Source organism: Tardiphaga sp. P4_G1 (assembly GCF_056401215.1).
On sequence record NZ_JBFUJU010000003.1, the window covers coordinates 447197 to 503735 of the forward strand.

Below are 56539 nucleotides of genomic sequence, written 5' to 3' on the forward strand. Positions count from 1 at the left end.
TGCAGATTGCCGAAGATATTGCGGCTGGCTTCGCCCCAGGTGCCGGTCACCCGATTACCCTGGCTCTTCACATCGCTGCTGAGTTCGAACTTGTAGCTGTCGCTGGCGCAGCGGAGGGACTGTTTCAGCGCGGTACCGCCGACAACGTTGTAGGTGGCGCGGCAGCGAATTTGTTCGGAGGAGCCATCCGACAGCGACACGGTGCCGCTGCCGCTCCACGATCCGTCAAAGCCGGCAAAAGGGCTCGCCGACTGGGCCTGGCTCGCCGTCGCCGACAGCATCAGGATTGCGCCGACAGTGGCGGCCTTGAGGGTGTGTCCGATCAGATGTGCGCTGAATGAGGTCATGGTGATGGCTTTCTGTGTCTGGGGATATCGGAGGGGAGGGGTGCGATCAGGCGCGACGCGTGAGCGTCAGATAGGCGAGTTTCGCGGTCGCCGTATCAGGGGCGATCTGCGCGCCGTTGTAGGAAAAGGTGCCGATACCCGGCAGGTCGTTCATCGCGGTGCCAGAGAATGACGGACCGGCAAAGGTGAACGAGAAGGCAAGGATGAAACCGATGATGCGCATGTGACTGTCCCTGTTGGGCGGCGCTGTGTGCCGCTTCGTTGGACAGATGGATAACCATGCCCGGTTTCGGGCGGTCTGCGTCGGTGCGGAAAATGGTTTCGTCCGGGGATCGTTTTGTTTCGCCGCGGGCCTCGCCACGAAACACAAAAAGGCCGGGGCAGCGGTGCCGCCTCGGCCTCGATTGGGTTCAACCCGAGTGGATCAGGTGCTAGTCGACCGTCTGGATCACGTTGGAAATCGGGCGCGCATTGCTGGTTTTCACCGGCTGCAGTTCGGCGGCGATGGCGGCGTCGTAGCTTGCGATGGTCGGCAGCGTATCCTTGGCGCGGATATGCACCACCTTGTAACCGCCGGCCTTGAGCTGGGCGAGCAGATCCGGCACCGCGGCGGCGGACCACTTGTGCAGGTCATGCATCAGGATGATGCCCTTGCCCTTCTTCTTCAGCTTTTCCATCACCGAGGCGACCAGCTTGCCGGCATTGTGGATGCGGAAATCCTCGGAATCGATGTCGATGGAGAAGGCGGCGATGTTGCGTTCGGCGAGATAGGCCTTCAGCTCCGCATTCTGGCGCAGCTGCGGGAAACGGAAGAAGGGTGACAGCGGCTGGCCGGCCATCAGCGTGATGGCGCTGATGCCGCGCTCGATCTCGTCCTTGGCTTCCTGCGGGGTCTTGGTCGCCAGATTCTGGTGTGACCAGGTATGGGTACCGACCGAATGGCCAGCCGCGATCACCTGCTTCAACACCGCAGGATGCCAGGTGGCATGCTTACCAATCGGGAAGAACACGGCCTGAACGCATTGCGCGCTGAGCGCCGCCAGCACGGCGGGCGTGGTCACCGGCCACGGGCCGTCATCGAAGGTCAGCACGACTTCGCCGGGCTGCAGGAAGTCATAGTCGCGATATTGCGACATACCGAGGCCGGGGCCACCGGTGGTGTCGATCTGTACAGTGCGTGACACGCCAAGCGCGTTCGGATTGTTGCAGACGGGCTTGGCGATGGTCGGGCGTTTTTCCATGGCCGGAGCGGCGGGCATCGGCGTGGCGGCCGGTGCGGCTGCGACAGCCTGCACACGCGGCGGCGGTTCGGTCGGTGCGGCCGAATTCGACTTCGGCGCGCGCGTGTCGATCGAGGCGGTGGTGAGCTCGCCTTTATCCGCTTTCGCGCTGGTCTGAGCGCCGGCGGGCCCGAAGAAATGCCAGGCGCCAGCGCCCGCGGCGACAACCGCCGTGAAAGAACCTGCAACGATCAAAAAAGGAAGCTTACGCATAATCACTCCGGCGCCCGAGGCCCACCTCGTTTCACCATTGAGCGAAATAGTTAATCACGCGTATGCGCGGCGCACTCTCAACGAGAAAATTTGAATTTGTTCAACGCAATGCGCGTTAGGCCGGTACGATGACCTTACCGATCGGCCATAGCGCGATGCCGGCGAGCTTCAGATGTGCCCAGGCAAAGGGAATGCCGACGATGGTGATCGCCAGGGCCAGCGCCGCCAGGAGATGGCCGATCGCCAGCCACCAGCCGGCCAGCACTAGCCAGATCACATTGCCGATCAGGCCGAACACACCCGTGCCGATGTCGCCGCGGCCGGTGACGGCCTCGCGGTCAACGGCGCGCTGGCCGAACGGCAGCAGCGTATAGGCGGCGATATTGAAGGCGGCGCGGGCCCAGGGCAGGCCGATGATGGTGATGGCCATCACAACGGCCGCGATTAGCCAGCCGACTGCCATTCCCAATCCGCCGAACACGATCCAGAGGATATTCAGAAACAGCGGGACGACGGGCATGGGGGCTCTCTGGTGATGCGTAGCGCGTGGTTTTCAGTCCCTTAACAGATGGGATGTGGTTACGGGATGACAATGACGGGGAGAGGGCGGTGCCTCAATAACCCCGGCCGCCGGAGCGGGAATAGGCGGGGCGGGCATCTGCTGCCGGACGAGCCGATGATGCACCGCGCAGGTCGCTACTGGTGCGTGCCTGTGGCTGCAGTTCTTCCAGAAAAATCGGCTTGGAGAAATAATAGCCCTGCGCATAGCGGATCTTGGTCGCGGCCTGAAGATAGGCCAGTTCTTCGAAGGTCTCGACGCCTTCCGCGATCACGGTCATGCCCAGCGCTTCGCTCAGCGACTCGATGGCGCGGAGGATGCCCTGGCTGCGCGGGCGCTTGTGAATGTCCGTAATGAAGGAACGGTCGATCTTGATCTCGTCGGCGGTGATATCGGCCAGCGCCGACAGCGACGAATAGCCGACGCCGAAATCGTCGATGGAGATGCCGACGCCGAGCGCGCGGAACATCGGCAGGATGTCGTCCTGGAAATGCGTCTTGGCGACGAATGCGTCTTCGGTCACTTCGACCATGAAGCGCGTCGGGCAGCCGGTCTCCTCGATCGCCCTGGCAAAGGCGCGCATGAATTCCGGGTTGCCAGCCTGTTTGGCGGCGACGTTGATACTGATACTGGCGGTGGCGCCGAAGGTCTCGTCGATCAGGTCGATCGACTTCATGATCTCGGCGAGCACCAGATGGGTGAGCTCGTCAATCAGGCCGAGTTCGACTGCCAGATTGATGAAGGTGCTGGGCGCCTGGATCACGCCATCGTCGTTACGCAGGCGCACCAGGGCCTCGATACCCTTGATCTCCAGGCTGCGGATATCGACCTTCGGCTGGAACGCGCAGCAGAACCGCTTGTCGAGAATCGCCAGCCGCAATGACTGTTCGGTGGCCATGCGAGTCAGCGCCTCGCTCTCCATGCTGGAGTCGAAGAATACCGCAGCGCCCTTGGTCTCATTCTTCACGCGATACATCGCGATATCGGCGTTCTGATGCAGCGCGTCGTAGTTGCGGCCGTGTTCGGGATAGAGGCTGACACCGATCGAGGCGGAGGCGAATACTTCGGAGCCGTCGATGAAGAACGGCGCACGCAGCCGCTGCACCAGCAGCTCGAGATATTCGGCGACCTCCTGCTGGCTCTGGATCGGGTTCAGTAGCAGCAGGAATTCATCACCGGAGATGCGCGACAGCATGTCGGTGCCGCGCAGGTCGAGCGCCAGCCGCTTGGCGAACTGTACCAGCAGCGCATCACCGACGCTGTGACCGTAATAGTCGTTGATGTGCTTGAAATTGTCGATGTCGAGGAAGGCCAGCGCGAAATGCGATGTCTCGCCGGAATGGCCAATGATGTCGCCGACATGTTTTTCGATCACGCGCCGCGTCGGCAGATCGGTCAGCTCGTCGTAATAGGCGCGGCGAAACAGCTCTTCTTCCATCTCTTTCTGCCGGCTCACGTCGGTGGCGCTGGACAGCAGCACGCTTCGATCACCGATACGCGCCGGACGATGCGTGGTCAGGAACACGCGCCTGTCGCGTTCGGAATTGACGCGTTCCTCGAACACCGCGGAGCGGCCGGACTGCAGCAGGTCGAGTGCAGTCTTGCGTCGATGCGTCAGTGCCTGCACCAGAAAATCCGATTGCGGATCGGGTCTGTTGAACTGGTCTGCCGATGCATTGAACTGGATTGCCGCGGCGTCATTCACCAGCAGAAAGTCGCCCTGATCGTCTTGCACGGTGACGGAGGCCGGCAGCATGCGTACGATCTCGCGCAGCATCTCCAATTCGCGTGCGGCATCGCTATCCACGAATCCGGTAGCAGCCTCGGTCGAAGAGGTTGCGGTCGGGCGGTCGCTGTCCATTGGAGAGGCCGGCGAGCCTGGGGCGGATGCGTTCTGCATGGTGGCCGAGCCTCGCAAAACGCCTTGTCGATTTGGTTAAATCGGTTCGCAAAACGCGGGTAGTTGTGTAAATGCCGCACGATTTGGAGCGGTGGCGGTGCTGACGTCATTAACAAAGCGTCAATGACGGCGGCGAAAGCGCCAGATTACTCAATGACGGCTTGTACGATCATTCTCATGATGAGCCTTTGAGCAAAACAATCTGAGTGTAATACGCCGCGATCTCAGCATGAAATTCTCCGCTCAGTCGCGCTGATCGACGGTCGAGCTCTTGCATTCCAACCCACGCGGTTGTGATCGCCGCGTGATGCAAGATTGGCGGAGAAAAATGCGCTGCATATGCCCAGAAGTTTGAAAGGAACGCCTCGTCATCGACGTAAGTCACAGTGCGCACGTCGCTATTTTCCCGGGCCACTCGACAGACTTATGTCATGACACCATCCTCTCGCGATGCCGCAATGGTCGCCCGATGCGAGAGAGACGTCGCCGATGAGCAATCCATCCAAAGCCAATGTTCTCTGGTTCCTGCCGACCCACGGCGATGGACGCTACTTGGCATCGACCCATGGTGCGCGCGACATCGACTTCAAATATCTCCGCCAGATCGCGCAGGCCGCCGATCAGCTGGGCTATTTCGGCGTGCTGCTGCCTACGGGACGCAGCTGCGAGGATTCATGGGTGGTCGCATCCGCCGTGGCGCCGTGGACCGAACAGCTTCGCTATCTCGTGGCCGTCCGACCGGGCCTGCAATCGCCGAGCGTCGCCGCGCGCATGACCGCAACGCTGGACCGTGTCACCAACGGTCGCCTCCTGATCAATGTCGTGACTGGCGGCGATCCCGTCGAGAACAAGGGCGACGGCATTTTCCTGCCGCATGACGAGCGCTATGCCGTCACCCGCGAATTCCTCAACGTCTATAACGACCTGCTGGCTGGCAAGACTGTCAATGTCCAGGGCAAGCATATCCAGATCGAGGATGGTCGTCTGATCTTCCCGCCGGTGCAGTCGCCGCGCCCGCCGCTGTATTTCGGCGGCTCGTCGGATGCCGGCATCGATGTCGCGGTGGACACCGTCGACAAATATCTCACCTGGGGCGAGCCGCCGGCGCTGGTCGCCGAGAAGGTTGCGCGCGTCAAGGCTGCTGCAGAGAAGCGCGGCCGCAAGCTGTCCTTCGGCATCCGTCTTCATGTGGTCGTGCGCGAGACCAACGAGGCGGCGTGGAAGGCCGCCGACGAGCTCATTCAATATGTCACCGACGACGTCATCGCCAACGCGCAGAAGACATTGGCGCGGCAGGATTCGGTCGGCCAGCAGCGCATGATGCAGCTGCATGGCGGACGTCGCGACAAGCTCGAGATCAGCCCGAATCTCTGGGCTGGTGTTGGCCTCGTGCGTGGTGGCGCCGGTACAGCTCTGGTCGGCGATGCGCAGACGGTGGCGGCGCGCATCAAGGAATATCAGGACGTCGGCGTCGATACCTTCATCATGTCCGGCTACCCGCATCTCGAGGAAGCCTATCGCTTCGCCGAGCTCGTCTTCCCGCTGCTGTCGCTTCAACAGCACGACAACGTCACATCGCTACGGACGCGCACCGGCCCGGTCGGTGAAATCGTTGCCAATGAGCATCGCGCGCAGAGCGCCTCGTAATTCCGACAGGCACCCATCATGAGCATTGTTGAAATCCTTCCCCGCGTTCGCAGCTTTCGCCTGCCGCGCATCGATGGTCTGACTCAGTGGATCGTGCCACTGCTCATCCTGCTCGTCTGGCAGGCCGCTTGCGTGACCGGTTACGTGCCGGCACGGGTGATGCCGGCGCCGACCGATGTCGCGTTGGCCGGGTGGAAGCTGCTGATCTCGGGTGAACTCGCCCAGAATATCTGGGTGTCGTTCTGGCGTGCTTCCGTCGGCTTCCTGATCGGCGGCAGCATCGGCTTTGCCTTCGGTCTGGCCAACGGCCTGTCCCAGCTCAGCAGCAAGCTCACCGACACGACGCTGCAGATGGTGCGCAACGTGCCGCATCTGGCGCTGATCCCGCTGGTGATCCTGTGGTTCGGCATCGATGAATCGGCCAAGCTGTTCCTGGTCGCGCTTGGCGTATTCTTCCCGATCTACCTCAACACGCTGCACGGCATTCGTACGGTCGATCCGCAGCTGATCGAGATGGGCCGCATCTATGGCATGCGCAATAGCGAGCTGTTCCGCCGCGTGATCTTCCCGGGCGCGTTGCCGTCGATCTTCGTCGGCGTGCGCTTTGCGCTTGGCATCATGTGGCTGACGCTGATCGTGGCCGAAACCATCGCGGCCTCGTCGGGCCTTGGTTACATGGCGATGCAGGCGCGCGAATTCATGCAGATCGACGTCGTCGTCCTCAGCATCCTGATCTATGCGCTGCTGGGCAAGGTGGCCGACAGCGCCTCGCGCGCGCTGGAACGGCTGACATTGTCCTGGCACCCGGCTTTTCAGAAACATTGAGCGAAATTCGGAAGCGAGAATTTGAAATGACCGTGCAACAGTCTCTTCGCCTCAGCCATGCCGATGCTCAGGTCATCGATGCGCCCGTCGATTTCGAACAGGCCCGCGCCACGCAGGCGCGGCGTCCGTCCGAGCAGAAGTCCCGTGGACTGTCGCTGACCATTCGTGGTCTCCGCAAATCCTTCGGCAGCAATGAAGTGCTGCGCGGCGTCGATCTGCATATTCCTGCCGGCCAGTTCGTGGCCATTGTCGGCCAGAGCGGCTGCGGCAAGAGCACGCTGCTCCGCCTGATCGCAGGCCTCGACGCACCGACTGCCGGCACGATCAGCTTTGGTGAGGAAACCCGCGCGGAAGACATCCGCGTGATGTTCCAGGAACCGCGCCTGTTGCCATGGGCCAGCGTGCTCTCGAATGTGGAAGTTGGCCTGGGGACCGACAGGACATCGGCCAATGCCAAGGCGCGCGCTGAAAGTGCATTGACGGAGGTCGGCCTCGCCGAGAAACGGGATCAATGGCCGTCTGTCTTGTCAGGTGGCCAGAAACAGCGTGTCGCGTTGGCGCGGGCACTGGTCAGCCATCCGCGTGTGCTGGCGCTCGACGAGCCGCTCGGCGCACTCGATGCGCTGACCCGTATTTCGATGCAGCAGTTGCTCGGTCGCGTGTGGCATGACCAGACCTTCACCTCGATTCTGGTGACGCATGACGTGTCCGAGGCTGTGGCGTTGGCTGATCGCGTGCTGGTGATTGAAGACGGCCGCATCGCACACGATATCAATGTCGATATCGCTCGGCCGCGGCAGCGCGGCTCGGCAGATCTTGCGGCGCTGGAAGGTTCGATCCTGCGCAATCTGCTCGGCCCGGGAGCCGATGCCACTGGCTTGTGAGACAATTGTGACCTGCGAGGCTGCCATGAATTCCGTCGTTCGTAACATCACCGTCGATCGCGAGATTTCCTCTGATCGCGGGGTCTCTTCGCAAGAATTCCGTGGCGCCATGCGAGTGCTGGCCGGCGGCGTCAGCGTGATCACCGTCGGGCGTGGCAAAGACATCACGGGCATGACGGTGACATCGGTCTCGTCGCTGTCGGTCGATCCACCGACGCTGATCGTCAGCGTCAACAGGGAGTCGTCATCCTGGCCGCTGCTGCAGCGCTACGGCGCCTTCGGTGTCAACATTTTGTCGGCTGATCAGCTCGACGTGGCCGAGCGATTTTCGGGCAAGGGCGGATTGAAGGGCGCAGAACGTTTCGTTGGCGCGCAATGGGTTACCCGGGCAACCGGCGTGCCGCTGCTGGCCGGCAGCCTTGCGGCAATCGACTGCGACGTCGAGGAAGTCATCGAGCGCCACTCCCACGCCATCGTCATCGGCCGCGTCCGCGATGTCATCACCTCGGTCCCGCACACCGCGCTGACCTATTGGGACGGGCAATATGTGGCGATCGACCAGAACGAAGACAATCTGAAGCTCGCCGAAGTCAGCGTGCCCAGCATGCGGGCACTGCGCGAAATCTGATCCGTGGATTGTAAGGTGGGTTAGCGCAGCGTAACCCACCGCCCGGTGGCGCAATACGCTTTGCTATTGTGCCCTACGTGGGATTACTTCGTCAGCAATGCAAACGAGCCGTTCCAGTCCGCTGGTGGCGGGGTCTCCTGATAGGCGCGGATGCGCTTCTCATAGAGATCGTAGAGCTTCTCGAGCGCATTCGCGACATCGGAATTGCGGCCGCGCTCGACGGCGTACAATGCGCCGTCCCAGTCGCGACTACGATAGCAAGCCAGCATTTCGATGGTCAGGTTGCGCAGCGTCTGGAAGCGCTCCGAATGCGTCAGGTCCTCACGTCCGGCGATGGCGTAGATCACTTCCGGTTCTTTCTTGCCCTTCACCATGATGAAGTCGAGTTCGAGAATGGCGAACTTGTCCTTGACGGCGAGCGCGGTCTTCGAGCCGACGATGATCGGAAAGCCGTATTCCTTTGACTGGCCTTCGAGACGCGAGGCCAGATTGACGCTATCGCCGAGCACCGAATAGTCGAAGCGCAGATCCGATCCCATATTGCCGACGACGCAGATGCCGGTATTGAGGCCGATGCCGATATTGATCGGGATATAGACGTGGCCGCCGTTCTCGGCCTCGGTCTGGCGCAGTCCGTTCAGCGCGTCGATGCGATCCAGCATGTCGAGCGCGGCGTGGCAGGCATTGATCTGGTGCTGATCGTCGTCGAGCGGTGCATTCCAGAACGCCATGATGGCGTCGCCCATATATTTGTCGATCGTGCCCTTGCGATCGAGGATTGCATTGGTCAGCGGCGTCAGAAAGCGGTTCATCAGCGTGGTCAGGCCATGCGGATCGTGCTTGTAGGATTCCGAGATCGTGGTGAAGCCGCGCACATCGGAGAACATGATGGTCATCTCGCGCTCTTCGCCGCCGAGCACCAGTTTCTCCGGCGACTGCGCTAGCTGCGCGACCAGGGCTGGCGACAGATACTGGCTGAAGGCCGAACGGATGCGGCGGCGCTGCGCCTGCTCGCGCACGAAATTGCTGAAGATCAGCGTGAGATAGATCAGTGTGGTCGAGAGCAAGGGATAGGTGAAGTCGATCAGCAGGCGGTGCTGCGTGTAGAAATACCAGGATGTGCCGGCGAGCAGCGCCGCAAATACGGCGCCCATGATGACGAGGGTGACGGGCCCGAACATCGGGGCGAGCCAGATCACGATAATGCCGAGAATGATCGCAATGCACAGCTCGGCGCCACGCGTATAGGCGGGTTGCGACAGCACGGTCTTCGTGAGCGCACTCTCCAGCACCTGCGCATGAACCTCGACGCCGGGAATCACTGCGTCGAGCGGTGTCGTTTTGGTGTCGAGCAAGCCGACCGCCGAGGTGCCGATCAACACCAGATGCCGTGCGATCATGCCGGGCTGCACCGTGCCATCGAGCACGTCGGATGCCGAGACATAGATGCTCGGATCGCGCTTGGCGAAATGCACCCAGATCCGTCCTTCGCTGTCGGTGGGAATCTCCAGACCCTTGACCGCAATGCTCTTGATGCCTGCGCGGTCGGATTTGATCAGGATCGTGTCGGTGCCGGTGATGGCGCGCAGCATCTCGAAGCTCAGCGACGGCATGACTATGCCTTGCGCCTGCATCATCACGGGCACGCGGCGCACGAGACCGTCGCGCTCCTGACTGATCGTGAACAGGCCGCGTCCCATGGCGGCCTTTTCCAGCAGGTCGATATTCCGGATCAGTCCGGGAAACGCCAGCATGAACGGCTGCGGATCGCCGCCGAGCATGGCCAATCCCGTCAGGGGCAGAGACTTGTCGAGTTCCGAAACGATATAGGGCAGGCCGGACTCGCCAAGCACCACGCGCCCGCGCCGGATGGCGTCGGCCAGCACCTGATCGTTGCTGGGTAATGCTTTCAGCCGGATGCGCGTCTCGTCATCGAGCCCTGTAAAACTCTCCGCCGCCAGCGCAGGATTCAGCCGGTCCGGTTCGGGGAATACGATGTCGAAGCCGGTCACGACGGCGCCGAGTTGGTTCAACCTGGTGACAAGCTCGGCGATTCGCGTGCGCGGCCACGGCCACTGGCCATATCTTGCGAGGCTCTTCTCGTCGATATCCACGATGGTAACGGGCTTCGCCGTCTTCAGCCGCGGCTGGATCACCTGATAGGTATCGAAGACCCGCAGCCGCAATTCCTCGATGGCGGGTGGGTCAGCGATGCGCAGCAATGCGAGGCCAAGCAGTAATACGACACAGAACGCACGTGCCCAACCGAACCGCTGCGCCAGCCGTTTCACTCGCCGCATGCGCTTCATGGGTGTCGCGTCATTTCTCGCGGAAGGCGCGCATCAATTGATCGCTTAGCGGCTTGGCGAGATAGGACAGCATGGTGCGGTCGCCGGTCTGTACGAAGGCTTCGACGGGCATGCCGGGGATCAGGCGCACATCGCCGAGCTTGGCGACTTCCGACGCCGGCATCGAAATCCGGATCGTGTAATAGCTCTGCCCGGTGCGCTGGTCCGTCGTCGTATCCGGCGAGACGCGGCTGACGGCGCCGTTGAGCTCGGGCGTGGTGCGCTGGTTGAAGGCGGAAAGTCGCAGCAGCGTCTTCTGGCCGATCTGCAGCTTGTCGATATCCTGCGGATTGACCCGGGCTTCCACCGACAGATTGTCGGTCTGCGGCACGATCAGCATGACGGCGTCGCCCGCGGTAATGACCCCGCCGATCGTGTGTACGGTGGACTGCAGCACCATGCCGTCCTGTGGCGCGCGGATGTCGATGCGGCGCAGCTGGTCCTCGGCGGTGACCTTGCGTTCGACGAATTCGCCGATCTTGTCATTGGTCTCGCGCAGATCCTTGGAGACCTCGCTGACCAGATCCTTGTCGATCTGGAAAATCTGCAGCTCGATCTCGGTGATCTTGCCCTTGGCCTGGGCGCGAGCGGCGATGAATTGCGCGCGTTCGCCGGCGAGGCGCGCGGCGTCGCGTTCCAGCACGGTCAGGCGCGAGATCTGCACCAGCTGCTGGTCGAACAATCCGCGGACGCCGACCAGTTCCTTTTCCACCAGCGCGATTTCGCGGGTCTTTGCAGTTTCCTGCGCGGTGAGGCCGGCGATCTCCTCGTTGAGCTGCGCAATGCGTTCGCGAAGCTGCTGCTTCTGGCCGACGCGGCCGGTCGAGCGCACATTGAACAGTTTCGTTTCGCTTGCGATGACATTCTTCACGTCGTCATCTGCGATCTGCTCGATAAGCTGCGGTGGAAACGTAATACGATCGACGCCGCGCTGTTCGGCTTCCAGCCGCGCCGCGCGTGCCCACAATCCGTTGAGGTTCTTGGTGACGATAGCAAGGCCGGCTTTGGTGACGGTATCGTCCAGGCGCACGACGACATCGCCGGCCTTTACCAGGTCGCCGTCGCGGGCGCGCACTTCGCCGACGACGCCGCCGGTCGGGTGCTGGACTTTCTTGACGTTGGAATCGACGACCACCGAGCCGGGCGCGATCAGGGCGCCGGAGATCTGCGCCGTCGATGCCCAGCCGCCCAAGCCGCCTGCGAGCACGAGCACAACGACGAGGCCGATAATGAGGTGGATTCGGATCGAGCGGCGCGATCCTGTGAGCGGTGCACTCATGGCTTGGCTACTCCGCCGTCGGCGACGATCTTGATCGGCTGTGCTGCCGGGCGCTGCAGCACCTGACCCAGCACGGTCTCCTTCGGTCCGAAGGCCTGCATGCGACCATCCTTCAGCACCAGTAGCATGTCGACGCCTTCGATGCCGATCGGCCGATGTGCAACGACGATGACGATGGCACCGCGCGTACGGGCCGCGCGCACGGCCTTGGTCAGCGCTTCATCGCCTTCGGTATCGAGATTGGAATTCGGTTCGTCCAGAACGATCAGGAACGGATCGCCATACAGTGCGCGCGCCAGCGCGATGCGTTGCGCCTGGCCGGCGGACAGAACGCCGCCGTGATCGCCGACCTGCGTATCATAGCCTTCGCGCATGCCGACGATGAGGTCGTGGACGCCGGCCTGCCTTGCCGCGGTGATGATGTCGTCATCCTTCGCATCGGGATCGAAACGGCAGATATTGTCGGCAATGGAGCCTGCAAATAGTTCGACATCCTGAGGCAAATAGCCGATATGGCGGCCGAGATCGTCCGGCGCCCATTGGTCGAGCGCCGCGGCGTCGAGCCGGACATGACCGCGCACCGGCTTCCAGACGCCGACCAGCGCGCGCAGCAGCGATGACTTGCCGGAGCCCGACGGTCCGATGATGCCGAGGCCGTTGCCGGCCGCGAGTGCAAACGTGATGTCGCTGACCGTGATCTTCTGCTCACCCGGCGGTGCGATGCTGACGCCTTCGATCGTCAGTTTCTGCGACGGGTTCTGCAGCTGAGTAACAGCTGCCTGATCCGGCAGAGCGTATAGCAGCCCGTTGAGCCGATGCCAGCTCTGCCGGGCGGTGACAAAACCCTTCCAGTGCGCGATCGCCAGATCGACCGGCGCCAGCGCGCGGGCACTGAGGATCGAGCCGGCGATGATGATGCCGGCGGTGGCTTCCTGATTGATCACGAGATAGGCGCCGACACCGAGCACCGCTGATTGCAGGATCATGCGCATCACCTTGGCGATGGCGCCGAGACCGCCGGCCACATCGCTGGTGCGCTGGTTGCCGGCCAGATAGGTCTCGTTGGCTTCGCGCCAGCGCTGCGTCAGACGCCCGGCCATGCCCATCGCGACGACGACTTCGGCATTGCGCCGGCTGGCCGAGGCAATCCCGCTGCGGCGTGCCGCAAGACCATTGGCCTCGCGCGCAGGTTCGCGGGTCATGATTTCCGTGAGGATCGTCAGGCCTACCAGCAGAACTGCGCCGACCAATGCGGTGACGCCGATCATCGGATGGAAGGCAAAGCAGATCGCCAGATAGAGCGGCAGCCATGGCAGGTCGAACAGTGCGCTCGGCCCCATGCCAGAGAGGAACGAGCGGACGTTATCGAGGTCGCGCAGCGGTTGCAGGCCTTCGTTGTGTCCGCCGGCGAGGAGCGGCAGTCGCACCACGGTCTGGAACACGCGAGGGCTCAGCGCCTCGTCAAGCGAACTACCGATCCGCACCAGAATGCGGCCGCGCAGCAGGTCGAGAATACCCTGAGCCACGTAAAGGCCGCCGGCCAGGACGATGAGACCGACGAGAGTCGGCACGCTGCGGCTTGGCAGCACACGGTCATAGACCTCGAGCATGAAGAACGAGCCGGTCAGATACAGGATATTGATCATGCAGCTCATCAGCCCGACGCCCAGAAAGGCGCCGCGGCAGGCCCGCAAGGCATCGCCGAGCTCAGTCCGTGCTGGCAGGCTGGAGGTTCGTGACAGGCCACGCTGCATCGTCAAACCTTTGCGGATCGCACGGATCGATGGTCGTCAGGTGCTGCATACCACCCGAGCCCTGATCTAACGGCCATTATGCCATCATCGGAACGATTTGTGCAGGTGGTCCATTAGGGACAGTTAATGGACCAGTCGGCCAGTGCCGAAATCCCTCCGCACGGGATCAGGCATGCAGAATGAAGTCGTTTGCAGTGAGATGGCTTTTGACCACGTCCTGAAGCAGAATCGTGTTGGTCTGCACCACCGCGTCGGGCGCATCGAGATGGATCAGCGTATCGTTACCGACCTGGGTGGCGTGCGCATCGAGCCAGGCCGTCAAAGTGCTGCCAGTCGTCGGCGCATTCGGCATGTGGAGATCAATCCGGTCTTCGCCCGGCTTGAAATCCGTGATCGTATGCTGGCCCTGATTATTCGCGAAGACAAACTGATCCTTGCCAGCGCCTCCGGTCAACGTGTCCTTCAGGTAAGTCGCAAGAATGACGTCCTTGCCGCTGGTTCCCTCGAGAACAATCGAAGCCGAGTCTGACAACGCAACGATGAAATTCACCGAGTCTGATGCGCCATCGCTATCGGTGACCGTAACCGACACCTTCTCCGTGGTCGGGGGGACAGAGTTGCCGGGCGCATAGGTGATACCTTGTGCGAGACTCGCATTGATGGCAGCAAAGCTCTCGGAGTTGCCTCCGACGGGTGTCGCATGGCCCCAGCCTGTTGCGGTGGTGACGGTGAAATTCCCGTTTGAAGAGTCCGCATCTGCGACCGAAATCCCCATCAGTGTGATCTGGCCGGACTGGCTTTGCGAAAAAGACAGGTTTTCCGTCGAGATCATCGGCGCGTCATTGACCGGTGCAACGTCGAAGCTGACGGTACCCGTTGATGTCGCCGTGCCGTCGAACAGCGTGTATGTGAAGCTGTCGGCGCCATTGTAGTTCGCAGATGGATGATAGGTGATAATATTGTCGGCGAGCGTCGCCGATCCGCCGTGGACGCTCGTTGTACTCACTGCGGTTATAGAGAGCGAGCTCTGGTTCTGGCCAGTGTCGTTTTGCAGCAACTGCTGTGTCGTCAGCGTCGTGCCGGTGTCTTCCCGGAAAGCGATCTGTCCCGGCAATCCACCTAATTCCTCGATGAAGACACGTCCGTTATCAAAACCCGGTTCGTCGTTCCATCCAAGATTTTGGGAGTCGGTGACGCCTTCGATGTGAATGTATTGTGTATTCGCGCCACCACCGCCATTCGGCTCGAGCGGAGCCCAGTGTGCATAGTTCAAGGGCGTGCCTGCCTCGGGGCCGGTCGCCCAGAAAAAATGTCCCGAGCCATTCGCATCGTCATGGCTCACGCCTCCGAGCCAGGCGCGATAGCCGGTGGCAATCGGCCCGACAAAGTCCTGTTCGGATTGGCTTGTAATCGTTGCGAGATAAGCACCGTCCGCTTGAGCCGTCGCTTTTGCGACGCTCCAGCTCGATGCGGTTGTAACCAATCGATAATAGTGGCCGTTATCGATGTTCAGTAGCCAGCCGCCACCAAGCGAGGGCACTGCTGCGTTGAGGATGTGATCTTCATTTGCGGTCGGCGCCGGATGCGTTAGTGTGCTGCCGCCACTGAACGCATCGCTCGTGCTGTTGAACAACGAGCCGTCATTAGCTTTGATCGAAAAAGTCGGCGTTTTGTTGCTGCCGTCCTGCACAAAACGGACGTGGTCAGCATTCAGCTCCGCTGTGGTGAAGCTCGTATCGGTCGTCCACGACCACTGCCCGTGGCTATAGTTGTAAGTTTCAAAATGACCGCCCTTCACATTGGAGACGGTGAATTTGAAACTGCTGCTGTCTGGATCGCAGACGCCGAAATTCGATGCGTGAAGCAGGACGCTGCCGCCCTGGTCCACGCTGAAGTGAGCGTTCACGATCTTCGGCGCGTCGTTGACCGGGATGAAGACCACGGTGCTGTCGACCGGATTGCTCAGGTGATTGGGTGTATCGGTGTGGTTGTCGTCGGCTGTGACGGTATATGACGGCGGAATCTCGCCGCCATCATGCGTGAAGATAGCCCGGCCGGCCTTCAGGTCTGCGGTGGTGAAGTGATCGGTCTCGACCCAGCTGTTTCCCTGCTTGATCTTGAACACGCCGTGTTCGACGTCGGAGACCGTGAAGGTGAAGCTGTTGTCGTCGGGATCGTTTACAAGGAAGTTCAGGACGGTCAGGACGACCGTGGCGCCTTCGGCGATCAGCAGCGGTGCCGCGAGCATCTTGGGAGCGTCGTTGACGTGCTCGATCTCGATAGTGGCGCGGAAGGTGTCGCTGAGGTTATGCTCGCTTTGGCCGTCATTAGCCCGGATCGAGAAGCTCGCGTCGGACTCGCTGCCGTCATGCACGAATCGGACATGACCGGCGTCGAGGTCGTCCGAGGTGAATGTGGTGGTGTCGCACCAGTTGCCGCTCTCGGTCTGAATCTGGAACTTGCCGTGCCGGACCTGGGAGACGGTGAAGGAGAAGTCGTGACTGTCAGGGTCGACGATGCCGATGCTGGTGGCGGAGAGAACAGTGGTGCCACCCTCGCTCAAGGCAAACGAAGCGGATTTGATCGCCGGCCGGTCATTGGTGCCGGTGACGGTGATGGTTTCCGTCTGCGTGGTCTTGCCGCCCTGGCCATCGAAGATGTCGTAACTGACGGTGATAATCATCTTCTCGCCGGCAGCGAGATGATCGAATGCTTTATTTGCAGGATCGTAGGTCAACGACGTGCCGTTAAGCGACAGCCCTGCCGGAAGATCTGTTGATGAATCGTCGTTGYCGATCGTATAGCGCACGTTGTCGATCGACAGCGTTCCGCCATCCGGATCGTTAACGCCTGTCAGGAGATCGACCGTGACGGCACAGTCGCCCTCGTTTGCCGCTGACGTGAGCGGCTTGTCGACGACAGGGGCAAGGTCCGAGAATTTGACAGTCTGAGTCGCTGTCGGGCTTTGGCTGTTCGGAGCTCCACTGCGGTCATCGACCTGGAGGTCGAATGATGGCGGGCCTCTGCCGTCGCTGATGAAGTGAACCCGTCCGTGCTGAAGGTCGGCCATGGTGAAGGTGATCGCCTGGCTCTCGGAGAGCGCTCGGAATCCGGCGAAGCGAAGAAGCTGGCCAGGCGGCGGATCGACGACGAAATAGCCGCCGCTCACATTGGTGACGGTAAATGTGAAGTCTGAGCCGACATCCGGGTCACTGATGGTGAAGCTCGTGGCGCCGAGCGTGACTTCTCCGCCCTGAGGCACTGTGAAGTTCGTCGATACGATCGTCGGCTGATCGTTCACGCCCGTAACCGTAATCGTCTCGGTCTGCGCGACGCTCGCCCCATGGGCGTCGATAACGTTGTAGGTGACGGTGATGGTCGCGGTCTGGCCTTCGCCGAGATAGGCAAAGGCGCTCGGATCGACATGCAGCGTCGTGCCGGTCAGTGTCACGCCGGTCGGTGCGGCCTGTTGTGCGGTGCCGCCATTCAGCGCGAACTTGACGTTGCCGACAGTCAATGTCGCCGTTTCGCCGAGATCGGCGTCGGATGCGCCGGCTAGCAGGTTGAAACTCTGCGCGCCGTCATCCTGGCTCGCTGCAGCGGTCAGTGCCGACAGCACGACAGGCGCATCATTGGAGCCATCGACCGTGAAGGTCAGAGTCTCATGGGTCGTGTCCGGCCCGGACTGGCTGTCGAAGCCGATGGTGTAGACGGCCTTCTGTCCGGCGGCGAGGAACTTGAACGCTGCCGGATTGTAACTGACATGACCGGTTTGTGGATCGACGGTGACCAGCGATTTGAGGTCAAGCGACGTGGGTGTGCCGCTCGGGCCGCTCGCCGAAATGATATGCGCTGTGCCCGGCACATAGGGTGTCGCAACGTCGCCGCTATCCGGATCGGTGATCTGGACCTGATCCTTGATTTCAAAGCTGGTCTTGTCGACCGGCAGCATCACGACAACCGGAGCGACGGTGACGATCGGCGCGGTGTTGAAGCGCGTGAAGGTGACGTCGATCGGCGACGTGTTGGAGCCGTCGCCCTGCAGCTTGATCGGGACGGTGTAGGGCTGGTTCGGCAGAAGATCCGGAATTATGAATTTCAAGGGATCCGGACTGGTGCCGGAATTGGGATCGCCCGGAGATGAACCGCCGCCGGGTCCGCTGCGCGGATTGGCGTTCGGAACGTAGTTCGGGAAATAGGTCTGCAGCGTTTGCTCAATGATCGCCCGTGCGATCGGCGTCAGCGGATCGGCGATGCCTGTGGATGTATCGCCATTGCCGAGCACACTGGTGACCTGACCGGCCGCATTGACGGTGCCGATCGCCTGGCCGCTGGTCTTGCTATACAAAACGTAGGAGCCGGTCGCGCCGTTGGGCTCGACCAGAACCTGGAATTTCACCGGCGGTGCGCCGCCCTGTCCGGGCACTTCGAAACCGATTTCGACCAGCACGGCGGTGCCGCGGATGCCCATCGTGGCAACCGGCGTATCGACGCGCATATTGCCATGCTTGGCAGTTTCGCCGGCAACGAAAGTGATCGTGCCCTGCACGAGGCTGAGCAAGGATGAGTTCGCCGATCCCTGGGGATCGTAGACCATCTCGTTCAGCACCATGCGTGCATTGGCCGAGAGGCCAAACACGGTGCCATCGATGAAAGTCATGGTCAGCGATGAGTCTGCGCCAGCCTGGACCACGTCGCCCTTCTGCACCTGGTCTCCGACATTGAGCATCACAGAGACGCCATTGCGGATGGCAGTCGCGCTGCCGGCTAGCTTGCTAACAGTACCAATGACTTGCGCGGCGGCAGTGGCGCCGCCGCCGAGCTGCGCGACCTGCACTTCACCAACAAGGGCGGTGACGAGGTCGCCGGACAGCTGCGCGCCATCGGGCGACGACAGAGCTGCGCGCAGCGAACCCTTGAAATAGTCGGAGACGACGTGTTCGTGCCCGTCCTTGGACAGCACGAGATCGACGCCGGAGCGCTTGTAGTCGCCGGAGAACAGCAGGTTGGCATCCTGCACGACAATCGCGGAACCGGCCGTATGAGCGGAAAACGTATGGCCAATACTGCCGCCGCCAGCTGTTGGTTCGGCCGGAGCATCGCCAGATTGCGAAAATTCGAATTGACCCGCGTAGTTCAATTTCTACCGCGCATGGTTATGGTTATTAATTAGCTAATTTGCGAGCCATGCATACCACCGCGGGGTGCAATGCGATAGTGGACGTCTGCGCATCACTTTTTCAAGCTATCGCCCGCTTTGTGAAATCATCCGGATACCACTGATCCATATAGTGAATTTTCGTTAACGATGTTCCGAGTTCAGGCTGTGTTCCCGGTTCCGGAAGTCGACGTCGCTGGAACGAATGCGTGAGGTAATATAATCCCTCCCGTACGAGCCTTTCGGCCATTTCGATAAAATTGTCGTCAAGCCGGTTAGCCTCCCTTCAGCCTGTCCGCGAACTTCGCCGACCCGGCTAACCCCTTTTAATCTCGTCGAAAATTAGTCGCCTCAAGATGGCCCCACAAATGATCCGGTCACGTGCGAGCAGCCCTGCTTGCCGATGCCCGGACAGACGGGGCGTCTATGATGTGGACTTCTGCTTTTGCGCGGGTGCGCTGCGCGTCTGTGCTGGCCTTGGGGCTGGCGATTTTCGCGGCACCCGCTGATCTCCTGGCCGGAACGGCCTTCCCTGACCAGGCGATCGGCGCTGTCGACCGGCCTGCGGAGCCGTTTGGCCTCGCCACATCGGCGCTGCCGGAAGGCGAGCTCAAAGCCAAGTGGCGCGGGGTTGAACGCGAGCAGGACGACGAGCAGCTTGCCCTAGAGCTTTGTGCCGAGACGCCCGTCCGCTGCTCGCCTGAGGCAGCGAAGTTTCTGGATATCGTTGGCGATGCCAGTGCCCGCGACGGTCGCGCCCGTATGGGTGAGGTCAATCGCGCTATCAATCTGGCGGTTCGGCCCGGCGATGATCTTGTGCTCTATGGCGCAACGGATGTCTGGCGTTCGCCGCTGGCACTGCTCGCCACTGGCGCCGGCGATTGCGAGGACTATGCCATCGCCAAATTTACCGCATTACGTGCCGCCGGCGTTGCGGCCGAGGATCTGCGGGTCGTGATCCTGCGCGACACGCTGCGCCAGGAAGACCACGCCGTTGCGGCAGCCCGCCTCGATGGCCGCTGGTTCATGCTCGACAACCGTCGCATGGCGATGGTCGAGGACGTCAACATGAAGAACACCAGGCCGCTCTTCGTGATGGATCACAACGGTATCCGACAGTATGTCGATGCGCCGCTGCTGGCAGCTACGCAGCGTCCCGTCGCGGATGAAGTAGCTCTGACCACGCTGGCATCCAACGCCAAAAAGGCTTTGGGCCGCCCCGCACTGTAAGCGGAACGGCCCGTATCGATCGAAGCTCGGTCGGTCGTCTGATTTAGGCCGCGCGAACCTTGGTCAGGAAGTCCGTCACCGCCGATTGCAGCATGCTGGCTTGCCCGTCAAGTTCACGCGCGCCGTTGAGGACCTGTCCGGCCGCTTGTCCCGTGGCGGAGGCTGCTGCGTTGACGCTGCCGATATTGGTGGCGATTTCGCTGGAGCCGGTGGCTGCCGCCTGAATGTTGCGGGCGATTTCGCGGGTCGCAGCGCCTTGCTCCTCGACGGCCGATGAAATCGCCATCGAAATCTCGCTCATCTTCTCGATGGTCGCACTGATATTGCCGATCGCCGAGACGGCATCGCCGGTTGTCGACTGCATGCTGGCAACCTGCGCCGAGATTTCCTCCGTCGCCTTGGCCGTCTGGGTTGCCAGGGCTTTCACTTCCGACGCGACAACCGCGAAGCCTCGCCCCGCTTCACCTGCACGGGCGGCCTCGATGGTGGCATTGAGCGCCAGGAGGTTGGTCTGTGCTGCAATCGTGTCGATCAGCTGCACCACAACGCCGATCTTCTCGGCTGCGCCGGACAGGAGCTGAACCGTTGCGTTGGTTCGGTCTGCTTCGCCGACGGCCTGCCGCGCGATCTCGGTCGATTGCGCGACCTGCCGCGAGATTTCCTCGACGGACGCCGTCAGTTCTTCCGCTGCAGCCGCAACGGTCTGCACGTTGTTCAGCGCCTTCTCGGACGCCATACTGACGCTGGCGACGCGATCGGTGGTTTCGCTTGCGGTGTTGGTCATGGACGATGCGGTGGCCTGCATTCCGGCCGCGGACGTCGCAACCGATTTCACGACGCCGTTGACGCTTTGCTCGAAGCCATCGGCAAGGCTGTTCATCGCCGACTTGCGTTCGGCGGCGACGCGCTGCTGGACGGCGACCTCTTCCTGCTCGAGGCCGTGCATGCGGATCGCGTTGTCCTTGAATACCTGCACCGTCGTAGCCATCGCACCGATCTCGTCGCGACGGCCGGCGCCGGGGATCTCGGCTTCCAGCTTGCCGTCAGCAAGATCCCGCATGCGGGTGCCGAGCTGGCTCAGTGGCCTCGTGATACCGCGGGCGATGAACCAGGCGATCAGACCGGCAACAACAGCGATACCGAGGATCGCTATCGCCAGTGACCAGATGATCGGCGTCATCTTGGTATCGAGGTCGTCGAGATAGGCGCCGGTGCCGACGAACAGATTCCAGTCGGGCACGGCAACCGCATAGGAGAACTTGCGGATCAATTCGGTCGTGCCCGGCTTCATGTATTCGTAATACAGCGTGACATCGCCCTTGGCGGCGACGCCGTCGCGCAACTCGCGGGTCAGCGCACGGCCGTTGGTCGGGACGTCCAGCCGGTTGGTGCCGAACTGTTTCGGATCCGGCGTCACCAGCGCGATGCCGTTCATGTCATAGGAGAAGACGTAGCCGTTGCCCTTGTCATAAGTCATTGTGCGGGCGCGCTTGACGAATTCCTGGATCGCGGCATCCTTCGTCAACTCGCCGGCTGTCACCTGCTTCTGCAGACCGAGCGCCATGTTGCGCGCCGTTTCGACGATGGCGAGAACCTGCTCCATGCGAGAGCTGCGCATTTCAGCGCTGACGAGGCGCGTCGCCTGCACGCCGGCGAGGCAGAGACCGATCAGAGTGACGGTGACGAGAAGCCCAAGCTTGGCGGAAATCGGCAGGTTATTGAGCAGCTTCACGGAAAAGGTCTCCAGCAATCGCGAGCCATGCTTGGATGGCGGTACAATGCTGCACGATACGCAGATGCGTCTTAGAACTTCCTTAATCGTAATTCTCGGGACTCTCCGACGGTTGTGGCTTGGAAAGTGCGCCGCTTCATCTGCAAATTCAGCGGGCTGCGAGTCGCGCTGACTCAAAATACGCCTTGCGCGGGCGCAGGTTCGGGGCGTCAAATGCCGGCCATAAAAACAAACGGGGAAACGATATGGGGCGTCTCGACAACAAGGTTGCAGTCATCACCGGCGCGACGAGCGGTATCGGGTTCCGTACAGCGGAAATTTTCATCGAGCAGGGTGCGAAAGTTGTGATTGCCGGGCGTCGTGCGCCGGAAGGCAATGCGCTTGCTTTGAAGCTCGGCGCAAATTGCAGTTTCCGTCAGACCGACGTTACCGATGAAGCGCAGATGAGTGCACTGATCGGTCACGCGGTCGAGAAATTCGGCCGCATCGATTGCCTGTTCAACAATGCCGGCGGTCCGGCGCAAACCGGTGGTATCGAAGGCCTCGACGTCGATCGTTTCGATATGGCGATGGCGACACTCGTACGCAGCGTCATGCTCGGCATGAAACATGCCGCCCCGCATATGAAGAAGCAGGGCTCGGGCAGCATCATCAACAATGGCAGTATTGCCGGCCGGCTCGCCGGCTACTCGTCCTCGGTGGTCTACGGCGCCGCCAAGGCCGCGGTCATCCATCTGACCAAATGCGTGGCGATGGAGCTCGGTGAGAGCGGCGTGCGCGTCAACAGCATCTCGCCAGGCGCCATTGCGACCGGAATCTTCGGCAAGGCGCTGGGACTATCGGTGGAAGCAGCCGAGCAGACGCCGGCGCTGATGCGCGAGGCATTCAAGGCTGCACAGCCGATCCCGCGTGCCGGCCTGCCGGACGATATCGCCCATGCCGCGGTGTTCCTCGCCAGCGATGAATCCTCTTTCGTCAACGGCAACGATCTGGTGGTCGATGGCGGTGTCACCGGCGGTCGTAACTGGAGCCAGCAGCAGCAGGGCTATGTCGCGATGCGCAAGGCGTTCGGCCAGGACAACGGCTGACGGGCAGGGAGCGAAGAATGTCCATCACATGCGATGCGGTCGCACCGAGGCTGCCTGAAGCCCACTATGTGTCCGTTGCTGTTGCCGCAGGATTGATGTGTGCGATTGCCCTTGGCAAGGCACTTCCGGCGACAATGGACGCCTTGTCGATTGTTCTGGCGCCGCTTTGCGCCGTCAACGCTGGCTCCAGCGCCAATCCCGGCGATGCGGTGGAACTGATCACATCGCATGCGCTGCCGAATGTGCCGGGAAAGCGCGTGACCATTGTACGCGTGTCCTATGGACCCGGCGGCTTCAGCGCGCCGCATCGTCATTCCGGCACGGTGACAGCCTACATCACCAAGGGAGAGATCCGCTCGCAGCTCGGCGGCGGTCCGGTCGAAATCTTCAAGGTTGGGCAGTCATTCTTCGAGCCGCCGGGCTCGACGCATCTCGTCTCGGCCAATGCGAGCAATACGGAGCCGGCGGAGCTGATCGCGGTGTTTGTGGCCGATGAAGGCGCGCAGCTTACGATGCCGCTGGACTAGTTGCGGTGATCGAGGCTGGCGTCTTTTGTATAACGCGTCCATGCCGTTGCAAAAAGGACAAACCTGCGGCCGTCACTTGAACGACGGAGCCATGTCCGGCGATGTGCATGCGCGTGGCAAATCCACGGTCGATGCAGTCTTCCCACACCGTCAGTCGTGGGCACGACGTCCGCCATGCATCGAGCACGTCGGCATGGGATCTGGGTTCGCGCGCGATCCATTCCAGGAGATCAAGGATCAGGGGATCGAGGTCATGGGAATCGAGCTCAAGGAGATCAAGGTCATGGGGCATGGCGCTGTCTGCCTCCCGCGATCGAGGCCGGCGTAATCCGCACCGACCTATGCTATCGATACGCATATCCGCACATAATAAGAACCGGGAGACAATCCATTGTCCAGAACTTTGCGAGTCTTGCTTGTCGCCGTGGCGACCCTTGCTGCCATGGCCAGTGCGTCCGTTGCGGTGCAAGCGCAGACCAAACCCAAGGTCACGTCGCTGGGGCCCGATTTTCCGAAGACCGAGATCTTCATCGGCAACAGCTTCTTCTATTTCAACAACAGCATGCACAGCCACGTGCTGGGGATGGTGCGCGCTGCCGACCCCGCCAACAGGACGAGCTATCAGGCGACCTCGGTGACCATCGGCGGCTCCGGCTTCGAATGGCACGATGTCGAGAGCTACTTTCGACCCAATGCCATCGCGTCCTATTCCTTCGATGATAATAACAACATCATCTTCAACAAGCGGGAGCGGCTGTTCGATGCTGCGATCATGATGGATTGCAGCCAGTGCCCGATCCATCCCAAGCTGAAGTCGGTCTTTACTGAATATGCGAAAAAGGATGCGGACATCGTCAGGGCGCATGGCGCGAAACCGGTCTTCTTCATGTCCTGGGCCTATGAAGACAAGCCGGAGATGACGCAGCAACTGGCCGAGGCCTATACGGTCGCCGGTAATGATAACAATGCCTTGGTGATTCCGGCAGGTCTGGCATTTGCGAGGGTGCGCGCGAAGCAGCCCGAGCTCAATCTGTACCAGCCCGACAGGCGTCATCCGAGCATGGCAGGCACATACCTTGCGTCCTGCGTGGTCTTCGCCGCGCTGACGGGCCGCTCGCCGGTGGGCAATCCGTATCTCGCGGGTCTCGATGAAGCGACTGCGAAGATGCTGCAGACGGCGGCGTGGGAAACGGCGCAGGATTACTACGGGAAGTAGGCCGCCAGCCTCTCCCCGTCATTGCGACGCAGCGAAGCAATCCAGTCTTTCTTTGCCGAAGTGAAGAGCTGGATTGCCGCGTCGCTTCGCTCCTCGCAATGACGGAGGAAAGGCCTGAGCCGGGCTTACCCCTTCTTCTGCAGATCCGGTGCATTGACGAGCGGAATCGCTACGCGCCCTGGTCCGGTGAGCGGCAGCGCCGCGGCGGCCTTGTCGTTGGCCATGATCTTGGCCATCACGGCCTGGCCCGCGCGCTCGAACACCTCGCGGTTCTCGATCACGAATTGCTGCGACTTGCGCAAAGACGCGATGTAGCCGTTGATCTCCGGCACCACATAGCGCGCCACCATGTCCCAGCTGCGCCTCGTGTTCTCCGGATTGGCCCAGTCATGCACGAAGCCGATGATGGTGCCGACACCGCCTGAGACCTGCATCAGGTTCTTGATGGTCTTGATGAGGTCATCCGGCGTGCCGATGGTCGAGGCCGCATTCTCGCCGCCCGCCGTCTTTTCCACTGCGTCCTCGGGTGAGGTGAAGGGCTGCAGGCCCGGCCGCTGCAGCGTGCCGACATTGTATTCGTTGTGCCAGCGCATCAGGCCGGGGCCGGCCTCGCGCGCGGCCTGTTCGCGCGTCTCGGCGATGTGCCAGGACAGCAGCACACGCCAGTTGGCGCGGTCCACCGTGGTGCCGTGCTTCTTCGCGGCATCCTCCGCAAAGCCCCATTGCGTCGGCAGCGCCATCAATCCCTGCGTCGACATCGAGCCGAGCGAGATGATGCCGATGCCGTATTTGCCGGCCAGCGTCATCCCCGACGGCGAGATCTGCGACGCAACCACGAAGGGCATCTCCTCCTGCAGCGGCAGGATCTGCAGCGCGGCATCGTTCATGGTGAACCAGTCGCTCTTCGCGGTGACGCGTTCGCCGTTGAACAGCCGACGGATGATGGCGATGGCTTCGTCCTGGCGGTCGCGCTGGGTCATCGGGTCGATGCCAAGCGTATGCGCGTCGGAAGCGAGAGCCCCGGGGCCGGAACCGAAAATGGCGCGACCGCCGGTCATGTGGTCGAGCTGCACCATGCGTTGCGCGACATTGTAGGGATGATGATAGGGCAGCGAGATCACGCCGGTCCCCAGGCGAATGCGCTTGGTACGTTCGCCTGCCGCGGCGAGGAACATTTCCGGCGAGGCGATCATCTCCCAGCCCGACGAATGATGCTCGCCGCACCAGAATTCATCGTAGCCGAGCGCATCGAGCTGCTCGACGAGATCGAGGTCCCGCCGGAACTGCAGCATCGGATGTTCGCCGATCGGATGATGCGGTGCGAGAAAGGCGCCGAACTTCACGCGAGCCATAGTGTTTCCTCTTTGTAATGTTTTTTAATGTTTTCGTTGCGCGCAGCCTATGGCCACATGTCGCGGCATTCAATGCAGTCCGCTGCATGGCCGCGACGCGCTGCCGCACAATGCCGTCTTGCGGAACGATCGGGCGGATCACCATTTGATGCCTGCACCGCAGCGTTTTCCGCAGGCGGGCAGGAGGACCAATGAGCTACTTCAAAACCGCGATTCTGCTGGCTGGCATGACCGCCCTGTTCATGGGTGTCGGCTATCTCATGGGCGGCGCGTCGGGTGCGATGATCGCGCTGGTGGTCGCCGCCGGCATGAACATGTTCGCCTACTGGAATTCGGATCGCGCGGTGTTGTCGATGCACGGCGCCCAGCCGGTTGATGCACGTAACGCGCCGGACCTGTATCGCATGGTCGGCGAGCTCGCCCACAATGCCGGCCTGCCGATGCCCAAGATTTACATCATGGACAATCCGCAGCCGAACGCCTTTGCGACCGGCCGGAATCCGGAGAACGCGGCCGTTGCCGTGACCACCGGCCTGATGCAGCAGTTGTCGCGCGAGGAACTCGCAGGCGTGGTGGCGCATGAGCTGGCGCATATCAAGCATCACGACACGTTGCTGATGACCATCACAGCGACCATCGCCGGTGCGATTTCGATGATCGCGCAGTTCGGCATGTTCTTCGGTGGCAACCGTAACAATAATGGCCCGGGCGTCATCGGTCAGATCGCACTGATGATCCTGGCGCCGCTTGCGGCCATGCTGGTGCAGATGGCGATCAGCCGCACGCGTGAATATGCCGCCGACGAGATGGGCGCGCGGATCTGCGGCCAGCCAATGTGGCTCGCTTCGGCGCTGGCGAAGATCGACAACGCCGCGCATCAGATTCCGAACGAGGATGCCGAGCGCGCGCCGGCGACAGCGCATATGTTCATCATCAATCCGTTGTCGGGGCGTGCCATGGACAATCTGTTCACCACGCATCCCGCGACGCAGAATCGAATCGCAGCGCTGCAGCAGCTTGCGGGGCAGATGGGTGCTCAGTCGCAGGTACCGACGCGATCCGCGCCTCAAGCAACTGGCCCGTGGAACAGCGGTCAATCGCGTCCGCGCGGTCCGTGGGGCTAAAACCCGTTTGGACTTAACGAGATTGGTCGCCGCGCAGCACCGTTCGGTTCAATGAAAACCGGACATGGCTGCGCGGCCATTCGCTGCGCTTTAGTCCGCTTGTTTACATGTCCCAAATCGTCATCGTGTGCGCTCCTGAAACGGGGACGCATGACTCATGCTCGGACGCATTCTGACGGTTGGCTTGTTTGTTCTGTTCGGTGCGTGTGCGGCACAGGCCGATGCGACGATTCCAAACAAGGATGTTCCCGGCGCGCGCGATAGCGCGTTGTTGAAGCGTTATGACGGTTCCTTCATCATCAGCTACGAGCGCCTCGCCTTCACTGACTTCACCATCCCGCTGTCGAAACTGGAAAAGACCGGCGATAGCGATCGCGATCGGATGAACAATCAGGTCTACAAGCCGAACAAGCTGCTTGAAGTGGAAGGCGCACGTACGCGCATCACCTATCTGCTGCCGGCCAACCGCTCGCCGCTCGAAGTGCTGCGGAACTATCAGGATGTGGTCAAGGCAGCCGGCGGCGAGGTGCTCTATAGCTGCAAGACCGATGACTGCGGCGGCGATCCGACGCGCTCGGCTGCGGGCGGCGGCGGCGATATGAGCCTGCTGATGTATTTCGTCACTGAGGCGCAGTTGAAAGACGGTGATTTCTCCAATGGCAAATGCGCCATGGCGTCTCATCTCGACGATCAGCGCTTCTTCGCTGCCAAGATCCCGCAAGCTGGCGGCGAAGCCTATGTCACCGTGCAGACCTATCTCGTGAAGGACGATCTCTACTGCAAGGCCTTCAACGAACGCACCGTGGCCGTCGTGCATATCGTCGAGCCGAAGCCGCGTGAGCAGAAGATGGTGGTGGTAAAGGCCGACGAGATGGCGAAGACCATCGGCTCTACCGGCCGCGTTGCCCTTTACGGAATATTCTTCGATACAGGCAAGGCCGACCTGAAGCCGGAATCATCGCCGACCCTGCAGGAGATTGCAGGTCTGCTGTCGTCGGATCCGAAGCTCGCCGTGCTGATCGTTGGCCATACCGATAATCAGGGCGCCTATGACTACAATCTCGATCTGTCGCGCCGCCGCGCCGAGTCGGTGGTCGCAGCGCTCACTACGAGCTTCCGTGCAGACGGCAAGCGCCTGCGCGCAGCCGGTGTCGGCATGCTCGCACCTGCAGCATCGAATGACCAGGATGACGGCCGCGCCAAGAACCGGCGTGTGGAAGTCGTCAAGCTGAACTGATCGCAACGGATGTTGGGGGTGGGTGGGCTCGCCGGTGTGAGGTCCTTCGGATAGGCGCTGTTCTGTTGGAGAAGAGATATCTCTCCAGATTCGACCAAAGCCCAATAGTGCTAAAGAAGCAGACGGGGATATTGGTATCGGAAGTTGATGGAAAGGTTGTTGCCCGGACAGATAGAAGGGTAATTACATGACGCCCGATGCCGTCGCCTTGGCCTCTATGGTCCTTCTGATTTTCTCGATGGGCTTCTTTCTGCTGTCGTCACCGGCCTTTCTGTTGGTGAGGCTGGATATCCCGGAAGTGACTCAGTTACTGCGGGGCCTGTTCCGCTCTTATTTTCTGATGGTCGCTATCGCCGGTGTCATCGCGACAACGGCCTTTGCACTGGCGGGTCGACTGGTTTTCACCATCGGCATCGGCTTGATCGCGGCTTTTGCGATCTGGGCGCGGGGCTGGTTCTTGCGGCGGATGGATAGCCAGCTGAGCGCCAGAGATGCCGGTGATGCCGAGGCCGTGCGCCGGCTCCGACGGATGCATTGGGGCGGCATGCTGTCGAACGCATTCCAGCTTGCCGCCATTATCGGCAGCATCCCCTACGTCATGTCGGCCTGATCAGCCTCGCGGCACAGCGATGTGCTGACGATAAAGCGCGATGGAGAATGCAGATGAGCAAGTTCTCATGGCGGTGGTTGTCACGTCAGAAGCCTAAGCCTTCGAATGCTGGGTCTCTGGATGCCGCGCAGGGTACCGAACGATTTGCAGGCAGCGATCGGCGCCAACTGCTTCAGGCGCTGTCGGTCGTCGCCGGTGGCGGCGCTTTGGCCGCGCTGCCGCAAAGCTCGGATGCGAAAGATGCGAGCGAGCTGCCACCGCCCAAGCGGGTCGTGACCGGCCGCGATGAAGCCGGCAAGTCGGTGTTCAAGTCCTTCGATGTCACGTCCAAGGTCGTGGAGATCGATGCCAATCCCGGCCTGACATTCTACGAACTCTATATGACCGAGGGCGTGCCGCAGCTCACCGGCCTGGAGCCGGACCCGATGCTCAAGGGAACGCGCGCTTTTCCCGGCCCAGGCGGAACGATGTTTCGCCTGATTTCGTATCCGCCCAAGCGGCCCGAAGGCTGGAAGCCGCCGCCCGGCGTCACAATGGAAAGCGGGCTGCGCGAGTTGTCGGACAAGGTCCCGGGCATGGGGAATCATTTCGAGCGCGATGCGCCAGGCATGCACACGTCGGATACGATCGATTACGGAGTCGTGGTTCGCGGCGAGATGACGCTGGAATTGGACGATGGTCAGAAAGTCCATTTGCGTCAGGGCGACTGCGTTGTGCAGAACGGGACACGCCATCGCTGGCGCAACCCGTTGCCGGAGCCCTGTCTCATGGCGTTCATCTCGATTGGTGGCAAGCGCAGCTAGGAGAGTGGGGCTGCCTCCATCATTCCGGACTCGCGCTCTCGGCTGCGCCGAGACCGTGCTCTGGAATGACAAAGAGTTACCTTGCCGTCATCCTGTTCCATGCATCCAGCCCGGCGATCTTGTAGGCCTCGGCCAGCGTCGGATAGTTGAACGTGTTCTGGATGAAGTAGTCGATCGTGCCTTTGAGATTGAGCACGGCCTGGCCGATATGGATCAGCTCGGTCGCGCCTTCGCCAAGGATATGCACGCCGAGCAGGCGGCGGGTCTTGGTCGAGAAGATCATCTTCATCATGCCGCTATCCAGGCCCATGATATGGCCGCGCGAGGTCTCGCGAAACCGCGCGACGCCGACCTCATAGGGAATGCCCTTCTGGCGGACTTCCTCTTCGGTGAGGCCGGTCGTGGAAATCTCCGGCACCGAATAGATGCCGTAGGGAAAGAACTCCGGGGGCGCCAGCGGCTCCATCCCGAGCGCGTGGCAGGCGGCAACGCGGCCCTGTTCCATCGATGTGGAGGCCAGTGAAGGAAAGCCGATGACATCGCCCGCCGCATAGATATGCGGCACGCTGGTCTGCAGCGTTACGGGATCGACGGCAATGCGGCCGCGGTGATCGACGGTGATGCCGGCAGCATCGAGATTGAGCCGGTCGGTGGCGCCGACGCGGCCGGCGGCGAACAGCAACATCTCGGACGTGACGTTGCGGCCGTCAGCGAGCCGGGTGACGATCTGGCCATGTGCGTTCTGCTCGATCGCATTGACCTTGGAGCCGAGCCGCAGCGCGACATTGCGATCGCGCAGCTCATGCATGAATTCGTCGATCAGCTCCTTGTCGATGAAATCGAGAAAGGTCGGCCGCGGCTCGATCAGGGTCACGGCGACATCGAGCGCGCTGAAGATGGTGGCATATTCGACGCCGATCACGCCGGCGCCGATCACCGCGAGGCTGCGCGGCAGTTTCGGCAGGTCGATGATCTCGTCGCTGTCGAACACCGTCTTGTTGTCGAACGGGACATAATCCGGCCGGAACGGGCGGGTGCCGCAGGCAATCAGGATATGGCCGGCGGAGACATTCTTGATCTCGTTCTTCTCGTTGGCGATCTCGATCTGGTGCGGTCCGGTGAAACGTGCCTCGCCGAGCGCCGTCTTCACGGCATTGCGGCTGAACTGATGCTCCAGCACCTCAACCTCGTGGTCGAGTGTCTTCTGCAGCCGCACAATCAGGTCGTGGGCATCGATGTCCTGTTTCACCCGATAGGAACGGCCGTAGAAGCCGCGCTCGCGCCAGCCGGACAGGTTGAGCACGGTCTCGCGCAGGGTCTTCGATGGAATGGTGCCGGTATGGACCGAGACGCCGCCGACCCGCCGGCCCTTCTCCACCACCAGCACGGACTTGCCGAGCTTGGCGAACTGGACGGCAGCACGCCGGCCAGAGGGGCCGGAGCCGATCACGATCATGTCGTAGTCATACATCGAAGAGGCCTCGAAACCGGAAGGGCCGGCATATGCAATCGCTTCGCCATGCAGCAATCGGGCCACAGGCGGTATCTTCCTGCACGAGGAATGCAAATTCGGTGTGACTTGGACGGGGAGATCGACCTGCGAAGCCGGGCCTGCGGTCAGCGCGCCACCAATTCCGACGGGAGAGTTCAATTGAATAAAGCTACCTCCGAGGTAATCGACGCGATGACTGGAAGCTGGGATCAAAGTGGACGGCTGCTTCAGGCCGACCGTTGAGCGAGGCGCTTCCATGCACCAGATCGTTGCAAATCCTGTCGACTCCGCGCGCCGCTGGTGGGTACTGGCGATCGTCGTTGCGGCGCAGTTCATGTTTGGGGTCGATGCCTTCATCGTCAATGTCGCGATCCCGACCATCGCGGTCGAGCTTCGTGCCAGCGCGGCGCAGATCGAGGCCGTGATTGCGGTCTATCTGATCGGATATGCGACGCTGGTGATCACCGGCGGTCGGCTCGGTGATATCTACGGCACCAGGAACACCTTTCTCGCCGGCGTGCTCGGCTTCACCCTGACGTCACTGTGGTGCGGGCTCGCGCAATCCGGACCGGAGCTAATTCTGGCGCGCCTGGCACAAGGCGCCACTGCGGCGCTGATGGTGCCGCAGGTGCTGGCCACCATCCATGTGCTGTTTGTGGACGAAACTCGCGCCCGCGCCTTCGCTGTTTACGGCATCGTGCTCGGCCTTGCCGGCGCTGCGGGCTTTCTGCTCGGTGGTCTGCTGGTGACGATGGACCTTGCAGGTCTCGGCTGGCGTGCAGTGTTCTTCGTCAATGTACCGGTGGGGCTTGTTATCATCGCGGCTGCGTGGCGGCTGATGCCATCCGTTCCCCGCCGTCCAGGCACGCGGCTGGATATACCGGGTGCGGTGGTGCTGTTCGCCGGATTGCTCGGTCTGATCGGCCCGCTGCTGTTTGGGCACGAATTGCACTGGGCGCCGTCTGTATGGCTGGCGATGGCTACGGGTGCGGCAGTGATCGCCGGCTTCGTCAGGCTGGAGCGCCGCGTCGCGCTGCGCGGTGGCATGCCGCTGATCGATCTGGCGTTGCTCGCGGATGCTGCTTTCATGCGCGGGCTGTGCGCGGTGTTCTTTTTCTTCTTCGCCAATCTGTCATTCTACCTCGTGATGACGTTGTTCATGCAGAACGCGCTGCATATTCCGCCGTTGCGGGCCGGTTCTATTTTCGTACCGCTGGCGCTGGCCTTCGTTGTCGCATCGCGTCACAGCGGCATGCGGTCACGCCATCGTGGCACGCTGGTGCTGATCGAGGGGTGTGCGGTGCAGGTCATCGGCCTTGCCGCGCTGGCTGCAACGGTGCTGGCCGTGAACGCGTCGTCTGCATTGCTGCTGGCCGTGCCGCTTGCCGTGTTCGGTTACGGCCAGGGTCTGGTCATGGCGCCGCTGTCCAGTGCCGTGCTGTCGACCGTGCAGACGTCGAGCGCGGGAGCCGGCTCGGGCATGTACGGCACCACGACGCAAATCGCCAACGCAGCCGGCGTTGCTGCGATCGGCGCGGTCTATTTCGCGGTGCAATCCGCGGCATCGGCAGTCATCGCGCTGCTCGCAAGCTTCGCACTCTGCATGTTGTCGGTCACCGCCAGTGCGGGCTTTCTGCTATGGATGCGCCGGGCGGGCAACGCATAGAATTCCAGCACGGCGTTTGATCGTCCAGCACGTGCCTTGACAGGTTAATCGCGATGGCTTGATATTGGGGCATGGGGACAAAGCGATCTCCCCACGAGGCGACATGCCCAAGTATCGCGTCCCGCATTCCTGCAAGGACGCGCCATGTCATCGATTAACAGCATTTCCGTTGAAAAACTCGTTCGCCTGATCGGGACGCTGAAATGTCCCGCGCTCGTCGATGTCCGCACCGACGAGGACTTCGCCCGGTCGCCGTTTCTCCTGCCGGGTTCGGTCCGGCGGCCATTCGGCGACGTGAATGGTTGGGCCGCGGCGCTGCGCGGTCGGTCCGCCATGGTGATCTGCCAGAAAGGTCTCAAGCTCAGTCACGGCGTCGCCGCGCTGCTGCGCGATGCCGGTATCCCGGCAGAGGTTCTGGAAGGCGGGTATCTCGCATGGGAGAGTGCAGGCCTGCCGCGCGTTCCCACCAGCAAATTGCCGCCGCAAAACACGCAGGGCCGCACTTTGTGGGTGACGCGGGAACGGCCAAAGATCGACCGCATTGCCTGTCCTTGGCTGATCCGGCGTTTCATCGATCCGGCGGCGCTGTTCATGTTCGTTGCGCCGTCGGAAGTGTCGGCCGTCGGCGAGAAATTTGATGCTGCGCCGTTCGATATCGAAGGCGTGTTCTGGAGCCATCGCGGCGAGCTCTGTACCTTCGATGTGATGATCGAGGAATTCGGCCTCGCCACGCCGCCGTTGCTGCGGCTGGCTACCATTGTCCGCGCAGCGGATACAGCACGGCTCGATCTCGCCCCGGAAGCGCCGGGCCTGCTGGCGGCGTCACTCGGCCTGTCGCGGATGTATGCCGACGATCTCGAGCAGCTTGAGGCTGGACTGAATCTGTACGATGCGTTCTATCGCTGGTGCCGCGACGCCAGCACCGAAACCCACAACTGGCCGACAGCAAAGACGAAAGCTTGAGATGGCGGAAGCAACTTCGGTCACACCACCGGCCATTCCCGAGCCGCAGGCCCACGGCGTTTCCTTCTCAGAGGCATTTTCGGTGTGGCTCCGGATCGCGTTGCTTTCCTTCGGCGGTCCGGCCGGGCAGATCGCGGTGATGCATCGCATCCTCGTCGACGAGAAGCGCTGGGTGTCGGAAGGCCGTTTTCTGCATGCGCTAAACTATTGCATGCTGTTGCCGGGCCCGGAGGCGCAGCAGCTCGCCACCTATATCGGCTGGCTGATGCACCGGACCGCTGGCGGGCTGATGGCCGGCGGGCTGTTCATCCTTCCCGGTGCGATCAGCATCATGGTGCTGAGCTGGATTTACGCTGTGTTCGGCAATGTCGGCATCGTCGCGGCGCTGTTCTTCGGTTTGAAGGCCGCAGTGCTCGCGATCGTGCTGCAGGCGGTGGTGCGGGTCGGTAGTCGCGCGCTGAAGAACGACGTGATGCGCGCGCTGGCGGCCATCGCCTTCCTCGCGATCTTCTTTCTCGACGTGCCGTTCCCGGTGATCGTTTTCGGTGCGGCAGCAATTGGCTTTCTCGGCGGTCGGGCCGGTCTGCCGGCCTTCACGGTAAGTGTGGGCCACGGCTCATCAGGCGGGGGCGACGCTGATAGTTTGCTCGGAGATCAACTTCCTCTCCATGCCCGGCCGAGCATACGGCAGTCGCTCACCGTTGCGGTCGTCTGGCTGGCGCTGTGGCTCACGCCCGTCGCCGTGCTGCTCGTGGCATTCGGCAGCAATGACGTGTTCAGCCAGATTGCCGTTTTCTTCTCCAAGATGGCGATGGTCACCTTTGGCGGTGCCTATGCGGTTCTCGCTTATGTCGCGCAGCAGGCCGTCGATCACTACGCATGGCTGAAGCCGGGCGAGATGCTCGATGGCCTTGGCATGGCCGAAACCACGCCTGGTCCGTTGATCATGGTGCTGCAATTCGTGGGCTTCATGGCCGCCTTCCGCGCACCGGGGATGTTGCCGCCGCTGCTGGCGGGCACGCTTGGTGGATTGCTCGCGACCTGGGTGACCTTTGCGCCGTGCTTTCTCTGGATTTTTCTCGGGGCGCCGTTCGTCGAAACCCTTCGTGGCAACCGCGCGCTGAGCGCCGCGCTGGCGGCGATTACCGCCGCAGTGGTCGGCGTCATCCTCAACCTGGCGATATGGTTCGCCATCCACACGATGTTTCGCGACGTGAAACCTGTTCGCACGCTCGGACTCAGCTTCGACATGCCGGTTCTGCAGAGCGTCAATGGATGGGCTGTCGCGCTGTCGGTCGCGGCGCTGTTTGGGGTCTTCTATCTGAGGATTGGTTTGCTGCAGATCCTGTTGGCTTGTGCAGGCGCGGGTGTGCTTTTGCACATCGTCGGCCTGGTATGACCTCGCGAAACCGTGTGCGGAACCGGTAATTGACGGCTGACGGAACAGGAACGTTTCGAACCACGTGGCGTTGAAGGCCGTTCACTCAACAGGAGCTGACCATGCGGAAAACCATTCTTGTTGCGATCTGCGCCACGGCCATCGGCGCTACTCCGTTCGCAGCCTTTGCCCAGGCGACCGGCCCCTCCGGCCAGGATTCGACCAAGATGGGCACCGGCACGACGGCGAAGGAAGGCGAGACCAAGGCCACGGGCACCCAGGGAATGTCGAAAAATAGCGCGAAGAAGGATTCCATGCACAAGGACGGCATGAAGAAAGACAAGATGATGAAGAACGAGATGAAACAGTAACTCGTCATCTCTCCCCGACTCGCCCCGTATGACCTAGCCATGTTATGGCCGGCCCTGCGGGGCTTCCTTTGCAATATAGGTAATTTCGGAAGCGTCCGGGGCGCCTCTCGTTTCGTTGATAGGTATATTGAAACCGTATTTGTTTTATTTTGCAGTGCAGCAACCATATGTCGTCGGTACTGTTGTATAAGCCTGACGACCTAGGAGCTGCCGTGTCTCTTGCCGATAATATCGATTTCCTCCGCAATCTCCCGAAACCGCCCGGAATCAATACGTTGCAAGGGTTGGCGCGCGGCCGTGCGTCGGCAGGTTTGAGTCCGATCAGCGAATCAACGGGTTTCGGCAGCAATCCCGGCGACCTCCGTATGTTCAGTTACGTGCCCGCCACGCTGGCAGCAAATCCGGCATTGGTCGTCGTGCTGCACGGATGCACCCAGAACGCTGCGGGCTATGACAACGGCACCGGCTGGTCTGCTCTCGCCGAGCGTTATGGTTTCGCGCTGCTGATGCCCGAGCAGAAGTCATCCAACAATGGCAACACCTGCTTCAACTGGTTCAATGCCGATGACATCGCGCGCGATAGCGGCGAAGCGCTTTCGATCCGTGAGATGATCGAGCAGATGGCCGTCGACCACGATGTGGACCGCAAGCGTATCTTCGTTACGGGTCTGTCGGCCGGCGGCGCGATGACGTCGGTGATGCTCGCAACCTATCCTGACGTGTTTGCGGCCGGCGCCATCATTGCGGGCCTGCCTTACGGTATCGCCACCACCATGCAGGAGGCGCTGAGCGGTATGTATCGCGCGGCGCCGCGTGCCGCGAACGATCTCGGCAATCTCGTGCGCAAGGCATCGCCGCATACCGGTGAGTGGCCGAAAGTGTCCGTCTGGCACGGCAGTGCCGATCGCACCGTCAATCCGGCCAATGCCGGCGAGATCGTCAAGCAATGGCTCGACCTTCACGGCCTGCCGCCCGCACCGATGTCCGCCGTGGATGTCGACGGCTATCCGCGTGAGGTGTGGTGGAACAAGGACGGTGAAACCGTCGTGGAATCCTACACGATCACCGACATGGCGCATGGCACGCCGCTGGCGATTGCCGGACAGGACGAGCCCTATGGTGCCGCCGGTGCCTTCCTGCTCGAAGTCGGCATCTCATCCTCCTATCATATCGCGCAGTTCTTTGGCCTTACCCGACAGCTTGCACCGCGCAATGTCGAAGCTGCAGCCATGGAACCCGCCGCTCCTGCGGATGCTGTTGTCTCATTGGTGACGCAAAAGCCGCGCACGTCAGGCGATCGAGGTGCCGCGCGCCGCGATCCCGCAGGACGGCGGTCTATCGATATCAACGGTGCCATTACCCGTGCCCTCACGGCTGCCGGTCTCATCAAGTCACCTTGACAAGTAACAGGCGTGATCGGCGCCGATTTGCGCCAGGTCTGACAGGGCGCTAAGTTCTCAAGATACGTCAGACTGGTCTTGCGTACCGATTGCCCGCGCATGTTGGATGCCCATCGACCGAATTCGCCCGACTTTCTCGCCGGTGGAGGCGAGATGGGCGCGTTGATGCGTGCTTACGATTGGGCATCGCATCCGATCGGAGCACCGGATACCTGGCCGCAGAGTCTGCGCACCGCGATCCGGATCGTCCTGAATACCAACCACCCGATGTTCATCTGGTGGGGACCGGACCTCATCCAGTTCTATAATGACGCCTATGCGCTGACCATGGATGCACAACAGCATCACGCAGGGCTGGGCGCGCGCGGCCGTGAATTCTGGCACGAAATCTGGCCCATCATCGGCCCGCAGATCGCGCAGGTGATGAGTGGCGGCGGTGCCACCTGGCATGAAAACCAGCTGATCCCCATGACGCGCAATGGCAAGCTCGAACACAGCTATTGGACCTACAGCTACAGTCCGCTCGATCTGGATGATGGCGTCGGCGGTGTGCTAGTGGTTTGCCGCGATGTCACTCGGGATCATGAAGCGACCATTGTCTTGCGCGAGCGAGAAGCAGAGCTCGCGCGCGTGCAGCAGATCGGCCAGATCGGCGGTCTCGAAGTCGATCTGCGTACCGGCTTCCGCAATCGTCGATCGCCCGAATATCTGATCGTTCATGGTTTGCCGCCGGAAGCGGCCAACGAGTCGCACGAAGATTGGGTGCGTCGCATCCACCCTGAGGATCGCGAGGCGACGGAGCAGAAGTTTCGCGACGCGGTGAAAAGCGGCGTGCGCGACTACACTGTGCAGTATCGCATCATTCGCCCGAGCGATGGCCAGACCCGCTGGATTTCAGTGCGATCCTATATCGAGCGCGACGACGCGGGAAAGCCGCTGCGGCTGGTTGGTGCACATACCGACGTCACCGATCAGGTGCTGGCAGAGCAGGCGCTGCGCAAGAGCGAGGATGAGGCGCGTCAGCTCGCGGCAAAACTTGCAGACCTCAATGAGACGCTGGAACAGCGCGTGCGTGACAAGACGCGTGAGCGCGACCGAATCTGGAGCGTGTCGCAGGATCTCCTGATGGTCTCCGACCATGATGGCGTCTGGCGCACCGTCAATCCGGCCTGGACGCGCACGCTCGGCTGGAGCGAGGCCGAGCTGCTCAACAAGACCTCGCGCTGGCTGGAGCATCCCGAGGATCAGGCCAGGACGATGGCCGAGGTCGACAAGCTTGCTGCCGGCGAGCCGACGGTCCGCTTCGAGAATCGCCTTCGCCACAAGGATGGCTCCTATCGCTGGCTGTCCTGGACGGCGGTGCCGGATCAGAACCAGATCTATTGCGTGGCGCGCGATGTCACTGCCGAGAAGGCTGCCGCCGAGCGCCTTAAAAACACTGAAGAAGCGCTGCGTCAGTCGCAGAAGATGGAGGCTGTCGGTCAGCTCACCGGCGGCATCGCGCATGACTTCAACAACCTGCTCACCGGCATCGTCGGCTCGCTCGACCTGATGCAGACACGGCTCGGTCAGGGCCGCACCGACAATATCGCGCGCTATATCGACGCTGCGATGACCTCGGCCAATCGTGCGGCTGCGCTGACGCACCGATTGCTGGCCTTCGCGCGGCGGCAGCCGCTGATTCCGAAAAGTGTCGATGCCAATGGGCTGATCGTCTCGCTGGAGGATCTGTTGCGCCGGACCATTGGCGAGACGCTGGATCTCGATATCGTGGCGGCGCCTGATCTATGGTGCACGCTGTGCGATCCGAACCAGTTGGAGAGCGCGTTGCTCAATCTGGCGATCAACGCGCGCGACGCGATGCCTGATGGCGGGCACTTGAAGATCGCGACACAGAATGTGCGCGTCGATGCCATCAATGCCAATGCGCCGGCTCTGACGCCCGGCGACTATATCTGCATCAGCGTCAGCGACAGCGGAACCGGCATGAGCCCGGAGGTCGTGGCGCGCGCCTTCGATCCGTTCTTCACGACAAAGCCGATCGGGCAGGGCACGGGCCTTGGCCTATCGATGATCTACGGCTTCGCGCGTCAATCCAATGGACATGTCAGCATCGACAGCAGGCTCGATATCGGGACGACCGTGAAACTGTATCTCCCGCGCCATGAGGGAGACGCTGCCGCACAGGATGCGCCCCCGCTGAAGGGCGATCAGCATGTGGCCGCAGGCGAAACCCTGCTGGTGGTCGAGGATGAGCCGGTGGTGCGCTCTGTCATCGTCGATATGTTGAAGGACGAAGGCTATCGCGTGCTCGAGGCAGTTGATGGTCCGTCGGGCTTGCGGGTCCTGCGCGAGACACCGAATATCGATCTGCTGGTCACCGATATCGGGTTGCCCGGCATGAACGGCCGTCAGCTTGCCGATCAAGCGCGCGAGGCGCGGCCGGACTTGAAGATCCTGTTCATCACCGGTTATTCCGAAAGCGTCGTTATGGCGAAAGGCTTTCTGCTGCCTGGGATGGAGATGATCACCAAGCCGTTCGACCTCGATCATTTCCTGCGCCGCATCCGCGCGATGGTCACGAGCTAAAGCGTTTTCAAGCGAAGTGGATACCGGTTCGCGTCTAGAAAGCGTCAGAATAAAAGGCGTAGCCCTCCGGTTCCATATCTCTCCAGATATTTCAGCCTCGGTGCGCAGGTTCTAACAGTTCAATCGCCGGAACCATTGTGCGGCCGCGAGCTTGTATTGGCGCAATACCGATCAATCAAAACTGGAGATCATCATGATCCGCCGTCTTCTTGGAACCGCTGCCATCGTCGCCATGATGGCTCTTCCCGCCGTCGCTCAGGCTCAGGGTGTCCCCGGAGGCATTGAGCGTGGTGCGCGCGATGGCGAGCGCGCAGCTGGTCCTGTGGGCGCTATCGTAGGCGGCACCATCGGTGGTGTTGTCGGTGGCGTAGCCGGCGTGCTCGGTGTCGACGATCGTCCGCGGTTCCGCAGCTATGTCGTGGAACAGCGTCGCCCATCCTACACCTATAGCAACGAAGTTCGTGTCGGTGCCGTGCTGCCTGAGAGCGGCGTGACCTATTACGAGGTTCCGGCAGAATACAATTCCGCCCGTGAATACCGCTACACCGTGGTCAATGGTCGCACGGTTCTCGTCGAGCCGCGCACCCATCGCATCGTGGAAGTGATCGATTAAGCCGATCAATAAATGACTTTTCGAACGGGCCGCCGTCAGGCGGCCCGTTTTGTTCCATCTATGGCCTGCGGCGTATCTGTAGTCAGCGCCGATGTTCTCGCGTAGAGAAGTGCCGGGGAATCACACGAGCACCACGTGGCGATCAATCGCCCGGATGCGGAGAACGATGGCCACCAGCAATCGCGATCAGATCGCCCCTGCCATCGCACTGGACATTCCCCTTGCCGATCGTACCGAGACAGGTCTCGCTTTGCCGGACGGCGTGCGGCCCTATCGCATCGACTGGCTCAACACGCTCACCATCGCCACCTTTCACGCACTCGCACTACTCGCGCTGATGCCGATGTTCTTCAACTGGACAGCGGTGATCGTGGCGGTCATCGCAGCGCGGTTGTTCGGCCTCATCGGCATCAATATCGGTTATCACCGGTTGCTGACGCATCGCGGTTTCAAGTGCCCGAAATGGCTGGAGCACGCTTTCGTTGTCGTGGCGATCTGCTGTGCCGAGGATACGCCGGCGCGCTGGGTTGCCATCCATCGCCGTCATCACGAGAAGTCCGACGAGCAGCCGGATCCCCACAGCCCGCTTGCCAGCTTCTTCTGGGGCCATATGGGCTGGCTGCTGGTGAAGAACCCGGACCTGTCCCGTCTGGGCATCTATGAACGATATGCCAAGGACGTCCTGCGCGATCCGTTCTATGTCGCGCTGGAACGTAATTTCTGGCAGCTGAAGATCCTGCTCATCCAGATCAACGTCTTCTTCTTTGCGGGCCTGGCCGGCAAACTGCTGTGGGGCGGGTCATGGGCCGAGGCCGTGCAGTTCGCTCTGAGTATCGTCATCTGGGCGGTCTTCGTGCGAACAGTGTTCGTCTGGCATCAGACCTGGGCGGTCAATTCGGTCACCCACATCTGGGGCTATCGCAACTACGCGACCGATGAGGACAGCCGCAACAATCTGTTCATTGGCTACCTCGCCCATGGCGAGGGCTGGCATAACAACCATCACGCCGATCAGCGCTCGGCGCGCCACGGTCATCGCTGGTGGGAGTTCGATACCACCTATCTGACGATCCGCCTGCTGGAGAAGCTCGGCCTGGTATCGGATATTGTCGAGCCGCGGCATACGACCAAGAGGTAAGGCCTGCCAAGCTCGGCATGCCACACGAGATGCAACTTTTCGTCACAATTCGCGTTACTACACTATGATGACGAAGCCCGATATCTGGTACGTGGCGTTTGGCCCCGACAAATCCGTGAAGTCCGACACCCGCGCGACAAACGGTGTGCGTACGACCAGAACCTTCAAATCCGAAATCGATGCAAAACTGTTCGCCCGGGAAATCCTGGCCAAAGGCTGGACCGCTACAGCCGGCACACTCAATCCATATCAACCCAAGCGCACCATTGCGGCATCGCAGATCGAAGACTGGGCCGATCCCGCTCGAGCCGACTAATCTGGCTAGATGACTTCGTAGGCGAAAAACAGGATGATTACCGTGATCGCGACGAGGCCTCCCAGAAAGCACTGATCGGCAATCGACTCGCAGCGCTCGCTGAGTTGGCGGTTTTGCGACTTCCGCATCGACGTATAGGACGCGACCGCGCTGGCGAGAAAGAACAGCGAGGCGATGGCCGAATATTCATCGACCCGGCTGGGGCCGATCTGCGGCTCCATGATCTTGACCAGTCCGATCAGCGTCGCGCAGACGCCGATCATCGTTCCGGAGCTCGGCAGGATGTGCTTGGAAAGCGCTCCTTGCTCCCCGGAGGCCTTGTCATCGCTCATTGCGAGATTATGCCTGGCCGGTGAGGAACGGGTTGGTCATGCGCTCTTGGCCGATGCTGGAGCCGGGGCCATGACCGCAGATGAACCCGACATCGTCGCCGAGCGGGATCAGCTTGGTCGTAATCGAATTAATCAATGTCTCATGGCTGCCGCCGGGGAAGTCGGTCCGTCCGATGGAGCCTGCGAACAGCACGTCGCCGACATGGGCGAATTTCATCGCCTTGCTGTAATACACGACGCTGCCGGGCGAATGACCGGGGCAGTGCAATACGTCGAAGGTCAGACCGCCGACGCTGACGGTGTCGCCTTCATTGAGCCAGCGATCGGGCATGAAGTTGCGGGTGCCCGTCATGCCGTATTTTGCGCCGCTGTCCTCGACATGTTCGAGCAGGAACGTATCGGCGACATGCGGGCCGATGATCTCGACCTTCAGCGTTTCGCGCAGTTCGTCGGCACCGCCGACATGGTCGATATGGCCATGGGTGAGCCAAATCTGTTCGACCTTGACATTGGCCTTGGCAATGGCGTCCAGGATCAGCGGTACGTCGCCGCCGGGATCGATCACCACGGCCTGCCGCGTGGCCTCATCCCACAGCAACATGCAGTTCTGCTGAAACAGGGTCACCGGAATGATGGTGCCGCCGGCCTGGGCTTTATGTTCGGTTTCATCTGTCATCGCGCCACAATGCTGATTTTTGCGGGCGAGAAAAGGGGGAATTTGGGCGGCTTTCTTTCTTCCCCTCTCCCCGGGGGCGGCGCAGCCGCGACGGGTGGGAGAGGGTGGATCGAACCGCAGAGCGGTTCGAGACGGGAGAGGGGGCGCTTGCTCAAGGCCCTCTCCCGCCTTCGCTTCGCTCAGGCACCCTCTCCCGCGGCGCGCAGCTTCGCTGCGCTGGGGGAAAGGGGAGGGGAAGGACGACCGCGTTCTACTTCTTCAACTGCACCTTCAGCGTCGCCTCCACCTCGCGGTCGAAGGACGATGCCTTGGCCGGCGCCTTGTCGCGCTGGGTCATGAGGTAGGCATCGCGCTTGGCCACCAGCGCTGTCAGCTTGTCGTTCAGCGCCTTGCGATCCTTCATCTGCTTGCCGAGTTCATCGGCGCGCTGCTGCGGCGACAATTTGCGAATGGCCTCAGGCAATTCATCCTCCTTCACGCTGTCGAGCTTCTGCTTGCCGGCGGACACGTCGCTGACGAGATCGCCGCCGCCGGTGACGGCTTCCGACGACACTTTCGCGCGCTTGTTGATGTAGCTCGCCATATCCGTTGCCGAGGCCGGCGCTGCCGCTGCGACTTCCGAGAGCTGTCGTGTCTTATTCTCGGTATGCTTCTGCAGCGCGCGGGGGCCGTAGGGGATCACCGTCTTGTTGATGTCGTTCTGCAGGATGATGATCTCTTCGTCATAGGGTGTCTCGATGATGACGACCTGGCCGCCATCCTGCGGGATTGCGATGAAACGGCCGTCGCCGCGCTGGGCAACGTCGCGCCAGACCTTCTCCGTATCGCGGGCAGCGCCTGCCAGAACAGCGTTGACGATGATGTCCTTCTGCTTCGCGACTTCGAGCGTGGTCGTGTATTTCGTGTCCTGCTGATAATCCATATGCGGCGGCGCGTCGCCGACCAGGAAGACGATACGCCTGACATCGTTGCCCTTGGTCCATTGCAGCTTGTTGACGGCGACATCGAGCGCCTCGTTGACGCTTTCCGGCCAGTCGCCGCCACCCTGCGCCCGGACCTGCAGCAGGTTGCCATAGAGGTCCTGGATGTCGGTGGTGAGGTCGAAGGTCTTGGTCACGTAGTCGTCGCCGATGTCGCGATAGGCGACGAGACCCATGCGGATGTCGGCGTCGGGATTGCTGTCGAGGATCGTGGTTGCGATCGACCAGATCTTACGTTTGGCGCCTTCGATCAGCCCGCTCATGGAACCGGTTGTGTCGAGCACGAAGGCGACTTCGACGGTCGGCTTGGCCTGTGCGGAACCCGCGAAAATCGCTTGTGGCAAAGTTGCGACAGCCGCGAGCAGGACGACGCGACCGAGATGGGCTAAGCTCATGGGATATCTCCGTAATCCGGGCTGCAGCGATGATTTTCGGCGCACGTCGTCGCTTGCGGAAAACATGCGTCCGGCTTGCGACATGCGTGCGGCAGAGTGGCGGGAGACGTGATGGGCGGCCCCGCCGAAATCGGCTAAGTTTGTCGCCATGGAATCGAACGCCGTTCACACGCCCGCGCTGATTTTCGATCGTCGCCAGTCGGAGACGGCGCTGGCGATTGCGCGCGGAACCACAAGGTTGCTGCGGTCGCTGGGATTCTCATGCGTCAGCGAATTGCCGCTGCCATCCGGACGGCGTGCGGATCTGGTTGCGCTGAACGAACGCGGCGATGTCTGGATTGTCGAGATCAAGTCATCGATCGAGGATTTGCGGGCTGATCAGAAATGGCCCGAGTATCGCGCGCATTGCGACCGGCTGTTCTTCGCCTTCACGCAGGATCTGCCGTGCGAGATTTTTCCCGCCGACACCGGCCTGATCGTGGCGGATGCCTATGGCGCGCATGTTCATTGCGATGCACCGGAGCACCGGCTGCCGGCGCCGACGCGCAAGGGCATGATGCTGCGCTTCGCGATGACCGCGGCGCACAGACTGAACAGGCTGCACGACCCTCAAGGTCATGCAGCCTGGCCGAACGAAATCTAGCTTTTAAAGAAGGCTCAGCGCGGCGCGCGCTTGGCGAGAATGCGCTGCAGCGTACGGCGATGCATGTTCAGACGACGAGCGGTCTCCGAGACGTTGCGATTGCACATCTCATAGATGCGCTGGATGTGTTCCCAGCGCACGCGGTCGGCCGACATCGGGTTGTTCGGCAGTTCGGACTTGTCATTGTCGATCGCAAGCAGCGCTGCAACGACGTCGTCGGCATCGGCCGGCTTCGACAGATAGTCGACAGCACCCATCTTCACCGCCGTCACGGCGGTGGCGATGTTGCCATAGCCGGTGAGCACGATGGCGCGCGCATCGGGACGCTGTTGCTTCAGCGCGGACACGACATCGAGGCCGTTGCCGTCACCGAGGCGAAGATCGACCACTGCAAAAGCGGGCGCCGATTTACCGATCTGGGCGAGACCTTCGGAAACGGAGTCGCAGGACGTGACCGTGAAGCCGCGCGTTTCCATCGCACGCGAAAGACGCTCCAGAAACGGCTTGTCGTCCTCCACGATCAGGAGCGAACGGTCGGTCTGTTCAGTCACTTCGGCGAGCGCATTCACGGTTCAAAATCCTCCATATCCAATACGATACCATATGGCGCTGCCGAATGCAGCTGCCAAGGGTGTGAAGATTTGAATGGCTTGATTGTGAAGTTAATCCAAAAGCGTTTTGGCCCGTAAAACGGGTGGTTAATTCTAATCACGGTGGTACATCAGCGCGGCGTGTTGTCGCAGAGCAGCATGATGGACGAAACGTAATGAAAGCAGATCCGGAATGGACGCGACTCCGACTGGGCCGAAGAAGCCCGAGGTAGAGGTAAATGACGAAACATCCGCTCGTTACGACGGCTGGCGTATCGTCGGTGTTTGTTTCCTGCTCGCGACATTCGGCTGGGCGCTCGGTTTCTATGGCCAGAGCGTGTATCTCGCGGAACTTCAGCGCGTGCATGGCTGGCCGGCCTCGACCATCGCGACGGCGACCACGTTTTTCTATCTCGTCGGCGCGTTGCTCGTCGCATTCGTGAGTGAAGCAATGCGCGCGCTCGGGCCGCGCAACTGTTTGCTGGCCGGTGTCGGGGTGATGGCCTTCGCCACGATCCTGCTCGGACAGATCACGTCACCCTGGCAGCTCTATGCAGTGAACGTGCTGCTCGCATTCGGGTGGGCCGGCACCAGTCTCGGCGCCATCACCAACACGCTCGGTCTGTGGTTCGACAAGAAGCGCGGTATGGCCATCAGCCTTGCGCTGAATGGCGCGAGTTTCGGCGGCATCGTCGGCGTGCCTTTACTGGTCGCGGCGAGCAATGCCTTCGGCTTTGGCGGCGCGACTATCGCAGCAGCGATCGCGATGCTTGTGCTGCTCGTCCCGGTGATCATCATCTTCGTCGGCCATCCGCCGCATCGCGCAGCATCCGCCACACCGGACGGTGTTGCCGCTTCGGCCAGCGCGCCATCGTCGACACGCATTCGCGCGGAGGCGATGCGCGACGTGGCGTTCCTGACGCTCACCATTGCTTTTGCGTTCGGATTATTTGCGCAGGTCGGCTTCATCGTGCACCTGATCTCGTTTCTCGATCCGGTGATCGGCCGCGAGCGCGCGGCAGCCGCGGTATCGCTGCTGACGCTGATGGCGGTGGTTGGTCRCGTGCTGTTCTCGACAGTGATCGACCGGCTCAATCAGCGACTGGCATCGGCGCTGTCGTTTCTCAGCCAGGCGACGGCGCTTGCGATCATCATCAATTCGCGCAATGAGGCGCTGGTGTTCTTTGCCTGCGCGTTGTTCGGCTTTTCGGTTGGAAATCTGATCACGCTGCCGGCGCTGATCGTGCAGCGCGAATTTGCCGCACGCTCGTTCGGGGTGCTGGTTAGCCTGATCACGGCGGCGACGCAAGTCACTTACGCTTTCGGTCCGGGCATCGTCGGCTGGTTGCGCGATCTTTCGGGCAGTTACGCCGTGCCGTTTTATGTCTGCATGGCGTTGCAGGTGGCCGCGGCCGTGTTGATCATGGTGCGGGGGCGGAAGAGCGCCGCTTTGTAGGATGGGTAGAGCGTCTTCGCGAAACCCATCGCTTGATCGGATGTGCGTGATGGGTTTCGCTGCGCTCTACCCATCCTACAATTCCGCCCTGCACTCTGTCCTAAGGATGAGGACAGAGCTCAAATGTCCCGCTGCTTCAGCAGCTCCTCAACATCCAGCCGCCTGGTAAACATCGCAATCCCGCCATCGCCATTCCGTGGCCACTCCGCCTCCGGCCGATCCCAATACAGTTCGACGCCGTTCTGGTCGGGGTCGCGCAGATACAGCGCCTCGCTGACGCCGTGGTCGCTGGCGCCGTCAAGCTGTATGCCGGCCGAGAGCAGGCGGTGCAGTGCGTCGGCCAATGCGGCGCGGGTGGGATACAGGATCGCGGTATGGAAAAGACCTGTGGTGCCGGGCGCCGGCGGCTGGCCGCCTTTGCTTTCCCAGGTGTTCAGGCCGATGTGGTGATGGTAATCGCCGGCGGCGATGAAGACAGCCTGATCGCCATAGCGCTGCTTGACCTGGAAGCCGAGCACATCGCGGTAAAAACCGAGCGCGCGATCCAGATCGGCAACCTTCAGATGAACATGCCCGATCCGCGTGCCTGCGGGGATTGGCGGGGCTGGGTCGGGCATGTGGGAGCTCCTGAGTTGCGTGATGCTCAAGACGATCTAGTCACGGGATCGAAGGATCGGTAGAGCGTCTTCGCGAAACCCATCGTTTCCGGGAATTGGATTGATGGGTCTCGCGGCGCTTTACCCATAGGGGCATCGCCTACGCAAGTTCCGAGACCAGCCCGTCCGGCAGGCCGAACTCGTAGGTGTTCAGCGTCATCGAGACCATGGTGTAGTAGCCGCACAGCCCAATGATCTCGACGAGGCCTTGTGCACCCAAGGTCTCGGTGGCCTCGTCATAGAGCGGCTTGGACAGGCCCTGCGCCTCGTGCAGCGACTTCGCGACGTCATAGATCACCCGCGCCTTCTTCTCGCTGAAACTCGGTGTGCGGCGGTTCTTGATGTCTTCGATGATGGCGGGGTCGAGGCCGCCATCCAGCGCCATCTTCTTGTGCGCATACCATTCGAAATGCGCGGTCCAGTGCCGCGCGGTGACGAGGATCGCCAGCTCGGCATGCGCGGGTGTCAGCGTGGTGTCGTAGCGCAGAAACGCGCCGAGGCGGGTCGCGTGCCGAGCCATGTTCGGGCTGGCGAGCCAGGCCATCATCGGCTCCGGTGGGCGTCCGCGCTTGCTGGCGATCGACTCGTCATAGATGGACTTCTGGTCGGGAGACATTTCGCCAGGCGAAAGCCACTTGAGACGCATGTTGTTTCCTCGTGTGTTTTTGCTCGTTGTCCTTTGGCGATACACCGGAATGGCGAGCCTGACTACTTCGGCTTTGCAGCAGGCCATTGAATTCCACGAAGTGGCGAGTAAGCTCCGCCCAACAATATTGCGGATGCTCGGCATCCCGCGCACAAAACGGATGGAAACGCTGATGTCGGATCTCGATCAATTTCGCAGCGAGACGCGCGCCTGGCTTGAAGCCAATTGCCCGCCGGAGATGCGGAGGCCGATGAGCTCGGACGAGGATACGTTCTGGGGCGGTCGCAATGCGAAGTACTCATCCGAGCCGCAGCGGATCTGGTTCGAACGGATGCGCGACAGGGGCTGGACCGTGCCGCATTGGCCAAAGGAATATGGCGGCGGCGGCCTCGACGGCGAACAGACGAAGATCCTGCGCCAGGAAATGGCTGCGATCTCCGCCCGTCTGCCGCTGGTGTCGTTCGGCATTTCCATGCTCGGGCCGGCGCTGCTGAAATATGGCACCGACGCCCAGAAGCAGGAGCATCTGCCGAAGATCGCCGCGGGCCTGATCCGCTGGTGCCAGGGCTATTCCGAGCCCAATGCCGGCTCCGATCTGGCCTCGTTGCAGACCCGCGCCGAGAGCGACGGCGATGACTATCTCATCACCGGCCAGAAGATCTGGACGTCTTATGCGAACTACGCCGACTGGATCTTCTGTCTGGTACGCACCGACGCGTCCGGCAAGAAGCATGATGGCATCAGCTTCATCCTGTTCGATATGACGTCGAAGGGTGTCTCCACCAAGCCGATCCTTTTGATCTCCGGCAAGTCGCCGTTCTGCGAGACCTTCTTCGACAATGTCCGCGTGCCGAAGTCGCATGTGCTCGGCACCGTCGATCGCGGCTGGGACGTGGCGAAATACCTGCTGCAGCACGAGCGTGCGATGATCTCTGGCATGGGCGAGCGCGGCGCCGGCCGACCGCTTGGCCAGGTGGCTGCCGACTCCATCGGGGCGGACGAACAGGGCCGCCTCGACGATGCGATGCTGCGCGGACAAATCGCAAGTTTCGAAGTCGACGAGGCCGCATTGGCCTGTGCGGCCGAGCGCGCCGTCGATCTGGCGAAAGCCGGTCAGGCGCATCCGGCGTTTTCGTCGGCGATGAAATATTACGGCACCGAACTCAACAAGCGCCGCCATGAAATCCTGATGTCATCGGGCGGCATCGATGCACTGGAATGGGAAAGCCAGCGCTCGCATGAAGGCGCACGTCCGCGGGCGTGGCTGCGTACCAAGGCGAATTCGATCGAAGGCGGCACCAGCGAGGTGATGCTGGGGATCGTTGCCAAACGCATTCTGGATTTGCCGGGGGCGTGAATTTCACTCTGCCCTCATCCTGAGGAGTGGCCGAAGGCCGCGTCTCGAAGGATGGTGGTGCACTCCATCTCATGGTTCGAGACGGCGCTTCGCGCCTCCTCACCATGAGGACTGAGCTAGGATCAATTTGGTCGCCAGACCGCCTCATCATTGGATCACACCCATGCCTCTCCTCCTCAACGAAGAACAGACCATGCTGCGCGACAGTGCTCGCGGCTTTATCGGTGACAAGGCGCCTGTCAGCCATTTCCGGCAGCTGCGCGATGCCAAGGATGCGACCGGGTTCTCGCGCGACTATTGGCGCGCGTTTTCCGAGATGGGATTTGCCGGACTGCTGGTGCCGGACGCGTTCGGCGGCAGCGGGCTCGGCGCGGTCGAGGCCGGCGTGGTGATGGAGGAGATTGGCCGCACACTGATGCCGTCGCCATTCTTCTCCACGGCTGTGCTGGGCGTCTCGGCGCTGAATCGGGGCAGCGACGCGCAGAAGTCGGAATATCTGCCGAAGATCGCCAGTGGCGCGCTGCTGGCGGCGCTGGCCATCGATGAAGGCGCGAAGCATCGCCCGCTGCAAACGGCGATGAAGGCCGCGCGCTCCGGCAATGGCTTCAAGCTGAATGGCGCGAAGGCCTTTGTCGTCGATGGCCACACCGCCGATCTCCTGATCGTCGCAGCGCGCAGTGCAGGTGCGCCGGGTGAGCCCGACGGCCTCACGCTGTTTCTGGTCGATCCGAAGGCCAAGGGTATCGCGCTCGAGCGCACCGCGATGGTGGATTCGCACAATGCAGCGCGGATCACGTTCGACAATGTCGAGGTTACCGCCGACAGCGTGCTCGGCGATGTCGATCAGGGCGGGGCATTGCTGGATGGCGTGCTAAATATCGGCCGCGGGGCCGTCGCCGCCGAAATGGTCGGCCTGTCAGACGAAGTGTTCGGCCGCACCGTGACCTATCTCAAGGAGCGCAAGCAGTTCGGCAAACTGATCGGTGAATTCCAGGCGCTGCAGCATCGCGCCGCGCATCTCTATACCGAGATCGAAGTCACCCGCGCGGCCGTGCTGAAGGCGCTGCAACTGATCGACGACGGCGCATCGACGGCGCCGGCCGCGATTGCCGTCGCCAAGGCCAAGGCCGGCACCACGGCGACGTTGGCTGTGCAGGAAGGCGTGCAGATGCATGGCGGCATGGGCATGACCGACCAGTTCGACATCGGCTTCTTCATGAAGCGCGCGCGGGTCTGCCAGGAATTGCTGGGGGACAGCAATTATCACGCGGACCAACTGGCGCGGCTGAAGAACTATTGAGGCGGGCGCTCTTGACCTCTCCCCGCGCTTTGCGGGGAGAGGTCGCCGCGTCTTCGCGGCGGGTGAGGGGCATGGCAGACGCGCGCCTCATCGGCAGTTCATCGGATCGCTCCGATGATTGACGCGCAACCTTCCAGAGAAGTTCTTCGATCCAAAAGTTGTGAGATTGGCGCTGGCCTTGTGCCATGCCCCTCACCCGACCCGGCGTCGCTTCGCTTTGCCGGGTCGACCTCTCCCCGCAAAGAGCGGGGAGAGGTTAGAAAAAACTACCTGATCGGCGGGGCGTATTGAATGCCGCCGGCGCTCCAGATCTGGTTCAACCCACGCGGGATCTTCAGCTTCGAGCCTTCGCCGATATTGCGGTCATAGACTTCGCCGTAATTGCCGACATGGCGGATGATGCGGGCGGCCCAGTCCTTCGAGAGGCTGAGGTCTTCGCCATAAGCGCCTTCGGTGCCGACCAGACGCATCACGTCGGGCTTCTTGGACTTCAGCGCTTCGTCGATGTTCTTCGAGGTGATGCCAAGCTCTTCGGCATTGATCATCGCATAGAGCGTCCACTTCACGATCATCATCCAGTCGTCGTCACGCTGGCGCACCACGGGGGCCAGCGGCTCCTTGGAGATGACGTCAGGCAGGATCAGGTGATCGTCGGGCTTGCCCATGGTCAGGCGCAGCGCATAGAGCTGCGAGGCGTCCGCCGTGAAGGTGTCGCACTGGCCGGAATTATAGGCCTTTAGGACTTCGTCCAGCTTTGGAAACTTCACTTCGGTATATTTGATGTTGTTGCTGCGGAAGTAGTCCGCGAGATTCAGCACCGTCGTGGTGCCGTCCTGGACGCAGACCTTGCTGCCATCGAGTTCCAGCGCGGAATCGATCTTGCGGGACTTCGGCACCATGAAGCCCTGGCCGTCATAATAGGAGACGGCCGGGAAATAGAGATCGTAATTGGTTTCGCGCGACATGCTCCAGGTGGAATTGCGCGACAGGATATCGACCTTGCGGCTCTGCAGCTCCTTGAAGCGATCCGACGCGTCGAGCGGAACGAAGGTCACCTTCTTTGGATCGTTGAAGATCGCAGCGGCAACGGCGCGGCAGAAGTCGACATCGAAGCCGGTCCAGGTGCCCTGCGCATCCGGCGACGAGAAGCCGGGCAGGCCGGTATTGACGCCGCAGAGTACTGCGTCGCGTTTGACGGTGCGCTTCAGCGTCTTGGTGTCGTAGCGCTCATAGGTGATCGCAGCCGCAGCCACTGCAGTGGCAACCACCAGGCCGATGGCCAGCCCGGTCGTGAAAGTTCGCTTCATCCCCATGCGAAGTCCGCCCCGTCGTCAGAGAAAAATATGTCAGAGGAAAACTGGATCGAAGAGCTGCGCGGCGAGGCGCAGATCAGATTTCAGGCTTCTGCCGCACGATGACCTTGGTGCCCACCGGAATCCGCTCATAGAGGTCGGCGACATCCGCATTGACCAGCCGGAAACAGCCGGACGATACAGCGGTGCCGATGGTGTCGGGCCGGTTGGTGCCGTGGATGCGATAGACGGTGGCGCCGAGATAGAGCGCGCGGGCGCCGAGCGGATTGCCGGGGCCGCCCGCCATGAAGCGAGGAAGGTAAGGCTGGCGCGCGATCATTTCCGGCGGCGGCGTCCAGTCCGGCCACTCCGCCTTGCGCGAGATTTTCAGGAGGCCCTGCCACTGGAAGCCGTCGCGGCCGACGCCGATGCCGTATCGCAGCGCGCGACCATTGCCCTGCACCACATAGAGATGGCGCTCGGAGGTGGCGATGATGATGGTGCCCGGCGCCTCGGTGGTGCGGTACAGCACCATCTGCTTTTGGAACTCCGGTTCAAGCTGAACGGAGTCGTCGGCAATCAGCCCGGGCTCGTCGCCGACATCCGGACGCGGTTGCTGGGCGAGGCCTTGCGTGATCGACAACATCAGGCTGGCTGCGGCGACGAGTTGAAAGCCAAGCAGGCGGCGGATGTTGATCATCGCAGGCATCTCCGGTTTCGCGTCGATATTCTGTATCATCCCAGCCAAATCACGGGAACCATGAAATCAGCGGGCATGGCGACGGTCCGCGCGCGGACATCGTGGGTCGCCGGCATATTTGCCGTCCGCGGGTGACGATTTGATTAAAGGTCACCGCGTCTATTTCGGTGCGATCCACAGTCGCAGCACGTAGCTGACGAGGGTCACACTGGCGACGCCGCCCAGCCACAGCGCAACAAACCACAACAGGCGCTGTATCAGCGGGCGCTTGCCCAAAGAGCCGGGCTTTTGCTGCGACGCAGGTGTCATCAGTGATAGCCCGCGCCGGCGCGAACCTTGCCACGAAACACGTAATAGGCCCAGGCGGTGTAGCCGAGGATGATGGGAACCAGCACGGCTACGCCGTAGCTCATGAAATGCAGGCTGTTGTCGGGCGACGCGGCCTGCCAGATGGTGATGCTGCGCGGCACGATATAGGGCCACATGCTGATGCCCAATCCGGCATAGGACAGCGCGAACAGCGCCAGCGACAGGAAGAACGGCCGGTAATCCTGTTTGGCCGCGAGGCTTCGCATCAAGAGCGCTGTGATGGCAGCAACTGCAATCGGCACTGGCGCCGTCAGGATGATGTTGGGCCAGGCGAACCAGCGCCGCGCATATTCAGCATCCAGAAATGGCGTCGCGATGCTGACGAGGCCGATGGCGGCGAGCATGGCGAACAGCAGCCACCAGCTCAGCCGATAGGCCTGATCGCGCAACGCGCCTTCGGTCTTCAGCACGAGCCAGGTGGCGCCGAGCAGACCGTAGCCGGCCATCAGTGCGAGTCCGGTCAGGACGCTGAACGGTGTCAACCAGTCCCACCAGCCGCCGCCATAGTGGCGACCATTGACGACGATGCCTTGCAGGATCGCGCCTAGCGCCACACCCTGCGCCAGCGTGGCCATCAGCGATCCGCCCGCGAAGGCAATGTCCCACAGATTTCGCTCGCGCGTGGTGCGCCAGCGGAATTCGAAAGCGACGCCGCGAAACACGAGGCCGAGCAGCATCACAATCATCGGCGTATAGAGCGCCGGCATCAGCACCGCATAGGCCAGCGGAAACGCCGCCATCAGCCCTCCGCCGCCAAGCACCAGCCAGGTCTCGTTGCCGTCCCAGACCGGAGCGACCGAGTTCATCATGACGTCACGGTCTTCCTTCTTCGGGAACAGCGGAAACAGCATGCCGAGGCCGAGATCGAAGCCGTCCATCACGACATAGACGAACACGGCAAAAGCGATGATGAAGGCCCAGACGACCGCGATATCGATCATGACGCGTGCCCCGATGCGGTTGCACCCACAGCCGGGGTAATGCCCGCCGCACGACTCGGCACGTTGCCGGCCGGGCCTTGCTCATCATGATGGGGCGGCACGGCCATGAGCCGGAGCAGATAGATCGTGCCCGCGGCGAAGACCAGGAAATAGACGATGGCGAAGGCGATCAGCGACGACGCAACGGCTGGCGCCGCCAGCGGCGAGACCGAGTCGCTGGTGCGCAGCAGGCCGAACACCGTGAAGGGTTGCCGCCCGGTTTCGGTGGTGACCCAGCCGGCCAGCACGGCGATGAATCCGGCCGGTCCCATCGCCAGCGCAAAGCTGTGAAGCAACCGCGACTCATAGAACTTGCCGCGGAAGCGCATGAAGAGGCTCAGCAGTCCCAGCCCCAGCATCAGAAAGCCGATGCCGACCATGATGCGGAACGACCAGAAGGTCACCGGCACCGGCGGCCAGTTCTCGCGCGGGACGGTGTCGAGGCCGGCCATCGGCGCATTGAGATCATGCTTCAGGATCAGCGATCCCAACTTGGGCACCTCGATGGCATAGTTTACTCTGCCTTCGGCCTGGCTCGGGATGCCGAACAGGATCAACGGCGCGCCATGGGGATGGCTCTCGAAATGGCCTTCCATGGCCATGATCTTGGTCGGCTGATGCTCCAGCGTGTTGAGGCCGTGCTGATCGCCGGCAAGAATCTGCAGCGGGGCGACCAGTGTCGCCATCCACATCGCCATGGAGAACATCACGCGCGGGCCGGGCAGGCGCGTATCCTTGAGCAGATGCCAGGCACCGACCGCGCCCACCACGAAAGCCGTGGTGAGATAGGCCGCCAGAACCATATGCACGAGACGATACGGGAAAGACGGATTGAAAATCACCTTCCACCAGTCGGCCGCAACGAACTGGCCGGCAGCATTGATGCTGTAGCCGGCCGGCGTCTGCATCCAGGAATTCGCCGAGAGAATCCAGAACGCCGAAAACAACGTGCCGATCGCGACCATCAGCGTAGCGAAGAAATGCAGCCTTGGACCGACGCGCTTGAGTCCGAACAGCATGACGCCGAGAAAACCTGCTTCGAGAAAGAAGGCGGTGAGGACTTCATAGGCCATCAGCGGGCCGATGATCGGTCCTGCCTTGTCGGAGAAGGCCGACCAGTTGGTGCCGAACTGGTAGGACATCACGATGCCCGAGACCACGCCCATACCGAAGGCCACGGCGAAGATCTTGAGCCAGTAATTGAACAGGTTGAGGAAGACGTCGCGCCCGGTCCACAACCAGAGCGCTTCGAGCACGGCGAGATAGCTCGCTAGCCCGATCGAGAACGCGGGAAAGATGATGTGAAATGACATCGTGAACGCAAATTGCGCTCGGGCTAGTATGACAGGGTCAAAGCCTTCGAACATCTGCATCCGTCCATGTGTAGTCTGGACGTGTTCTATCATGCAGAGCGCGCGGGCGAAACTGCGCGAGGTCTTTGTTAGTTGGCCGCCCGGATTCGGCAACGTCTTGAAAAGGCTGTCCATCTGCCCACATTGGCGTCGCCGTTGGACTCGTAGACAATTTGTCCAATTTTGTCAGATGTATTGCGCAGGTCGATGCGGAAGTTCGTGCGTCCGCCGACGATGACAAAGCCGTAGCTCCAAACAGAATACGACCCGGAAGGGGGCATCCCGTCCGGGTCGCTGGAGGTGGGGAGGTTTACGCGAACTGACGTCTGGAACGTTGGAGCAAAAGGAACGCGGCAGATTACGCTGCGATACTGTCGATGCCGGCGGTCTTCAGGAGATCGGCGAGCTGCTTGCGGGCGTAGAACATCCGGGTCTTCACCGTCGACGCGGGGATACCGATCAGGCCGGCGACCTCTTCCACTGACTTCTCATGATAGTAGACGAGGTTGACGATCTCGCGATGCGCCGGCGACAGCTTGGCTACACAGGCGCGCAGAATGGCGCTGGTGCGGCTGCGATCAAGCGACGCCTCAGGTGTATCGGCCTGGTCGGCGATTTCCATGACATCGTCCTGGTCGATGTCTTCATATTTACGCTGGCGCAGCGCGGTCAGTGCCTTGAAGCGTGCGATCGACAACAGCCAGGTGGAGACCTGCGAGCGGCCTTCGAACTGGCTGGCGGTCCGCCACACGTCGAGGAATACCTGACTGACCAGATCTTCCGCCGCCGACGTGTCACGCAGCATGCGGAGAACGAAGCGATAGACCCGCACATTGTGCCGGGCATAAAGCGTGTGCATCGCTGTGCGGTCGCCGCTGGCGATATTCTCCAGCAGCATCTCGTCCGAGGTGGCGCGGGCCGTAATGATACCCTGCTGACCGGCGGCATTGAGGGCGATGACGTTCTGCATGACTAACTCCCGTAAGAGACCGCGTTGCGGCTTCGTTGGGAGGATTGTTAAGGAGCCCCGGTTTCAGGGCGTCTGCTTCAAAAGCGGAAAATGGTTTCATGGAACCGGAGAATTGTTTCGTCGCGGGGTTTGCGACGAAACATTCAGAGGTGAAATGCGTGTAAATTGAATGAGATAG

The 56539-nt window shown here is 61.6% G+C and carries 50 protein-coding genes and 1 pseudogene (1 of these 51 only partly in view); 26 read left to right on the plus strand and 25 right to left on the minus strand.

Annotated features, from left to right (window positions below; all coding sequences use genetic code 11):
* The 5 genes from AC1DUY_RS09815 to AC1DUY_RS09835 form a co-directional block, all read right to left on the minus strand.
* A protein-coding gene (locus AC1DUY_RS09815) for a hypothetical protein (RefSeq protein ID WP_478113863.1) crosses the window boundary here: on the minus strand, positions 1-347 show its 5' portion. The gene continues 154 nt to the left of window position 1, outside the view; 347 of the gene's 501 nt are visible here — the first part of the coding sequence; it begins with the start codon at positions 345-347; its stop codon lies beyond the left edge, outside the window.
* Positions 348-393: 46 nt separating this feature from the next.
* Positions 394-570 (minus strand): hypothetical protein, encoded by a 177-nt coding sequence (locus AC1DUY_RS09820; RefSeq protein ID WP_478113865.1) that lies wholly within the window; start codon positions 568-570, stop codon positions 394-396.
* A 208-nt stretch (positions 571-778) separates the two neighbouring features.
* Entirely contained in the window at positions 779-1840 is a 1062-nt protein-coding gene (locus AC1DUY_RS09825) for a polysaccharide deacetylase family protein (protein ID WP_478113867.1), read from the minus strand.
* Between the two features lie 115 nt (positions 1841-1955).
* The gene (locus AC1DUY_RS09830; protein WP_231078775.1) at positions 1956-2360 is read right to left on the minus strand and encodes a YccF domain-containing protein; all 405 of its coding nucleotides are present in this window, start codon (positions 2358-2360) and stop codon (positions 1956-1958) included.
* A 94-nt stretch (positions 2361-2454) separates the two neighbouring features.
* Positions 2455-4260 carry a putative bifunctional diguanylate cyclase/phosphodiesterase gene (locus tag AC1DUY_RS09835; RefSeq protein WP_478113869.1) on the minus strand — a complete coding sequence of 602 codons (1806 nt, stop codon included), beginning with the start codon at positions 4258-4260 and terminating at the stop codon, positions 2455-2457.
* A gap of 528 nt (positions 4261-4788) precedes the next feature.
* On the opposite strand from AC1DUY_RS09835, the gene ssuD reads away from it, so the two are divergent.
* From ssuD to AC1DUY_RS09855, 4 genes and pseudogenes are all read left to right on the plus strand, one after another.
* Positions 4789-5946, plus strand: a complete 1158-nt coding sequence (ssuD, locus tag AC1DUY_RS09840; protein ID WP_068730429.1) for an FMNH2-dependent alkanesulfonate monooxygenase — start codon at positions 4789-4791, stop codon at positions 5944-5946.
* Between the two features lie 18 nt (positions 5947-5964).
* Positions 5965-6771 carry an ABC transporter permease subunit gene (locus AC1DUY_RS09845; RefSeq protein WP_478113872.1) on the plus strand — a complete coding sequence of 269 codons (807 nt, stop codon included), beginning with the start codon at positions 5965-5967 and terminating at the stop codon, positions 6769-6771.
* Between the two features lie 239 nt (positions 6772-7010).
* Positions 7011-7655 (plus strand): annotated as a pseudogene (locus AC1DUY_RS09850) (ATP-binding cassette domain-containing protein); the annotation flags it as partial.
* Between the two features lie 25 nt (positions 7656-7680).
* Positions 7681-8283: a flavin reductase family protein gene (locus tag AC1DUY_RS09855; protein ID WP_439074332.1), complete on the plus strand. Its 603-nt coding sequence runs from the start codon at positions 7681-7683 to the stop codon at positions 8281-8283.
* A gap of 83 nt (positions 8284-8366) precedes the next feature.
* Here AC1DUY_RS09855 and AC1DUY_RS09860 read toward each other — a convergent pair whose 3' ends face one another.
* The 3 genes from AC1DUY_RS09860 to AC1DUY_RS09870 are packed head-to-tail and all read right to left on the minus strand — an operon-like array spanning position 8367 to position 13565.
* Entirely contained in the window at positions 8367-10592 is a 2226-nt protein-coding gene (locus AC1DUY_RS09860) for a CHASE2 domain-containing protein (RefSeq protein WP_478113874.1), read from the minus strand.
* Positions 10593-10602: 10 nt separating this feature from the next.
* Positions 10603-11910, minus strand: coding sequence for an HlyD family type I secretion periplasmic adaptor subunit (locus AC1DUY_RS09865; protein WP_441230981.1), 1308 nt, complete (start codon positions 11908-11910; stop codon positions 10603-10605).
* Complete coding sequence (locus AC1DUY_RS09870; RefSeq protein ID WP_441230980.1) at positions 11907-13565, minus strand: type I secretion system permease/ATPase; 1659 nt, start codon at positions 13563-13565, stop codon at positions 11907-11909. Before AC1DUY_RS09870 ends, AC1DUY_RS09865 begins: the two co-directional genes overlap by 4 nt.
* On the opposite strand from AC1DUY_RS09870, the gene AC1DUY_RS09875 reads away from it, so the two are divergent.
* The gene (locus AC1DUY_RS09875) at positions 13555-13734 is read left to right on the plus strand and encodes a hypothetical protein (RefSeq protein ID WP_439075071.1); all 180 of its coding nucleotides are present in this window, start codon (positions 13555-13557) and stop codon (positions 13732-13734) included. The two genes, AC1DUY_RS09870 and AC1DUY_RS09875, sit on opposite strands and share 11 nt — an antisense overlap.
* A gap of 96 nt (positions 13735-13830) precedes the next feature.
* Here AC1DUY_RS09875 and AC1DUY_RS09880 read toward each other — a convergent pair whose 3' ends face one another.
* Positions 13831-18804 (minus strand): cadherin-like domain-containing protein, encoded by a 4974-nt coding sequence (locus tag AC1DUY_RS09880; RefSeq protein WP_478113878.1) that lies wholly within the window; start codon positions 18802-18804, stop codon positions 13831-13833.
* A gap of 447 nt (positions 18805-19251) precedes the next feature.
* On the opposite strand from AC1DUY_RS09880, the gene AC1DUY_RS09885 reads away from it, so the two are divergent.
* Positions 19252-20052, plus strand: coding sequence for a transglutaminase-like cysteine peptidase (locus AC1DUY_RS09885; protein WP_478114049.1), 801 nt, complete (start codon positions 19252-19254; stop codon positions 20050-20052).
* 43 nt (positions 20053-20095) lie between these two features.
* Here the strand turns inward: AC1DUY_RS09885 and AC1DUY_RS09890 are convergent, their stop codons facing one another.
* On the minus strand, positions 20096-21784 hold the full coding sequence (locus AC1DUY_RS09890) for a methyl-accepting chemotaxis protein (protein ID WP_478113880.1): 1689 nt from the start codon (positions 21782-21784) through the stop codon (positions 20096-20098).
* Positions 21785-22029: 245 nt separating this feature from the next.
* Here AC1DUY_RS09890 and AC1DUY_RS09895 point away from each other — a divergent pair, with 245 nt between their 5' ends.
* Together AC1DUY_RS09895 and AC1DUY_RS09900 are read left to right on the plus strand one after the other, a co-directional pair.
* Positions 22030-22872 carry an SDR family NAD(P)-dependent oxidoreductase gene (locus AC1DUY_RS09895; RefSeq protein WP_478113882.1) on the plus strand — a complete coding sequence of 281 codons (843 nt, stop codon included), beginning with the start codon at positions 22030-22032 and terminating at the stop codon, positions 22870-22872.
* 17 nt (positions 22873-22889) lie between these two features.
* Positions 22890-23399 carry a cupin domain-containing protein gene (locus tag AC1DUY_RS09900; RefSeq protein ID WP_175369187.1) on the plus strand — a complete coding sequence of 170 codons (510 nt, stop codon included), beginning with the start codon at positions 22890-22892 and terminating at the stop codon, positions 23397-23399.
* On the opposite strand, the gene AC1DUY_RS09905 is transcribed toward AC1DUY_RS09900, so the two are convergent.
* Positions 23380-23691 (minus strand): hypothetical protein, encoded by a 312-nt coding sequence (locus tag AC1DUY_RS09905; RefSeq protein WP_478113884.1) that lies wholly within the window; start codon positions 23689-23691, stop codon positions 23380-23382. The two genes, AC1DUY_RS09900 and AC1DUY_RS09905, sit on opposite strands and share 20 nt — an antisense overlap.
* Positions 23692-23841: 150 nt before the next feature.
* Between AC1DUY_RS09905 and AC1DUY_RS09910 the strand changes: the two genes are divergently transcribed.
* Entirely contained in the window at positions 23842-24615 is a 774-nt protein-coding gene (locus tag AC1DUY_RS09910) for an SGNH/GDSL hydrolase family protein (RefSeq protein WP_120288064.1), read from the plus strand.
* Between the two features lie 125 nt (positions 24616-24740).
* On the opposite strand, the gene AC1DUY_RS09915 is transcribed toward AC1DUY_RS09910, so the two are convergent.
* Positions 24741-25967 carry an LLM class flavin-dependent oxidoreductase gene (locus AC1DUY_RS09915; protein ID WP_120287515.1) on the minus strand — a complete coding sequence of 409 codons (1227 nt, stop codon included), beginning with the start codon at positions 25965-25967 and terminating at the stop codon, positions 24741-24743.
* Between the two features lie 191 nt (positions 25968-26158).
* On the opposite strand from AC1DUY_RS09915, the gene htpX reads away from it, so the two are divergent.
* From htpX to AC1DUY_RS09935, 4 genes are all read left to right on the plus strand, one after another.
* The gene (htpX, locus tag AC1DUY_RS09920) at positions 26159-27091 is read left to right on the plus strand and encodes a zinc metalloprotease HtpX (RefSeq protein WP_120287514.1); all 933 of its coding nucleotides are present in this window, start codon (positions 26159-26161) and stop codon (positions 27089-27091) included.
* A 157-nt stretch (positions 27092-27248) separates the two neighbouring features.
* The gene (locus AC1DUY_RS09925) at positions 27249-28328 is read left to right on the plus strand and encodes a DUF4892 domain-containing protein (RefSeq protein ID WP_478113887.1); all 1080 of its coding nucleotides are present in this window, start codon (positions 27249-27251) and stop codon (positions 28326-28328) included.
* A 187-nt stretch (positions 28329-28515) separates the two neighbouring features.
* Positions 28516-28938 (plus strand): hypothetical protein, encoded by a 423-nt coding sequence (locus tag AC1DUY_RS09930; RefSeq protein WP_478113889.1) that lies wholly within the window; start codon positions 28516-28518, stop codon positions 28936-28938.
* 53 nt (positions 28939-28991) lie between these two features.
* Positions 28992-29741, plus strand: a complete 750-nt coding sequence (locus AC1DUY_RS09935; RefSeq protein WP_478113891.1) for a cupin domain-containing protein — start codon at positions 28992-28994, stop codon at positions 29739-29741.
* 76 nt (positions 29742-29817) lie between these two features.
* Here AC1DUY_RS09935 and sthA read toward each other — a convergent pair whose 3' ends face one another.
* Positions 29818-31212 carry a Si-specific NAD(P)(+) transhydrogenase gene (gene sthA / locus AC1DUY_RS09940; protein WP_478114051.1) on the minus strand — a complete coding sequence of 465 codons (1395 nt, stop codon included), beginning with the start codon at positions 31210-31212 and terminating at the stop codon, positions 29818-29820.
* Positions 31213-31489: 277 nt separating this feature from the next.
* On the opposite strand from sthA, the gene AC1DUY_RS09945 reads away from it, so the two are divergent.
* The 9 genes from AC1DUY_RS09945 (at position 31490) to AC1DUY_RS09985 (ending at position 41667) form a co-directional block, all read left to right on the plus strand.
* Positions 31490-32899, plus strand: coding sequence for an MFS transporter (locus tag AC1DUY_RS09945; RefSeq protein ID WP_478113893.1), 1410 nt, complete (start codon positions 31490-31492; stop codon positions 32897-32899).
* Between the two features lie 144 nt (positions 32900-33043).
* On the plus strand, positions 33044-33862 hold the full coding sequence (locus tag AC1DUY_RS09950) for a chromate resistance protein ChrB domain-containing protein (RefSeq protein ID WP_478113895.1): 819 nt from the start codon (positions 33044-33046) through the stop codon (positions 33860-33862).
* Position 33863: 1 nt separating this feature from the next.
* Entirely contained in the window at positions 33864-35261 is a 1398-nt protein-coding gene (gene chrA, locus AC1DUY_RS09955; protein ID WP_478113897.1) for a chromate efflux transporter, read from the plus strand.
* 101 nt (positions 35262-35362) lie between these two features.
* Positions 35363-35611 carry a hypothetical protein gene (locus AC1DUY_RS09960; RefSeq protein ID WP_093757628.1) on the plus strand — a complete coding sequence of 83 codons (249 nt, stop codon included), beginning with the start codon at positions 35363-35365 and terminating at the stop codon, positions 35609-35611.
* A 212-nt stretch (positions 35612-35823) separates the two neighbouring features.
* Positions 35824-37011 carry an extracellular catalytic domain type 1 short-chain-length polyhydroxyalkanoate depolymerase gene (locus AC1DUY_RS09965; RefSeq protein ID WP_478113899.1) on the plus strand — a complete coding sequence of 396 codons (1188 nt, stop codon included), beginning with the start codon at positions 35824-35826 and terminating at the stop codon, positions 37009-37011.
* A gap of 99 nt (positions 37012-37110) precedes the next feature.
* The gene (locus AC1DUY_RS09970) at positions 37111-39600 is read left to right on the plus strand and encodes a PAS domain-containing protein (protein WP_478113901.1); all 2490 of its coding nucleotides are present in this window, start codon (positions 37111-37113) and stop codon (positions 39598-39600) included.
* Between the two features lie 193 nt (positions 39601-39793).
* Positions 39794-40213, plus strand: coding sequence for a DUF1236 domain-containing protein (locus AC1DUY_RS09975; protein ID WP_068730422.1), 420 nt, complete (start codon positions 39794-39796; stop codon positions 40211-40213).
* Positions 40214-40379: 166 nt separating this feature from the next.
* Positions 40380-41351: an acyl-CoA desaturase gene (locus AC1DUY_RS09980; RefSeq protein ID WP_478113904.1), complete on the plus strand. Its 972-nt coding sequence runs from the start codon at positions 40380-40382 to the stop codon at positions 41349-41351.
* A gap of 64 nt (positions 41352-41415) precedes the next feature.
* Entirely contained in the window at positions 41416-41667 is a 252-nt protein-coding gene (locus AC1DUY_RS09985) for a hypothetical protein (RefSeq protein WP_093757625.1), read from the plus strand.
* 5 nt (positions 41668-41672) lie between these two features.
* Here AC1DUY_RS09985 and AC1DUY_RS09990 read toward each other — a convergent pair whose 3' ends face one another.
* From AC1DUY_RS09990 to AC1DUY_RS10000, 3 genes are all read right to left on the minus strand, one after another.
* Positions 41673-41999 (minus strand): hypothetical protein, encoded by a 327-nt coding sequence (locus tag AC1DUY_RS09990; RefSeq protein WP_120287506.1) that lies wholly within the window; start codon positions 41997-41999, stop codon positions 41673-41675.
* 7 nt (positions 42000-42006) lie between these two features.
* Positions 42007-42675 carry an MBL fold metallo-hydrolase gene (locus AC1DUY_RS09995; RefSeq protein ID WP_478113906.1) on the minus strand — a complete coding sequence of 223 codons (669 nt, stop codon included), beginning with the start codon at positions 42673-42675 and terminating at the stop codon, positions 42007-42009.
* Between the two features lie 250 nt (positions 42676-42925).
* Entirely contained in the window at positions 42926-44050 is a 1125-nt protein-coding gene (locus tag AC1DUY_RS10000) for a vWA domain-containing protein (RefSeq protein WP_478113908.1), read from the minus strand.
* Between the two features lie 148 nt (positions 44051-44198).
* Between AC1DUY_RS10000 and AC1DUY_RS10005 the strand changes: the two genes are divergently transcribed.
* Positions 44199-44693 (plus strand): MmcB family DNA repair protein, encoded by a 495-nt coding sequence (locus AC1DUY_RS10005; protein WP_089263490.1) that lies wholly within the window; start codon positions 44199-44201, stop codon positions 44691-44693.
* 14 nt (positions 44694-44707) lie between these two features.
* Here AC1DUY_RS10005 and AC1DUY_RS10010 read toward each other — a convergent pair whose 3' ends face one another.
* Complete coding sequence (locus AC1DUY_RS10010; RefSeq protein ID WP_441244018.1) at positions 44708-45262, minus strand: ActR/PrrA/RegA family redox response regulator transcription factor; 555 nt, start codon at positions 45260-45262, stop codon at positions 44708-44710.
* Positions 45263-45476: 214 nt separating this feature from the next.
* On the opposite strand from AC1DUY_RS10010, the gene AC1DUY_RS10015 reads away from it, so the two are divergent.
* Complete coding sequence (locus AC1DUY_RS10015) at positions 45477-46739, plus strand: MFS transporter (RefSeq protein ID WP_478113911.1); 1263 nt, start codon at positions 45477-45479, stop codon at positions 46737-46739.
* Positions 46740-46858: 119 nt separating this feature from the next.
* Here AC1DUY_RS10015 and AC1DUY_RS10020 read toward each other — a convergent pair whose 3' ends face one another.
* Together AC1DUY_RS10020 and AC1DUY_RS10025 are read right to left on the minus strand one after the other, a co-directional pair.
* The gene (locus AC1DUY_RS10020; RefSeq protein WP_478113913.1) at positions 46859-47356 is read right to left on the minus strand and encodes a VOC family protein; all 498 of its coding nucleotides are present in this window, start codon (positions 47354-47356) and stop codon (positions 46859-46861) included.
* 139 nt (positions 47357-47495) lie between these two features.
* A complete protein-coding gene (locus AC1DUY_RS10025; protein ID WP_068729735.1) occupies positions 47496-48041 on the minus strand; it encodes a carboxymuconolactone decarboxylase family protein in 546 nt (181 codons plus the stop codon).
* Between the two features lie 172 nt (positions 48042-48213).
* Here AC1DUY_RS10025 and AC1DUY_RS10030 point away from each other — a divergent pair, with 172 nt between their 5' ends.
* Positions 48214-49398 (plus strand): acyl-CoA dehydrogenase family protein, encoded by a 1185-nt coding sequence (locus AC1DUY_RS10030; RefSeq protein ID WP_478114053.1) that lies wholly within the window; start codon positions 48214-48216, stop codon positions 49396-49398.
* Between the two features lie 163 nt (positions 49399-49561).
* Complete coding sequence (locus tag AC1DUY_RS10035; protein ID WP_478113915.1) at positions 49562-50698, plus strand: acyl-CoA dehydrogenase family protein; 1137 nt, start codon at positions 49562-49564, stop codon at positions 50696-50698.
* Between the two features lie 266 nt (positions 50699-50964).
* Here AC1DUY_RS10035 and AC1DUY_RS10040 read toward each other — a convergent pair whose 3' ends face one another.
* From AC1DUY_RS10040 to AC1DUY_RS10065, 6 genes are all read right to left on the minus strand, one after another.
* Positions 50965-52005, minus strand: coding sequence for an amino acid ABC transporter substrate-binding protein (locus AC1DUY_RS10040; RefSeq protein WP_478114055.1), 1041 nt, complete (start codon positions 52003-52005; stop codon positions 50965-50967).
* A gap of 82 nt (positions 52006-52087) precedes the next feature.
* Complete coding sequence (locus AC1DUY_RS10045) at positions 52088-52690, minus strand: L,D-transpeptidase (RefSeq protein WP_089263709.1); 603 nt, start codon at positions 52688-52690, stop codon at positions 52088-52090.
* 159 nt (positions 52691-52849) lie between these two features.
* Positions 52850-52999, minus strand: coding sequence for a DUF2474 domain-containing protein (locus tag AC1DUY_RS10050; RefSeq protein ID WP_175369169.1), 150 nt, complete (start codon positions 52997-52999; stop codon positions 52850-52852).
* Positions 52999-54000: a cytochrome d ubiquinol oxidase subunit II gene (gene cydB, locus AC1DUY_RS10055; RefSeq protein ID WP_089263497.1), complete on the minus strand. Its 1002-nt coding sequence runs from the start codon at positions 53998-54000 to the stop codon at positions 52999-53001. The genes AC1DUY_RS10050 and cydB overlap by 1 nt, the downstream gene beginning before the upstream one ends.
* Entirely contained in the window at positions 53997-55406 is a 1410-nt protein-coding gene (locus AC1DUY_RS10060) for a cytochrome ubiquinol oxidase subunit I (protein ID WP_478113918.1), read from the minus strand. The genes cydB and AC1DUY_RS10060 overlap by 4 nt, the downstream gene beginning before the upstream one ends.
* Positions 55407-55749: 343 nt before the next feature.
* Positions 55750-56361 carry a sigma-70 family RNA polymerase sigma factor gene (locus AC1DUY_RS10065; RefSeq protein WP_093757615.1) on the minus strand — a complete coding sequence of 204 codons (612 nt, stop codon included), beginning with the start codon at positions 56359-56361 and terminating at the stop codon, positions 55750-55752.
* Positions 56362-56539: the final 178 nt, after the last annotated feature.

What these genes read in the sequence shown, in the direction of transcription:
- AC1DUY_RS09820 (WP_478113865.1), bottom strand. Translation starts at nt 570, where the DNA reads ATGCGCATCATCGGTTTCATCCTTGCCTTCTCGTTCACCTTTGCCGGT.
- AC1DUY_RS09825 (WP_478113867.1), bottom strand. Translation starts at nt 1,840, where the DNA reads ATGCGTAAGCTTCCTTTTTTGATCGTTGCAGGTTCTTTCACGGCGGTT.
- AC1DUY_RS09830 (WP_231078775.1), bottom strand. Translation starts at nt 2,360, where the DNA reads ATGCCCGTCGTCCCGCTGTTTCTGAATATCCTCTGGATCGTGTTCGGC.
- AC1DUY_RS09835 (WP_478113869.1), bottom strand. Translation starts at nt 4,260, where the DNA reads ATGGACAGCGACCGCCCGACCGCAACCTCTTCGACCGAGGCTGCTACC.
- ssuD (WP_068730429.1), top strand. Translation starts at nt 4,789, where the DNA reads ATGAGCAATCCATCCAAAGCCAATGTTCTCTGGTTCCTGCCGACCCAC.
- AC1DUY_RS09845 (WP_478113872.1), top strand. Translation starts at nt 5,965, where the DNA reads ATGAGCATTGTTGAAATCCTTCCCCGCGTTCGCAGCTTTCGCCTGCCG.
- AC1DUY_RS09855 (WP_439074332.1), top strand. Translation starts at nt 7,681, where the DNA reads ATGAATTCCGTCGTTCGTAACATCACCGTCGATCGCGAGATTTCCTCT.
- AC1DUY_RS09860 (WP_478113874.1), bottom strand. Translation starts at nt 10,592, where the DNA reads ATGAAGCGCATGCGGCGAGTGAAACGGCTGGCGCAGCGGTTCGGTTGG.
- AC1DUY_RS09865 (WP_441230981.1), bottom strand. Translation starts at nt 11,910, where the DNA reads ATGAGTGCACCGCTCACAGGATCGCGCCGCTCGATCCGAATCCACCTC.
- AC1DUY_RS09875 (WP_439075071.1), top strand. Translation starts at nt 13,555, where the DNA reads ATGCAGCTCATCAGCCCGACGCCCAGAAAGGCGCCGCGGCAGGCCCGC.
- AC1DUY_RS09870 (WP_441230980.1), bottom strand. Translation starts at nt 13,565, where the DNA reads ATGAGCTGCATGATCAATATCCTGTATCTGACCGGCTCGTTCTTCATG.
- AC1DUY_RS09885 (WP_478114049.1), top strand. Translation starts at nt 19,252, where the DNA reads ATGTGGACTTCTGCTTTTGCGCGGGTGCGCTGCGCGTCTGTGCTGGCC.
- AC1DUY_RS09895 (WP_478113882.1), top strand. Translation starts at nt 22,030, where the DNA reads ATGGGGCGTCTCGACAACAAGGTTGCAGTCATCACCGGCGCGACGAGC.
- AC1DUY_RS09900 (WP_175369187.1), top strand. Translation starts at nt 22,890, where the DNA reads ATGTCCATCACATGCGATGCGGTCGCACCGAGGCTGCCTGAAGCCCAC.
- AC1DUY_RS09905 (WP_478113884.1), bottom strand. Translation starts at nt 23,691, where the DNA reads ATGCCCCATGACCTTGATCTCCTTGAGCTCGATTCCCATGACCTCGAT.
- AC1DUY_RS09910 (WP_120288064.1), top strand. Translation starts at nt 23,842, where the DNA reads ATGGCCAGTGCGTCCGTTGCGGTGCAAGCGCAGACCAAACCCAAGGTC.
- AC1DUY_RS09915 (WP_120287515.1), bottom strand. Translation starts at nt 25,967, where the DNA reads ATGGCTCGCGTGAAGTTCGGCGCCTTTCTCGCACCGCATCATCCGATC.
- htpX (WP_120287514.1), top strand. Translation starts at nt 26,159, where the DNA reads ATGAGCTACTTCAAAACCGCGATTCTGCTGGCTGGCATGACCGCCCTG.
- AC1DUY_RS09925 (WP_478113887.1), top strand. Translation starts at nt 27,249, where the DNA reads ATGCTCGGACGCATTCTGACGGTTGGCTTGTTTGTTCTGTTCGGTGCG.
- AC1DUY_RS09930 (WP_478113889.1), top strand. Translation starts at nt 28,516, where the DNA reads ATGACGCCCGATGCCGTCGCCTTGGCCTCTATGGTCCTTCTGATTTTC.
- AC1DUY_RS09935 (WP_478113891.1), top strand. Translation starts at nt 28,992, where the DNA reads ATGAGCAAGTTCTCATGGCGGTGGTTGTCACGTCAGAAGCCTAAGCCT.
- sthA (WP_478114051.1), bottom strand. Translation starts at nt 31,212, where the DNA reads ATGTATGACTACGACATGATCGTGATCGGCTCCGGCCCCTCTGGCCGG.
- AC1DUY_RS09945 (WP_478113893.1), top strand. Translation starts at nt 31,490, where the DNA reads ATGCACCAGATCGTTGCAAATCCTGTCGACTCCGCGCGCCGCTGGTGG.
- AC1DUY_RS09950 (WP_478113895.1), top strand. Translation starts at nt 33,044, where the DNA reads ATGTCATCGATTAACAGCATTTCCGTTGAAAAACTCGTTCGCCTGATC.
- chrA (WP_478113897.1), top strand. Translation starts at nt 33,864, where the DNA reads ATGGCGGAAGCAACTTCGGTCACACCACCGGCCATTCCCGAGCCGCAG.
- AC1DUY_RS09960 (WP_093757628.1), top strand. Translation starts at nt 35,363, where the DNA reads ATGCGGAAAACCATTCTTGTTGCGATCTGCGCCACGGCCATCGGCGCT.
- AC1DUY_RS09970 (WP_478113901.1), top strand. Translation starts at nt 37,111, where the DNA reads ATGTTGGATGCCCATCGACCGAATTCGCCCGACTTTCTCGCCGGTGGA.
- AC1DUY_RS09975 (WP_068730422.1), top strand. Translation starts at nt 39,794, where the DNA reads ATGATCCGCCGTCTTCTTGGAACCGCTGCCATCGTCGCCATGATGGCT.
- AC1DUY_RS09980 (WP_478113904.1), top strand. Translation starts at nt 40,380, where the DNA reads ATGGCCACCAGCAATCGCGATCAGATCGCCCCTGCCATCGCACTGGAC.
- AC1DUY_RS09985 (WP_093757625.1), top strand. Translation starts at nt 41,416, where the DNA reads ATGATGACGAAGCCCGATATCTGGTACGTGGCGTTTGGCCCCGACAAA.
- AC1DUY_RS09990 (WP_120287506.1), bottom strand. Translation starts at nt 41,999, where the DNA reads ATGAGCGATGACAAGGCCTCCGGGGAGCAAGGAGCGCTTTCCAAGCAC.
- AC1DUY_RS09995 (WP_478113906.1), bottom strand. Translation starts at nt 42,675, where the DNA reads ATGACAGATGAAACCGAACATAAAGCCCAGGCCGGCGGCACCATCATT.
- AC1DUY_RS10000 (WP_478113908.1), bottom strand. Translation starts at nt 44,050, where the DNA reads ATGAGCTTAGCCCATCTCGGTCGCGTCGTCCTGCTCGCGGCTGTCGCA.
- AC1DUY_RS10005 (WP_089263490.1), top strand. Translation starts at nt 44,199, where the DNA reads ATGGAATCGAACGCCGTTCACACGCCCGCGCTGATTTTCGATCGTCGC.
- AC1DUY_RS10020 (WP_478113913.1), bottom strand. Translation starts at nt 47,356, where the DNA reads ATGCCCGACCCAGCCCCGCCAATCCCCGCAGGCACGCGGATCGGGCAT.
- AC1DUY_RS10025 (WP_068729735.1), bottom strand. Translation starts at nt 48,041, where the DNA reads ATGCGTCTCAAGTGGCTTTCGCCTGGCGAAATGTCTCCCGACCAGAAG.
- AC1DUY_RS10030 (WP_478114053.1), top strand. Translation starts at nt 48,214, where the DNA reads ATGTCGGATCTCGATCAATTTCGCAGCGAGACGCGCGCCTGGCTTGAA.
- AC1DUY_RS10035 (WP_478113915.1), top strand. Translation starts at nt 49,562, where the DNA reads ATGCCTCTCCTCCTCAACGAAGAACAGACCATGCTGCGCGACAGTGCT.
- AC1DUY_RS10040 (WP_478114055.1), bottom strand. Translation starts at nt 52,005, where the DNA reads ATGAAGCGAACTTTCACGACCGGGCTGGCCATCGGCCTGGTGGTTGCC.
- AC1DUY_RS10045 (WP_089263709.1), bottom strand. Translation starts at nt 52,690, where the DNA reads ATGATCAACATCCGCCGCCTGCTTGGCTTTCAACTCGTCGCCGCAGCC.
- AC1DUY_RS10050 (WP_175369169.1), bottom strand. Translation starts at nt 52,999, where the DNA reads ATGACACCTGCGTCGCAGCAAAAGCCCGGCTCTTTGGGCAAGCGCCCG.
- cydB (WP_089263497.1), bottom strand. Translation starts at nt 54,000, where the DNA reads ATGATCGATATCGCGGTCGTCTGGGCCTTCATCATCGCTTTTGCCGTG.
- AC1DUY_RS10060 (WP_478113918.1), bottom strand. Translation starts at nt 55,406, where the DNA reads ATGTTCGAAGGCTTTGACCCTGTCATACTAGCCCGAGCGCAATTTGCG.
- AC1DUY_RS10065 (WP_093757615.1), bottom strand. Translation starts at nt 56,361, where the DNA reads ATGCAGAACGTCATCGCCCTCAATGCCGCCGGTCAGCAGGGTATCATT.